This window comes from Aquimarina sp. Aq78 (genome assembly GCF_900299525.1).
In the GTDB taxonomy this organism is placed as follows: Bacteria; Bacteroidota; Bacteroidia; order Flavobacteriales; family Flavobacteriaceae; genus Aquimarina.
On sequence record NZ_OMKA01000004.1, the window covers coordinates 1 to 57671 of the forward strand.

The following is a 57671-nucleotide window of genomic DNA, read 5'->3' on the forward strand; positions in this document are numbered from 1 at the left end:
CCTTCGCCTTTGATTTCATCGTCTTTTTCTTGTCCCTGGAATCCATACCTATAGGATTTAGAGTCTTTATGACGATTAGGTTGTAGCATCCCAAACGGATAGTAATCAAAATCTTGTTTACATCAGTATTTAAAAGAACTTCGTCAATTTTTATGAGAACGAAAATAACCATTTGTTGTTAAAATCAACAATTATTTTATTGCTTTTATAACATCAGATATATATTCTTGAAGAGTAATAATTATTCATTTTTTAAATAAGAATTATCTGCCTTAAATGTATTATCAAAATAAATACAGATTTATGATGTGATACTGTTAAAGATCAAAAAAAAAATAAAAAAAAGTTCCCAGTCCCGAAAAATGAAACTCAGGGCTCGTATTCTTGTACTGTGAAAAATGATGTAGTGTTAGATTAAGCATGAGTTTTATGAAGTTTAGGTTAGTGTAAAAGCGTGATGTAGAGTGATTTGATGTGTTTAATTAATCGAATAAAGGGTGTGGAAAATGTATAGAGAGCTAGTTTTTTTAAAAAAAACAAACCTCTTAAAGTAAAGTTAAATCTTAACTTTTTAACAACTTAAAAATGAATATATTTGCGACTTCATTTTTTACAAGTATACAAGGTGTTGTATCTGTGTATGTTTTGTTGAGGTGAATTTAAAACACTGGTTATCAATATTTTGAGAAGAATTCGTGATATGAGTTTTTAGATTTTTTATAGTAGTCGTTGATGTAACCTACTAAGTCTGGGTGTAGTATAGAATAAATAACGTTTTAAGAACCACAATGGTTCGAAAGTATTGTAAAAGAATGCAAAAAATAATATATATAAGTATCGTATTCATCTGCCTGTTGAGTTGTAAAACTTCACAGGAACTGTTTAATAAGAAAAATATTAGTACTACCGAGTACAAAGAAAGCTTTCATATTACAGATGATGAACCAAAACCAAAAGCTGGAGTAAAGTACTATTGGTTTAAATCCAGGAAAATACAGGCTACACAAAGTGATTATGCAGGAGAGTTATTGGATGGGTTATATACCAAGTATTATTACTCTAATGAATTAGCTGAGAAAGGCAATTTTAATAAAGGAAAAAAGATTGGTATCTGGAAATCGTGGTATAAAAATGGCCAATTAGCAACGGCAGAAAATTGGAACAGCGGGATATTAAATGGAAAATGTGTGTTCTATGATAGTATTGGTAATGTTATATCAAAGGGGAAATATACTAGTGGTAAACGATCGGGGAAATGGATTTTCGTGCAAAAAGGAGATACTATAGATTATAGTAAAAAAGTACGTAAAGAAAAAGATACACTAAAGCCAGGGTTTTTTGGTAGACTATTTAAAAAGAAAGCCAAAGATTCTGTATCTACTAAGGAGAATAAACCAGGGTTCTTTAAAAGACTTTTTTCTAAAAAAGATAAAAATAAAGCAACTTCCAAAAAGGCAAAAAATAATAAAACAAAGGTAAAAGGGAATACTAAAAAGGGAGCTAAAAAAACAAAACAAAAAAAGACACCTAACGATAAACCAAATTTCTTTCAACGATTATTTGGTAAAAAAGAAAAGGATAATACGTGATAAAAGCTGGTTCTATAGCATATGCGATACTAATTTGTATTGTAGTAGGGATATTTTGTTATTCACTGTTACTAATGAGTGGGTATTCTAAAATACATCAGGGAATGCTTGATGCCCATGCCGAACTAGTATCTAATAATGAATCAGCACAAGAGTATTTTCTTGCAAAAATAGAGGATATCGAAGAGAAGGGAATTACCATAGATGTTTTTGATAATGGCATGATTTCATCGGGTAGTATAAAACCATGGGGGTTTTATAAAGTATTATTAACCACTTCTGTTTTTAAGAAAGATACTATAAAAAGAGCTGCTTTGATAGGGCAGTGGCAGAAGGAAGATGCGCTAGCACTATACCTTTCAGATGCTTCGAAACCTTTGTTTATGGTTGAGAAAGCTAAAATAACAGGTAATGTATTTTTGCCAAAATCAGGTATAAAAGCAGGGTATATAACTTCTAACGCATACCGAGACACAAAATTTTTGTTAGGAACAAAGCGTAACTCAAAAACAAGTTTGCCAAAAATCGATCATATAGATTTTGCTTACGATATTAATAATGTACGTCAGGTTAGGCTAAATGATATAAAAGATGATGTTCTCTTATATAATAGTTTTAGTAAGCAGACACTGGTTATAGAAAGCGATACTATAATCATAAATAATAAAAAGCTTTCGGGGAATATTGTTATAAAATCCAAAGACTCTGTCTATATCAAGAAGAATAATGTATTAGAAGATATTATTATAGATGCTCCAAAGGTAGCTTTTGAATCTGGTTTCATTGGTAATGTTCAGGTGTTAGCAGAAAAAGTGGTAGGGCTTGAAGAAAATGTAGTTTTAAAATACCCATCAGGTATTTTGATGAATACAGGTAATGTGGATAAAAGAGAAGTTACTATAGGAAAGAAAAGTAAGATTCTGGGAGGAGTTGTGATAAATGATATAAATAGAGGATTAGATAAGATCGTTACCGTAGAAGAGGATGCCGAAGTAATAGGTGATATCTACTGTAGTGGAAAGTTGCAGCTTAAAGGAAATGTAATAGGTACAGTATATACCAGTAACTTTTACCTTAGGACAGAGGCTTCTGCTTATGATAATTATATTTTGAACGGAACAATTGATAGGAAAAGCCTTCCTGATGAATTTGTAAGGATACCGCTCTTTAAAAATAAAAGTGAATACTTTAAACCCTATGCAATTATTAAACAAATATAAAGTAAAAGCAGGGTCTGTTATAGAATCGGTAATTGCCATGACCATCATTGCGATTTGTTTGTCTATGGCGCTTATAATTTATAGTAGAGTATTAGGTTCTGATCATAGTATTGCTCATTACCAGGCTCGACAAAAGGTAAAAGAATTGTTTTGGGAAACAAAAACCGAAAAACAATTTATAGATGAAGATTATGATTTTGAATCTTTTACAGTAGTAAAGAAAGTAGAGGAATTAGAAAAGAGTACAGGATATAAGGTTGTATTTACGATAAAAGTACAGTCAAAAAAAGAAACGTATCAATACATTGTTAAAGAGTAAAAAACATATACGATTACAAGCATTTACGATGCTGGAACTAGTCATTGGCATGGTGATATCGTCATTGGTAATTACAATGGTATATGTTATTTATGATAATTTATCAAGGCAAGTAGTGGTTTATGCAGATCAACAAGATGATTTGATGGCGTATAACCAGTTTCAAAACCTTTTTTCAAAAGATGTTCAACTTAGTAAATCTATAGATATAGATGATGATAAACATATTATACTAGAGGTATCAAATAAAGAGGTTCACTATTTTTTCAGAACAGAAAAAATAATCAGGAAAGCAGAAGCTGTAGATACTTTTAATATAAAAGTTCTGGAGGTTGAACTTAACCAAAATGAAAAAATTGAAGAAAAATACCAACTCATAAAACTTAAGATTGAGATACTAGGAAAAAGTTTTGATTTTTTTGAATCAAAAGAAATTTCTCTTGCATCGAGAATGAATAATTATTTGCTGGATGAGTATTAATATTTCAACATATAAAACAAAAAATGTCACTAAGACAAAGAAGAAAAGCAATAGCTTTTTCTCTAAGGAAGTGAGCTTTGGTAATCGTTTTTCTGATAAAGATAAAATGGATTTGTATAAAGAACTTTCTGTTTTATTAAACTCTGGTGTAGATTTTAGAAAGGCACTCGAAATATTAAAAGACCAGCAAAAGAAAGAGAAACATAAAGATCTGATACAAGCGATAACAAAAGAAGTAGTACAAGGTAAAGCCTTATTCGAGGCGTTACGAGATTCTGGAAAATTCTCTCCGTATGAATACTTCAGTGTTAAAATTGGAGAAGAAACCAGAAAATTGGACGAAGTATTATTAGAGTTATATCAATACTTTGATAGAAAAGTAAAAATGAGAAGGCAGTTGTTATCTGTTTTTACATATCCTTCGTTTGTATTGCTGTTAACTTTTGGAGTGCTTTATTTTATGATGAAGTATGTCGTGCCTATGTTCGCTACTGTATTTAAACAGTTTGGAAAAGATTTACCAGATTTAACTAAAAAGATTATTTACGTTTCAGAGCATTTTTCGACCATAAGTATAGTTTTTGGTATTGTATTAGTCTCGATAATTGCTTTTCATTTTTACTTTAAAGACCATACTTTTTACAGAAAAGCAATATCCAATGTAATTATACGCCTCCCGTTTTTTGGTAAACTGGTAAGAAAAATATATATCACTCGTTTTTGTCAATCACTAAGCTTATTATTATCTGCAAAAACTCCATTAGTTACTTCTTTGGATTTAGTGCAGCGTATGATATCTTTTTATCCATTAGAATCAAGTTTAGATATGATCAAAAAAGAGGTGACAAAAGGAACTCTTTTTTCAAAAGCATTAGCCAAACATTCTATATATGATTTTAAATTGGTTTCACTTGTTAGCGTAGCTGAGCAAGTAAATAAATTAGATGATATGTTTGAGCGATTGGCTAAGCAATACGATGAAGAAGTACAACATCAAACTAAGATGATTGGTGTTATTATGGAACCATTAATAATTGTAATTATAGGTTTGGTTGTGGGTACAGTATTAATTGCAATGTATTCACCTATGTTTGATTTAAGTAAAATTATTCAACCTTCTTAAAAAAGGAAAATGAAAATAAAAATGAACACCTGTAAAAAGGGGTATGTAAAGGCATATTCGATGTCAGAATTGGTAATTGTATTGTGTATTATTGGGATTTTGATACTATTGGTATTACCAAATCAAACTGCTGTAGTATCACAAGCAAAAGCTATTGAAGCTCAGAGCATGCTAAACCATTTGTATGGATTAGAGAAAAGCTATTTTTATAGAAATTCTAAATATACAACCGATTTTGAAGCCTTAGGTTTTGAGCCAGCACTATCTATTAGTGAAGGAGGACAGGCTGTGTATAGAATTGAAATAACAGAGGCATCTACTAATTCGTTTAGAGCCAGAGCAGTTTCTTTATCAGATTTTGATGGGGATGGTAGCTTTAATACCTGGGAGATTGATCATAATAAGCTATTAAAAGAAACGGTAAAGGACTAATGATATACATATTAGTATCTATTTTATTTATCTCTTTTGGGATGATGTTATATCAGGATGTCAAATATAGACATATACACATCGGGCTACCTATTTTGGTGTTTGCAGTGAGTATGTATATGAATAAAGATGTATTAATTCTTTTTGATAGTCTGAAATCATTACTATTTATTGGTATTAATTTTATTTCTATTGCGGCATATTTTTCCATTAAACAATCAAAAATTCAAAACCCATTTAAACAATATATTGGTATAGGAGATTTAGTGTTTTTAATTGCTGTAATCCCTCTCTTTTCATTTAGAAATTATATGCTGTTCTTTATTTCGGGGATGATATTGTCTTTAATATTGTATGCTATATTTCAGAATAAAAGTGAGCAAAACACAATACCACTAGCAGGATACTTGTCACTTTATATCATTATAGTAATGATTCCTAATCTATTTTTATCCACTAATATTTTTTACGACTTTATCATTTGAGCACTGATACCAACATACAAATATCTGTAGAACTAAAGCAGCTTATTAATGCTGATTTAGCACATCATTATAGTATTATTCCAAAGAACAATACCGAAGATGTGATGGAACTCTATATTGATGCAGAAAAAGTAAATTCTCAAATCAAGGAAGAACTAGAACTGTATTTGGGAAAACCATTGAAGTTTGATGAGATTTCATCAGAACGATTAAATAAGGCACTATTTGTTTATTACAGGAAGAATAACAGGGATCAGGAAGTAACACAAAGCATCTCTACTGTAGAAAGTAGTTTTTTGGATAATTTGATTTTTGAAGCCAAATCTATTGGTAGTAGTGATATTCATTTCGAGGTATATGAAGAAGAAGCAAGAGCAAGATTGCGTATTGATGGTGTTTTAGTTGAAAAGTATAAAATTCCTAAAGAGAGTTATTTAGAATTGGTGAATAAGATCAAAATAGAATCTAATCTTGATATCACAGAAAAAAGATTACCACAAGATGGAAGGATAGATTATAAAGATTTTGATATTAGAGTTTCTATATTACCCACATTACATGGTGAAAAAGTGGTGATGCGTTTGTTAGGAAAAGATGCTTCTAATATTAGATTAGAAGACTTAGGATTGGAGTCAGATGAAAAAGAAAAATACCTTGAAGCTGTAAAAAAGAATAACGGTATTGTATTGATTAGCGGACCCACTGGATCTGGTAAAACAACAACACTATATGCTACGCTAAAACTTCTTAATGATGTAAAAAGAAATATTGTAACCGTAGAAGATCCGATTGAATATACGTTAAAAGGAATTAACCAAGTACAACTTAAAGAAGACATAGGGCTTACTTTTTCTTCGGCATTACGATCATTTTTACGGCAAGATCCAGATATAATTATGCTTGGAGAAATCAGGGATGCCGAAACAGCTAAAATGGCCATTAGAGCATCGTTGACAGGGCATTTAGTGTTGTCTACAATACATACTAATTCTGCACTGGGAACGATATCCAGATTAGTCGATATGGGGGTTCCCGCATTTTATATTGCAGAAACCTTAAACCTGTCTGTTGCTCAGCGATTAGTTAGAAAACTCTGTTCACATTGTAAAAAAGAAACTCCTTTTAATGAAGAGGAACTACCTAGAAATTACAAACTTCCGAGAGCCATATCAACACATCATATGCCGGTAGGATGTACAGAATGTTATTATACAGGATATAAAGGCAGAAGAGCAATCTATGAAATTGTATCGATTACAGATGATGTAGTTAATGCCATTAAAAATAATAGTCATAATCTAGAACAAAATATAAGTTATAAATACCAAAGCCTCGCGGATAAAGCTTTTAATTTATTAGAAGAAGGGGAAACTTCTCTCGAAGAAATTTATTCGCTGCTAATCAAAGCTTAATTATGAAGAAACTTTTATATTATATAGTATTAATTTGTATAATTCCACTTTCGTATGGACAACAGGACATGCAAAAGATTGAGGAACAAATTAATGCATATGCAGAAGATACTCCCGAACTTAATGAAACAATACAGATTGATGTTTCGGGGCTTACACTATATGATTTTTTAACATCTGTTGCTATAGAACACAAATTAAATATAAGTGCAGATCCGGATCTTAATCAGATTGTATCCAGTAGTTTTTTTAATGTTCCTGTTAAGGATGTGTTTCTTTTTGTGATTAAAAAATACAACCTGAGTATAGAGTTTATAAACAAAATCATCGTTTTTAAGAAAACTATAAAACCAAAAGAACTTCCTAAACCAAAAGTGCTTAAAGAAATAGACGTCACTTACAATAGTCAAAATGATTTTTTAGCTATAAAACTTAAAAATGATTCTTTACCTCGCGTAGCTCAAAAGATTACTGATGTATCAGGTAAAAATGTAATCTTAGGCCCTAATGTGAAAAACGAAAAAATTTCTGCTTATATCTTAAATAGACCATTTGATCAGGTAATGGAGATGATGGCTAAATCTAATAGATTAATAATCACTAAAGATGATAATGGGTTTTACTATATAGAAAAAGATCAAGTACTACCAGCAGGTACCACTACTGGATCATCAAGAAAAGGTAAAAAGACCAGAACTCCAGAGTCATCTGCAGAAATAACGGTTTTACCAAGCGGATTTTTGAGTGTTCAGGCATTTGATGCCGATATTACTTCGCTAATATTGGAAGCAGCAGAAAAACTCAATGTAAACTATTTTATGTATGATAAACCTGCAGGAGCTACAACAACATTGGTGGTAAACGAAATTACTTTTGATGAGCTTTTGGATCATGTTTTTATGGGTAAAAACAGCACGTATAAAAAAGCAGATGATTTTTACCTTATTGGAGACCAAAATGGAGAAGGCCTCAGAAGTACTGAACTGATACAACTAGAGAATAGAACAATAGAAACTGTTTTAGAAACATTACCTAAGGACTTAATAGAAAATGTAGAACTTAAGGAGTTTATAGAACTTAATGGATTCGTAGTTTCTGGGTCAAGACCAAGAATACTGGAGTTAAAAGAGTATATAAAACAAATTGATAAAGTGGTACCTATGATCCTTATAGAGGTACTCATAGTACAATATCAAAAAGGGTATGATATTCAAACCGGGATTAAAGCGGGGATAGATAAAAAAGAAAGAGTTACTTCTGGAGTTTTATTTCCACAAGCTGAAGTTAATTTAAATTCATCTTCTGTAAATAAATTGATTGATGCCTTTAATGGGTTTGGTATTTTTAATCTTGGTAAAGTAGCAAAAGACTTTTATCTTAATTTAAGAGCGTTAGAAAATAATTCTATAATCAGATTACAATCGACTCCTAAGATTTCTACACTAAGCGGTCATGAAGCAAAAATTTCTATCGGAGAAACTAATTATTACTTCGAACAAAATAATAGGTTAATTAATAATGGCGTTGGTAGTGATATTTTGCAGTCAGGTCAATGGAAAGCTACAGATGCTAATTTAAGTGTTAATATAAAACCTTTTGTCTCTAAAGATGAACAAATAACACTAACTATTGTTGTAGAAAAAAGTGCCTTTTTAGGAAGAGCAGGAGAGAACGCTCCACCGGGAAAATCGACCCAACAATTTGAGTCTTTGGTTCGAGTACGAAATGGTGAAATGATACTCCTTGGAGGATTAGATGAATTAGAAAAAGAAAACTCAGGAACAGGAACACCATTATTATCTAGAATACCAATAATAAAATGGTTTTTTAGTAGTAAAACCAAGAAAAAGAAGAAGTCAAAATTACATGTATTTATAAAACCGACTGTTGTTTACTAATGTTAGAACAGATAAAAAATAGTATCCTTAAGCCTTTTCAGGAAAAACAATATGCTATTGTAGGTGTAGTATTGGGAGATATTCCTATGTACAATGTGCTTATTATAGATAAGAAATCTGATGCTTTGTCGATAGAAACTTCGTTTTCTACAGAAGATTTTGAGGTTGTTAAAGATAAAGTGAATACATCGGTTCCCTTACTTCTCAATTTTTATGGAAAAGGTATTATAAACAAACAAGTTTCTGCAAAAGGAAACTATTTAAAGGAGGTATTGTTTAATGCTTCTATTGATGATTTCTATATTTATGAACTACATCAAAGTCAACAAAATTTTATTTCAATTGTAAGAAAAGATGTCTTAGAAAAATTCTTTGCACTGTTTTTAGAAAATAAATATTTGGTTGTAGATTATAGTATTGGCCCTTTTGTTGGAGTACTATTTAAAGGGTTATCTAATGAGTCATCAATTATTTCTGCCGATTACGAATTGAGTTTTGATGAGAATTATTTGATAGAAACTCAGAAACTAGATACTATTACAAAGGAATATATCTTGGGAGAAGAGAGGATTAGCAATACTCAGGTTCCTTTGTTTTCTACACTACTTCATTATTTGTATCCTTCAGATGATTTTAGCTATGAAGCAGAGTTTTTAAAACAGAATAAAAAAGAAAATGTACTTAAAAAGACATTCAATACTGTAGCTACTGTACTGGGGATTTTTTTCCTATCAGCCTTATTGATTAGCTATTTGTTATTGAATTATTATAACGATAAGTATGTAAGTTACGAATCTCAGTTATACAACCTTAATGATACTTATAATCAGGTTAAAAAACTAGAAAACGAAAAGCAAAACAAAACAAAAATACTTCAGGAATCTGGAATCTTAAGTCAGAATTTTCTTTCTTTTTATATGTATCGTATTGTAAATTCTATTCCTAATAATGTGGGACTTAATAGTCTAAAGGTAAATCCTACACAGAAAAAGATTAAGAATTTTGAAAAAATAGTATTTGAAACAAATACCATTATTATTAATGGTAATTCTAGTTCGAGTATGCCAATTAATTCTTGGGTTAAAGAATTAAAGAAAGAAAAATGGATTTCCAAAATAGAGATTTTGGATTTTAGTAAGAGTAGAAATAAAAAAAGTGAGTTTACTTTAAAAATCGTTGTGAAATGAGTCATAATAACTTAGTTAATATTTACCTAAATGATTATTGGCGAATTCCATCTGACCTGTAAAAAACAATAAAACAAACAGATAAAATAGTGTTTGCAAATCTAACATATAAACAAAAATTAATTGGACTTATAGCAATAGGAATATTGCTATTCATGGCAGCGAATAAAAGATCTTTTAAAATCACTCGACAGGCTTATGATCAGGTTCAAGAATTAGAAGACAAATTAGAGTATGTAAATTCATCAACGACCGATGTTACTCAAACACAGGTAGAATTAAAATTTTATGATAAAATAATAGGTAAACAGGGCATAGAGCCCGAAGAAATACAACAACAAATACTTGATTTTACATCATCTTATGATAATGTATATGTTTTTAACTTAGATGAAATTCATATAGCAGAAAGTAATGGTTTTAATGTAATTAGTAACCAGTTAACGCTAGAAGGAGATTTTAATGCGCTGTTAGAAATTGTGTATGCATTTGAAAGAGAATTTAAGTTTTCAAATATTGTTAGCATTTCATTTACAAAAGAAAAAGAATTCCAAACACGGAAAAATAAATTAAGAGTAAAGATAATATTTCAGAATTATGAAAAAAATAGTTAGTATAGGTATAGTTTTTAGCAGTTTATTTCTGTTGATAGCATGCGATGATGTTCTCGAAGAAGATATTACAGATGATTTGGTAACAACCGTAGCACCAAAGGATAAAAGTAATCTGGATGGTAATTCGGTTCAATTTAGATGGGATGAATTAGGAGATGCAGATGATTATAGAATACAAGTAGTAGAAGAAGCCACACAAAGAAACGTGTTAGATTCATTAGTTAAGGGTAATAACTTTACATATGGGCTTAATCCCGGCGAATATAGCTGGAGGATACGAGGAGAAAATTTTGCATATACTACAGCCTATAGTTTCCCTATTTCTTTTACACTTTCTGTATCAGACGATTTAACAAACCAAACTGTATTTTTAACGTCACCATCAGAGAATTTTTATACGAATAAAGATGCTTTAATATTAACCTGGGATAGAATTCAGTCAGCGACTACATATACTGTAGTTGTTGATAAAACTATCCAAGGCAATACAGCTACAGAAATACAGACTCCTGATTTAACCAATAATAACTTTACACTTAACTCTACAGTTTTAAGTGAAGATGCAATTTATACCTGGAAAGTAAAAGCCATAAATGATAATAGTGAAACCGAATTTTCAACGAGAAAGATTTTTTTAGATACCCAGGCACCTAATCAACCTACATTGGCATCACCTAATAACGATGCAAAAGGGTCATCTCCTATTACTTTTACCTGGAATATACCTAGTGATACTGGAGAAATACAATCTACATTATCCAGCGTTATAGAAGTAGCAACAGATAGTGGTTTTGCAACCATAATTGAAACCGTGCCGACGAGTTCGAACTCTCAGGGAATAACATTTTCTAATTTAGGAGATTACTATTGGAGAGTGAGAATAGTGGATCAAGCAGGTAATAAAAGTACGTATAGTGAAGTTAGAAAAATAACGGTTGAGTAAATAGAATCTACTTATATCATTTTAACTTTGAAATCGTGTGTATAGAAATTGAATTTATTTTTTAACGAAGAATAAAAGAAAAAGAAACAATTTATTAGTGCTATTTCAAAGTTAAGATGGTATTAATTATAATTTTTAGGCTAGTGAATAAAAAGATTTTAAATAGCGTTTTGATTTTTTTCATGCTTATCATCTGGGCAATTGTTTTTAATAAAATTTTCAACTTTTTTGGAAACAATACAGAAGAAGATAGCATGTCGGTCAATCCAATTACTATTGTAGATCCTAGAATGAATTTTTCAAAAGATACTTTTAATCTTAGAAAAATTGAAAGAGATCCTTTCTTAGGAAAGTATACGACTTCTAGAGCAAAAAAACGTAAGACAAATACGAAATTAGTGCCTAGACCTAAGAAAACAAATAGTGCTCCTAAAAATAATATCAAAAAACCATGGCCTAAATTAAGCTATCATGGTTTTGTTAAAGGAGCCAAAAGTACTTCAGAATTAATCTTAATTAGAATGAATAATAAGTTTTATAAGATTAGAGAAGGGGAGATGCTAGAAGATATTTCGGTAAAAAAAATCTATAGAGATTCTATAATAATAAAAAGAAGTAAGGAAAATAAAACCGTATTAAAAAGTAAATAACAACTGGGTGTAATTTGGTATTATGCCTAGAATACGTTCTGCCATTAAGAAAATATTCCATACCATCCTTTACTCTCTATATTCTAAAAAGTATATTCTTAAGCTGAGTTCGGTGCAAGAAAACTGCGTCAGGTCGAGTGTTTTCTTGGCTTGCAAAGACAAGAAAATGTGTCGAGAATAAGCTGTTTTCCAACAAAAACCTAATCTCGATACAATTTTTCTTCATTATATTTCTAAAAATCACTCGATTTGACGATTTTTATTACCCTCTAAATTCAAAGTGTAAATGGTATTAGATCGAACTTACGTTCTTAAGCTCTTTAAGAAAAGCTTTTATTGATTTTGATAATTAATAAACTGTTAAGATGTTATTTTTCGATAAAAATTTCGACTTATAATACACCAATCAAACGATTATCGTGTTTATAGAATTTACACCAGAAATAAATAAAGTATACTTTATAAATCAATATACTTTTTTCCAGGTTTTATCTGGTAGTGGTGGTATTCAAGTTGATTTTAAGAATTACTTCGATTGGCAAAATAAAGCCATTTATCTTGAAAAAGGACAATACATAAAATTTCTCTCAGATGACTTCTTGATTCAAAAAATTGAATTTCCTGATAAAACGGTTTTTAGAAATAAAGAGTTTAGAGTGTTATTTAAACATCTTATTTCTTTGGGGTACATAAATTTTGATGAATCCAATGATTTCCAAAAAATAACAAATCAAATTGATTATGATATAGCAGTAGATCGCATCATAGATGTTTCTGCAGAACAATGGTATTACCAAAATCCATTTCAGGCAAATAAAGAGGAGTACCGAATTATTTTTGATACAAAGGATATTATTGATACACAATATTCTAGTAATATTAATAATAGAGAACTCACGGCTTTGATTGATGAAAACGGATATAATATTCAGTCTTTGATAAAAAATAAAATAGGAATTTCTTTAAAATCTCTCTTATCGGGTAAAAAACTATTAGAAAGCAAAAAAGAGATTGCTTTTACTGATAAAAGTATTAAAGAAATATCTTATGATTTAGGGTACAATGATCCGGCATATTTTACCAGAGTTTTTAAAAATAATGTTGGTAGGAACCCTCAAGAATTTAGAGAGAATTTTGATTATCAAAATAGAGATCTTTTCTCTCAGAGTATAATCGAACTTCTTCAGCAATATCATACTAAAGAGAGAACCCTCAACTTTTATGCTTCAAAAATGAATCTTTCTCCAAAAGTACTTTCCAGGAAAGTGAAAGATAAAATGCAAACTTCTCTGGGAAAACTTATTAGGTGTGAGATGATTAATACATCAAAATCTCTTTTGTCCAAAAGCCTTACTATTAAGGAAATTTCATTGGAGTTAGGTTTTGAAGAGCCTAATCATTTTTCTAACTTCTTTAAGCATTATACAGGAGAATCTCCATCACATTTCAAGAATAAAAAGTACAAGAACTAGTCCTTTTTTTGTAGTCCTCTTTCCTTGATATATCCAGAAATTTGTAGTGTAATTACAAAACAATATTTGTTTAATCATTTAAAAATAAAAACAATGGATATTAAAGCATTAGCTACAGAAATGGATAGTATTGTTACACAAGGAGCAATAGTAGATGCAGTAAAACAATTTTTTGCTGAGGATGCTACAACCTCTGATTACAATAATCTTACCACCAAAAACAAAGCACAAATGGTAGAAAAAATGGAAGGTTTTGCCAATTCTATTAAAAAAGTAAATGGTATCACTCATCACCATACGATAGTAGACGGTAATGTTTCAGCTTCAGAATTCACATTTGATTTCGAGATGACCGATAATAGTACAATTTATTGGCATGAAATCATTAGACGAATATGGAACAATGACGGACAGGTTGTACAAGAAGAATATTTTAATGCTTAAGATGGAAAATATGAAACTAAGAATTATTACACCTACGCTACATGGTGTAGCCGATTATTCGGCAGCAGTAGGTCTTATAATATTGCCAATGCTATTAAATCTAGGAAATTCTTCAGGAATAGCATTTTGGTTTTCGATTATAACTGGGCTTGCGGTAATTGTGGTTAGCGTACTTACAAATTACAGGTTAGGGATTGCAAGAACAATTCCATATCAAGGACATCTGGCAATAGATCTTTTGGTAGCGATCACATTTATGATACTTCCCTTTTTGTTTGATCTAAAAGGAATAGATGGGTATTACTATTGGGTAAATGCTGCAGTAATTTTTCTGGTAGTCTCTTTAAGTGAAATCGAATAACAATTTTAAAATTATACATATGAAAACTTTTAAAAATATAAGAATAGCAATAGTAGTAATGATAATAACGACCATGACTATTACTGCGCAGGATAAGAAAGGAAACAATATTGATAACAGTAATATAGCTTTGCAAGGGTATAGCCCTGTATCATATCTGGATCTCGGTATTGCACAACGAGGAAACAAAGAATATAAATCTGAACATGAGAAGGTTGTGTATTATTTTACATCTAAAGAACAAAAATCCAAATTTGATAAAAACCCTAAACACTACTTACCAGAGTATGGGGGATTCTGTGCATTTGGAATATATGCTGGTGCTAAGTTTAGACCAGACCCAAATAAGTTTGTGGTAAAAGATGGAAAATACTTTTTGTTTTTGTATAACATAGAGCTAGACGCACAACAATTATGGCTTGCAGAAAACAATCATAAAAAATTAGTTATAAAAGCTAATGGTAATTGGGAGAAGCTTCGTAATACATATAATTAGAGGTTTTGATACTTTTCTTTAGTCTAGTAGAAAAGTTCTAACCGGTGTGATTAGTTTTTCTTTTGGAGAACACCTTGGCTAATTCGTTAGGGTGTTCTTTTATACATGAGATAAAACATCAAACAAATCTTAAATAAGTTAAGTGAAACCATATTATTTTATAATTTAATAATCAATTTATAAAACGTAATATCAATTATGCAAAAATTATTGTCTTTAATTTCAAAATGTAATGAATGTGCAGCGCAATTAGAATTAGGGCCAAGACCAATAGTTTCAGCACATACCCATAGTAAAATAGTAATCATAGGTCAAGCTCCCGGGAGTATTGTTCATAAATCGGGAATTCCATGGGATGATAAAAGCGGGCAAAATTTAAGAGCCTGGATGGGAATTGATGATGAGACGTTCTATAATTCACAAAAAATAGCACTTGTACCTATGGGGTTTTGTTACCCGGGAAAAGGGAAATCTGGAGATCTCCCTCCTACAAAAAAATGTGCTCCCTTGTGGCATCAACAACTATTGACCAAAATAGAAAATGTAGAGCTTGTACTACTCATTGGCAAATATGCTCAAGAGTACTATCTGGGTGATCGATTAAAAAGAACACTAACAGATACGGTAAAGAATTACAAAGAATATTTGCCAGATTATTTTGTATTACCACATCCTTCGCCAAGAAACAATATTTGGCAGGCAAAAAATGAATGGTATAAAAAAGAGGTTATACCTCGGTTACAACTACAAGTTCAATCAGTCCTCAAGTAATTAAGAGTTCTGGTTTAATTTGATAATTATCAACTCATTTCATTAAGATTAAAAAGTGGTGTTAAAATGTAATTGCAATTTTTCCAATGGTTTTTCCTGATTCTAATTTTTGATGAGCTTCTTTGAGGTTTTCAGTTGTAAAACCAGTAAGGGTGCTATTGAGTGTTGATTTAATTTCATTGTTTTCAAGCATTGCAGCTATTTTGTTTAAGATATGATGTTGTTCAATCATATCTTTTGTTTGATACATGGATCGTGTATACATTAACTCATATGATAAGGTTATACTCTTAGATTTAAAAGATCCGATGTTGATATGATTATCTGGAGATTCTGCAATAGTACATATGTGTCCCTGTGGGTCAATTAATTCGATTATGTTTTTCCAGTGGTCAGAAGTTCCCGAAAAATTTAAGATATAATTTACGGTATTGATTCCTAATGCATGTACTTCTTTAATAAGGTTATGATGATTAACAACATGATCGGCTCCCATATTTTGACACCACAAACGACTCTCAGGGCGAGAGGCGGTAGCTATAACGGTTAAATTGGTTAATTTTTTGGCTAATTGAGTTGCAATAGAGCCAACACCACCTGCACCGCTAATAATTAGTATAGTTTTTCCTTCTCCTTCTCCTGGGGTTAATTTTAGTCTGTCGAACAATGTCTCCCAGGCAGTTAATGAAGTTAAAGGCATAACTGCGGCTTCAGCATCAGAAATAGTATTCGGTTTTTTGCCTACTATACGCTCGTCTACTAATTGATATTCGGCATTAGATCCTGGACGTGTAATATCTCCTGCATAAAACACTTCATCACCAGTTTTAAATAAGGTTACTTTGTCACCCACCGCTTCAACAATACCTACAGCATCCCAGCCTAATATTTTTGGAGAGTCTAATTCTTGATTTTGCACGCTGTTTTGGCGAACTTTATAGTCCACAGGATTCATTCCTATTACTTTAATTTTCACCAATAGATCTTGCCCTTTTGGTACAGGTCGTTCTGTTTCGAACTGAATTAGGCTATTTTCCTCGCTTATTGGTAATGATTTTTTGATTCCTATTGCATTCATGTTATATATGTTTTAATAATTTATAGCAAATTTATACCTTTGTGAAGATTGTTTAGTAGTATATTTTTTCGTTTTAAATGTAAAAATGCATAATTATGGATAAAAATAATTTATATGAACCTTTTTCGATAGCTTTTGAGACATTGGATCAATCTCCAGTGCATGAGCACAAAAACAGTTTTTTTGAATTGGTTTATATTTTATCTGGTACAGGAACTCAACGCGTAAATAAGAACGAATTTCTATATCATCCGGGGCATATGCTTTTATTAACTCCAACAGACATATCTTCTATAGAAATCAATACAACTACACAATTTTTCTTTTTGAGATTTAATGATATTTATATTAAATCAGGAAAGATAAGTGCGGATAATATTCAACGATTAGAGTTTATTTTAAAAAATGCAAATCATCAACCAGGTTGTATTTTAAGAAACCTTACAGACAAAACATTGGTTAAACCTATGGTAGAGGCTATGATACGCGAATATGTTAACAGGGACTTATATAACAAAGAAATTATACAGCAGTTAGTGAACACATTAATTGTCATTGTTGCGAGAAATATTGCAAAATACCTTCCTGATGTGATAGATGCAGGAACAGAAGAAAAAGCGATGAATATATTACAATATATACAAGAGAATATATATGATCCTACCAAATTGAGAACAGAAGAAATTTGTCATCAGTTTGGTATTTCTAAAACCTATCTTGGCCGTTATTTTAAAAAACATACCAAGGAAACGCTACAGCAATATATTACTAATTACCGGGTTCGATTAATAGAAAACAGGCTTCAGTATAGTGATATGCGCATAACTGAAATTACTGATGAACTAGGTTTTACAGATGTTAGCCATCTTAATAAATTTTTTAAAAAGAATAAAGGAATTAGTCCCACAAGGTATAGGAAGGAACTTGTGTAGGGTTGTAATTATTTTACCGTATAAAACCTATATACCATTTTTTCTGAAAGATATGCAGATCACAATTTCCTGTAAAAAATATGCGCATCTACATATCCTTTTTCAAAATGCCTAAACCCATCAGGGATTGTTCCTATAATCTCAAACCCATTGGCTAACCATACTTTTATTGCAGGTTTATTGGTGCTAACTACAAGATTAAACTGCATAGCATTATACCCTAGTTTTTTTGCTGAATCAATAGAGTGAGCACAAAGCTTATGGCCAAGGCCCATTCCTCTTTTTTGATTGTCAACCATATATGAAGCGTTTGCAATATGATCTCCATAGCCAGGTTGATTAGGTTTTAAAATATATGCACCTATAATTTCTTTTTCTACTTCTGCGACAAAACAATTATTATTTAGATTTATCCAACTGTTTTCAATGTGTTCTCGGGAAAAACTATTATCATAAGGGAAATAGATTTTTTGATCTACAACTACTTTCCACAGACTCCAAATTCTTTCGAGATCTTTTTTATTTGCAGGTCGAATATGTATTTCAGGTTTTTTCATTATAATTTTGGTTATAATTTATTTTTTTAGATCTGTTATTTTCACAATGTGCTAATTTAAATCTGTATTCTGTTCATAATGTTCCAAAATCATTTGGAAGAAAATTTTAGAAGCTTTTTTTTGATAGTTGCCCTTAAGATACCGTATTGCAGATCGTAATTTAAGTTTCTTTTTGTTTATAGGAATACTTTTGAGGGTAGGTAAATATTGTGTAGTCGATTTTGTAAGAACAGTTGCCCATTTTCCGGTTTCAATAAGTCGAATTAAAGTAGGGATATGGTTTAATTCTATTTGATAATGATACGGAAATTCGTTTGTTCTAAATGCCTTATCCAGAACTTTTCTGGTTGTAAACCCCTCTGCAGGCACAGCTAGTTCCATAGTGTTAAGCTCTTCGATACTAATTTGTTTCTTATTAGCTAACCGATGTGATTCGTGTACTACTAACATTAAATAGGATTGAAATAATGGAATAGTAGTAATCATCTGATCATCTGTTGCTTTATTAAAGGATAAAATAAAATCCAACATACCCGATTTGAGTTTTTCCATTAATTCATCTGATGTGCCAAAAAAAGCCTTAACCTGTATTGAAGGGAATTTTGTAGAAAAAGATATCAGTGTTTCTGTAAACAAATTAGTTAAACCATAGGTTACTCCGATATGTAAAGTTCCCGATTGCAGGTTTTGTAAATCTTCTATTAATTGTTTGGCATTTTCAGCGTTTTTAAGAGTATGCCGGGCACGGGTTAAAAATAATGAACCAGCTTCAGTAAGTTGTATTCTTTTTCCTATTCTATCAAAAAGAGGAACTCCTAATTCCTGTTCTAAAAGCTTTATTTGTTGAGAAAGTGCACTTTGTGTTATGAATACTTTATGAGCGGCTTCTGTAAAATTTAAACACTCTGCCGCCTTAACAAAATAGTTTAACTGGCGTAATTCCATTATTAATAAGTTTTACTAATGTATATGATAAGAAAATAACGTTTTACTAATGTAAAAATAATTTTGAACTTTGTACTTCAAATCTTTTATAACTTATAAGAAAGAGGAGACAAATAAAGAAATGAAAACAAAAGCAGAAAGAAATACAAGACGTTATAAAGAGATTCGAAAAGCGATCTTTATTCCTGGTTTGGCTGCTTTTTCACAGTTCTATATGTTTCAGCCATTATTACCATCATTAAGCGAAAGTTTTTTAGTTTCTCCGGCTATCAGTAGCTTGGTTGTCTCATCTTCTATGATTGGTATTGCTTTAGGGCTTTTTATGTTTGCTTTTTATGCAGATATCCTACATCGCAAAAAATTAATGCTGATTGCATTATTTCTATCTTCATTAATCACGATACTCTCGGCAATCTCATGGAATTTTAATGTGCTGGTCGTTTTTGGTTTCATAAAAGGGTTTTTATTGTCGGGAGTAATAGCGGTTGCTATTGTTTATATTTCTGAAGAAGTTGAGGTAAGAGATGTAGGGATTATCATTGGGATATATTTAGCCGGAAATGTATTAGGTGGTATGTGGGGGCGTGTAGTAGCAGGTTTAATTTCTAGTTGGTATGATTGGAGAATAGCGACATTGTTTATTGGAGGTATAGGAGTGATATTAAGTATCTTTTTTATGAGACTTTTGCCACAATCCCTAAACTTTAATCCACAAAAAGTTCAAACATTTCAGAAGATAATGTATATGAAGAGCTTTCTTAAAAATCCATTGTTTTTAGGAGTTTTTATTTTAATGATCCTAATGATGGGCACTTTTGTAAGTATCTATAATTATTTGAGTTTTAGACTAGAAATGCCTCCTTTTTCACTTCCTCATTATATTATTTCTTTATTATTTCTAATCTATATTACAGGAGTAGGAGGAACAATAACAATTGGAGCATTGACACATCGAATTCACTCTTTTCGTATGCTTAAAATCTTATTAGTATTATTTCTAATAGGAACATTAGGTTTACTAGTAGAAGAGTTGTGGTTATTAGTATTAGGTTTAAGTTTGCTTACTTTTAGTTTATTAGGGATCCAAACTGTGGTAAACAAGATAATATCTCAATATGCAGTTGAAGGAAAAAGCACTGCAAATTGCTTATACTTAATATGCCAGTACATGGGAGCAGGCGGTATAGGAAGTTTAACTGGGCATATAGTATCAAAATGGGGATGGTCTAATTTTATTTTTACTTTGATAGGACTCATTCTTTTTTCATTACTATTATTTATAATATGTGCAAGGCAGTATACTAATACGTTTAAATTAACAAAAGAAATTTCTTAGGAAAGATCATAAAAATAGTATAGTCTAGTTTTAAAGAATAAATTTATTTAATATGCTAAAATCTAATTACTTATTATTTATAATTCCGGCATTAATATGGGGATCTACTTGGTATATCATTAAATATCAATTAGGAACTGTAGATCCTATAGTTTCTGTTGCCTATCGATTTGGATTAGGAGGTATTATATTATTGGGGTATTCTAAGATTAGAAAACTTCCATTATCATTTACAAAGCAGCAACATTTTTTTATTGCTTTACAAGGGGTTTTATTATTTGGAACAAATTATTGGCTAGTATACTTATCAGAACAATATCTAAGTAGTGGGTTAGTGGCTGTAGCATTTTCTACATTAATTTTTATGAACATAGTTTTTGGCGCAATATTTTTAGGAGATAAAATAAAAAAACAAATCATAATAGGAGCTGTCTTCGGGCTTTTAGGGACAGTTCTGATATACCAGACCGAGTTTAGAAAGGTGGATTTAACTAATGATCAAATCAAGGGATTGATATTTTGTATTTGCTCAATCATTTTTGCTTCTTTAGGAAATATTACTTCTTCAAATAATCAACGCAAATTTAAACTCCCTGTTATTCAAACCAATGGTTTTGGGATGTTATATGGTGCAATAGCTATGTTATTAATAGCCTTGTTTAGTGGGAAATCGATAAGTTTTGACACTTCATTTTCTTATATTTCGTCACTAGCATATTTGACAATTTTTGGATCCATCATTGCGTTTACCTCTTATCTTACCTTAATAGGCAAAATTGGAGCAAGTAAAGCAGCCTACGTTATTGTAGTGATACCAGTAATTGCCTTAACTATTTCTACCATTTTTGAAGGATATAAACCGGATGTGTATGCTTTTATAGGGATTGTGCTTATCATTTTTGGAAATGTACTTGCATTGAGAAATAAAAAATAAGCTGACTAAATTCTTATCGAGTTAAAGAAACTACATAAACAGATATCAAAACATACTAATTTCCAGATTTGCTATATGAACCAGTCATCTGATAAATATTTTATTTGGTCTTTCTTTATCAAGAAAATTGTAAAGAAATTTAATAAACAGGATAAAGAAAAATTTCTGGAAGAAATTAAGAAAAGGAAAGATTATATGGACTAAAAAAACGCTTCATACCCTTTAAAAATATTACTTTTGATTAAAAAATATAGTTCGTAATGTCTCGACATTATATTTCCAAAATCATATATAAGCCTTATCCTTATCTATTTCATCTCAAAAGAAATTTGATAATTGCTTTTGTACTTGGGATGTTGATTTATATTGTTAATGTATTAGCAATAGACAAAAGTTATGTAGACATAAACTTTGTGCTCTCAAAACCTCTCCTTTGTACACTAGCAGGATTAGTGACCTTTTTTAGTATTCTCTTAGTACTCGAAATTATACCTCGGATATTTTTTAAGCCTGATTTAAAGGAAAACTGGACCGTAGGAAAAGAATGCCTTTTAATCGTTTCACTTCTTTTTGTAATTGCTATATTTAATAATATACTGTCTCTTATGATCAGTAAGGAGCCTTCTAACAGTATAATACTACATTTTTTAAACTCATCGCTATATGTTGTTCTACTTGGGATTGTTCCGGCTTTTCTTCTTGTATGGATCAACTATACCATTCTTTTAAAAGAAAACTTAAAAAAAGTCTCCTTATACAATGAACAACTCGAATCTAGAATTATATTTACAAAGAGTGAAGTATCCGATATTATAAGAATACAAACTAATAATAAAAACGAAGTTCTGGAGCTAGATATTAGTTCCTTCTTATTCGCTAAATCTGAAGGGAATTATACAGATGTTTTTACCAAAACGTCTGGTAAAGTACAATGTAAACCATATCGACTTACAATTCAAAAGCTTGAGGAAGAACTAGGTAGTTATGCATTTATTATTAGTACGCATCGATCGTATATCATTAATATAAAAAACATTAATACGACTTCTGGGAACGCCAGAAATTATCGCATTAGCTTTGAAGGAGTCCCTCATGAAGTTCCTGTGTCAAGAAATAAATTTCAAACTTTTAAAGATGCCTTTACTATTAAAAAAGTGTAACCTTATCAAAGATTACACTTTTAAAAATTGTGATTATTTAGGATGTTTTCTATAAGGTATACCCTATACCTAATCCTACGAAAAATCGAGAATCGAAATCTGCAGGTCTGTTTCTTCCTTTATCTAATATTCCTTTTAAAGAGACCCATGCAAATGCACTAACACTAAAATTATTAATGTTGTAACCTAGAGATTGAGAAAAACCGTAATTAAAATACACATATTCATTTTTGTATTTTTCATATACCGAATACTGTGGTATTTTTAAAGTTCCTTTAGACTTCAAATGCGTTGCTCCTATAAAAGGTTCTAGCGATAGGTAGAGTTTTTTCTTATTAAAAGGATAATAAGTAATATCAAAAATAGAATACAATCCTATATCTCTTGTATATCCATCTACATAATCAGTAAATGAATTATCTGTTTCGTTTGTGTAACTATTTTGATGAGCTACACCATACGATAACGTAAAATGTTTGCTATCTAAGCACATTAATTTTCCTTTAAATATATAACCATAGTTTTTCCCATAACTGGTATTCAGTATATCATAAGTATATAAAAATTCTAATTTCCAGCGTTTTTGATTTGATCCTTTGTTTTCCTTTTGCCCCTGAGCCAAAACAGGAAAGGCAAGAATAAACAAAAGGACTATTACATAGTTTTTCATGATGTCGTATTTATAAAATGATGGATAACCCTTTTTTGAAAGTGATCATTGGGCTGTTTCTGTGAGAGACGTTCTTTAATCTCTCGTGGTGTAGAATTAAACCAGTATAGGACCGTTCGTTTATTTTTTCCTTAAAAGCATTAAAAAAAAGATTGATCGAAGCTCCTTCTAAATCTCCAACAGTTATATAAAGATTTTTATTTAGTGAATCATGGGTGTCAAAGTAGTGCTGTTCTAAATGGAATAAATATGCATTATACCACATAAGATTTGAGCTTGCTGCTATAATATTATCAAAAGGGTTGGGTTGATTTTGCTGAAATAATATATATAAAGCAAGATATCCGCCTAGAGAATGACCAAATAATGTCCTGTCAACACTTTCAATCTCAAGCTCATTTTCAACATGAATAATAAGTTCATTATTCATAAAATTGATAAATTCTTTTGCACCTCCCGAAGCTCCCGAGAAATTGCTGTCTTCGGGATAAGAATAATCTGTTCCTCTTCGATTTTTATTAGCATATCCTACTCCGATAAGAATGATATCCTCTCTACTTGATTCTGTAATGATATCTGTAGCTTCTTTAAAATAATCATCTCCATCTAGCATATAGATTGTATGATAACTGTTTGAAGGATTATAAGTCTTAGGGTACAAAACATTTATACTGTATGTTGTATTCGTGTATTTTGATGTAATAGAAAAAGGGTGATTGTTTTTTATTGAAGAAAGGTTTTCTTTCTCGCAACTGTTTAGGCCTAATATGCCAATGATTAAACACAGAAAACCTATAGAGTTCTGAATGATTTTTTTCATAATGTTTTTTGTTTTTTAAATTTCTAATTCCAGCAAAAGTATTTTCGAAACCTTTATATGCCGCTTGTAAAAAGGGAATTGGTACGAAGTGTCATCTTTTTGTGATGTACTGGAGTCTTAGATAAAGGATAGATCTATTTAGAAAAAGGGGAAGGGGTATGATAGAAGTATACAGATACTCTTACTTCTTGTAAATTGAAGTAATTATAGATGGCATTTTACATCCGTTATTGCGTTTAGTACTTTTTTTATTCAATAAATGATCATCAACTAATGTATCTGGTATGTGCTATATCATTTATTATCTCTTTTATTTTCTTTTATATGTAAATGTGATGTTTTCGGTATTCTTAGGTTTCATCGCCATCATGTTGTCATGAAATGAAACTATAAATACCTGAACATCTATAGCGCGATTGTAGTCTATTAAGTGTAGCTCGGGTTTGTGTGCATTCATATACCAATATCCGTTTGATTTTGAAATATCTGGATGTGTTTTGCGGTAAGTTCCTGTCCAGCGAATAAAAATAGCTTCATTACCTTCTGGATCGTAAGATTTTGTAATGTCTTTATGATTCTTATATACAGAAACCAGTTGCCAGTTACCGACAGCATTATCCTTGGGAGACATAGGTAAATTGGAGATTTTGGATAAGGATACTATTACTTTCATTCCATCCTCTATCCGTTCCCATTTCATTTTGTTGTCAGAAAATTCGACTTTAAAGGCTCCGTACTCATCTTTGCCATTTCTGCTTTTAGGAAGAAATTCCTTTTCTTTTTTATCATATTTCCAGATACCTTCATCATTTTGCAACCATCCATTACCTGCCTGGTAAGAATTATCAGTATTGTATTTAAACCATTTAGCTATTGGAGTCATTTTTTTGTCACCTACGCTTACTTGATCTACGATCCATAACCCTGTTATAGATTGTGCATTTACGATGCCCGAAACAGACAAGATAATGCTTAGAAATATTAATCTAGTTTTCATTTTCTGTATTGTATAGTATTACTGCAATTTTTTTAGCAAGATCAAGTTCATTTGTCTGATCACCTGTATTGGCAAGAAAAGCGATGATATACTCACCATTTTCAATATTTATGAGCATGGATTTATATCCCTCAGTTGCACCCCCATGTATGATGTATTTTTTATTGACACCAATATCTCCTATACGATATTGCCTTTTTCCATCAAATACCACCCAACCATAACCATATGAGATTTCCTGATTAATCTCTGACAAATGATTAGTTTGCATAAGTTCTATCTGTTTATTATTAAAAAGAACAGGAGAACTCATCTCTTTTCCCCAATGATAGAGATCTTCAGCCGAAGAAAATATTCTTCTGCCAAGAGTCAGGTCAATAAATTGATTTCGCATCCAATTTTCAGATGTTTCATTATAATTATACCCTTCTACGACATTCTCAAAAACAATACGATTGTTAGAAGTACTGAACGTATGTTCTAGCTTAAGAGGTTTAGTAATTTTTTGTTCCAGAAGATCAGAAAAAGGAAGTTGATAAAGGTCTTCTAGAATGACAATAAGCAGGTGATAAGCAAAATTACTGTAATAAAATTGCTGGTTTGGATCACTTATCTTGGGAATTCTGCTAATGAAATCAATATATTCGTTATTATCAAAATGTTTACGCTTAAATTTTAGGTACCGATTTTTTGAAAGATTTGGATGTACCTGACCATAATCCGGTAAACCAGAAGTGTGATTCAGTAAGTTATGAATTGTAATATCTTGATTAAAATTCCCTTGGTACGAATATGTGTTAATATGATCCGTAAGATGATCATTAAGAGACAATTTACCTTCTTCTACAGCCATAAGAATTAGCGCAGCAATAAACGATTTATTAATAGAGCAGATATCAAAACGATGATCTATCTGCATTGGAATATTCCAAGCTCTATTAGATATACCTATTGCTTTTTTATAGACTATAGAATCCTTAGTACCTAATACAACAGTGCCATCAAACCGATTTTTATAATGTTCAATTTCAAATAAACTATCCAACCTACTTGTTAGAGAGCTAGTGTTAAAGCTCTTCTGTTTAGTGCAGGACGATGAAATAAGGGCAATACATAAGGCAATCAAAATATATTTTTGCATATTTCTATTTAGTTGTACTGTGCAAAAGAATGCATCTAGATAGGCTTTCTCAATTAATTCATGTGTTTTGGTATGAAATTTCTTAATATGTGGTGAACAATTGGGGAAACTTGTCTTCAAGTAATCCAGCATATTTTTTAGACACAGGAATAACCTCACCGACAATACAAACTTCTACCTTGTTGTTTCGTCTATTTACATGATCAATATTATCAGAATTGATTATATAACTCCGATGACACCTCATTAGAGGTTGGTGTGAACCAAACTCATCCTCAATATCTTTTAAATTTTTACGCATCAGGTGCATATTAACCTGTCGACTCGAAAGATAAAATATTTCAATGTAATTGTCTGCAGACTTGATGTAAAGTAAATTTTCAATATTAATTTGAAACCGTTGCTTTTGGTTATTAGATATAATCACGATTAATGAATTGGACGAATTATGAAAATGACTTAAAAAGTGATCAATTAAAATACTTAAAGTAACCGGAAATGCGATAATAAGAGGATACTCATAAAGAAAAGGCCAGTAACTGGTCCAGTATAACTCTGTCCATTGGTAAAAATAATTGAATGTAAGAAATGAAAAGTTAAGTCCAATAAGTGTAGCAATTAGTGCAGTTACAAAAGGCTTAATCTTTTTTTCAATAGCCAATCGTGGACTTAAATGAAACTCAACAAAATAAAATGAAAGAGAGGTTATGATCGCGTGTGATAACGACCTAAAAAATACACTATGCCCTGTTAAACTTGGTGTTTTATCAATATGATATGCTCTATAAACAAACAGTACTAGAAAAATAAAAAAACCTGACAAGATGGTGACTATCCATTTGTAGCTATTCTTTTTGATGTTTGATGGTAATTTTATTTGCATGAATTGCTGATAATAGCTTGCTAAATGTTGTTATGTGTTTTTTGAGTAAATATAAAGAATCTGTTAACCATTTTTTAGGTAGTTGACTTTGATTCAATAGATTCATTAAAAAGAATATAAACGATAAACATATCTAGAAGTTGTTAAAAACAAAAAAGCCATACTAATAAAAGTATGGCTTTTTGTGAGCCCGATAGGATTCGAACCTATGACCGCCTCCTTAGAAGGGAGGTGCTCTATCCAGCTGAGCTACGAGCCCGTAACTCTAAAAAGTCGGGGTGGCAGGATTCGAACCTGCGACCTCCGCGTCCCAAACGCGGCGCGATAACCGGGCTACGCTACACCCCGAATCATAAAAAAATAAAGCGGAGAGACTGGGATTCGAACCCAGGCAACACTTGCGCGTTGACAGATTAGCAATCTGCTCCATTACCACTCTGGCACCTCTCCTATAAATTTTTTGTTATGAACGTCGCATTTAATATTTCAAATGCGGATGCAAATGTAGGTTTTATGAGTCTATGATGCAACATTTTTTTGCCATTATTTTTTATTTAGCTCAACCTTCTTTTTAAAAACTTGAAAATCAGTTTTTTCTTCAAAAATAAATTGGCTTGAATTTTGAACAATAAGCAACAGAAACCTTAAATACTTCTTTTATATATTTGTATACTATTGACCTATATATTATGTTATGAAGAGTTATAAAAACAATATAAAAATGAATAGTAAATACTTTTTAATTTTTGCCTTACTTATCTCTAGCTATACATTTGCACAAAAACCTATTTTACTAGAAGATTTTTCTTTTAAAATAGGAGAGAAGTATAAACGAATACGAAGTATAAATACCTATCATGTAGCTTCAGGAAACAGACTGGTTTCTATTAAGAAAGGCCGTAATGCTATGACAATACAGCGATATTCTCTGGATAACCTTAAGGAAGATGTAAAGAAACGACAAGTTGTAGATGATAAAGGAAATTTTGAAACTGTCATGAAACTAGGAGGAAAAGCTGTAGTGTTTTATTCTATAAATGATAAAGCATATGCACAAAAAGTATCTCTTACAGGTATAGTGGTAGAGAAACCTATTCAATTGGTTAATGACAGAGAAAATGTCAATAGAGATTTTGGCTTTAAGAGTACCTATGGATTTGATGCTGGTGGAAGAATTAACAAATTTGTATTTAAAAAATCTGTAGATGAAAAAAAATTATTGATTTTATATCGTATAGAAACAAGTGCAGGAAAAGGTGACAAAATAGGACTAGCTGTTTACAAAGATGATCTAAGTCTCCTGTGGAAAAGAAAAGTAACATTACCATATTCTTCTGATAGAATTCAAAATGAGGATTTTGCCATTGGTAATGATGGGCATTTTTATATGACTGCCTCTATTTTTAATTCAGAATCAAAGGATAAAAATAAATTAGAAAATACATATCATACAGAAGTTTTTAAGATTACTGAAGAAAGCGGTAGTGAAATTATAAAGAGTAAGATTGATATTGCTGGCAGATCAATTACCGATGCTGTTATTGAAGTTGATGGAGCGGGAAAAGTAAAAGTATCTGGTTTTTATGCTAATTCAAATAATAAAGAAGAGGTTTCTGGAGTCTTTTCTGCTACCTTGTCTGATAGCGGTACAGTAGGTTCTGTAATAAAAAGTGATATTCCTTTGGAAACGTTAGAAGGATTTGCTTTAAAGAGAGAAGAGCGAGTTAATGAAGGAACACAAAAAGAAAATGATCTAAAAGATCTTGAAAAACTTAGAATAAATGATATCGTATTTAATAGTGATGGGAGTACAACCTTCCTGGGAGAACAACGTTTTGTAGAATCATTTACAACATCCAGTTCTTCGGGTTCCAGAACAACATATAGATATTATTACAGAGATATTTTTGTTCTAAAACTAGGATCGGACAATACGATGATATGGATGCATAAACTACCAAAGTATCAAATGGGAACAAATAGTAAACGTAGTATGTCTTTTCTGAATTTCAAAAATGATGGTAAACTATATTTGTTTTATGTTGATGACTTTACTAATCTTAAACGATCATTCGATGAAACGCCTACACGATATTTTGATGGTAAAAAAGAATTTATTTATCTTACATCTTATGTCATTGATGATGCTACAGGAGAAGTTACTAAAGAGGCAATTCTTACCGGAAGTGATATCAGAAATTCTCGATTAGATGTAATAGAACTTACTAAAGCTGCAATGCTACCCAATAAAAGTATGATTATGGAAGCTTATGATGGTAAAAAGAATAATCTATTGCTTAAAATATCACTGGCTAAATAATAAATCGGTCTTTTTTGCGATAAAAAAGTAATGAAGATTTTATTGATCATAGTAACTTTTTTCTTTTCCATAGGTGATACTGTTCGTATTGAAGATATACGAGATGCTTATAAGACGTGCAGTGAATCTAAAGAAAAGACTGAGCAATTCTATGAACTTACACAAAAAGGGTTGCAAAATGATGGAGCAATTTATCAGGGATATCATGGTGCAGCACTCGCATTAAAAGCTTCGTTTTCCTGGAATCTTTTTAGCAAAATATCGTATTTCAACAAGGCAAAGAAGATGATAGATACAGCTATATTGTCTGAACCAGATAATATAGAATTGAGAATGGTTAGACTAAGTATTCAAAACAATGCCCCTAAAATTGCTGGTTATTATAAAAATTTAGAAGAAGATAAAGATTATATATTTGATAATATAGATAAGGTTGATGATAAAGAGCTAAAGCTATATATAGAAAATTTTATAGCACAGTCTTCTGTCTTTTCTGAGTAGCTAATTAAACGAGGTCATTGTTTTAAGAAGTAATCTTTTTACAATGAATTACCTTCTTTTTGTTGTTGTAATCTGTTGTGAAAAAGAGATAATCATCACCTCCGTCCTTGATTTTAAACTTTTTTCGAAGGGTAGCAACAGATTCCGGAAAGTTACGTATTGTAATGTTTGCTTTGGTAATTCCTGTTTTAGACAATACCTTTTTTTGATATGGATACACTGCTATAATTTCAAATCTTCTCCCAGGGAAATCAGTTTTATGATCAGAAGTATATAAATGCGAATTAACATGAAGCTTTTTTAACTCAAAAGCAGTGGCAATACTTTGGAAACTTCCGCTTTTTAGAATGGCAGCATTAGGTTCATAAAGATAGGTCATAGGCAACCCCAAATTGGCAGATTGTCTAGCTTCATCTTTTAATAAAAAAGAAAATTCCTGAAGTGTTGTTTTTTGAATATTGGCAGTTATGATTTTAATATCTCCGGTATAGGTTTTATCAAGAATCCATATCAATTCTTTAACTTCATTTTCTACAGCAACGACATGAATTTCTTTTATGTTTTGTAATGCTTTACTTCCAATTTGAATATCCAGTAGAGGAGAAGTTTTGACCAGAATGTTTTTACTTTTGCTAAAGAGAATATCTAAATTTGAAGGTACATCGGGTAAACAGTCTTCTAGAAAGAATACTTTTCCTTTGCTATCATGTCTTCTGGATGGGTCGATGTAAATCCAATCCAGGGTATTGTAATCTTTTAAAATATCTAACCCATCTCCAATACTAGTTTGGATATTTTCCTGACCGAATATTTCAAAATTATGTGCAGCAATTTTGCTTAGTGATGCATTTAGTTCACAATGAATTACTGATGCGATCCGTTTGGCAAAAAAATAATCATCGATCCCAAAACCACCAGTTAAGTCGATTAAAGAAGCTCCCGAAACAAGCTTGCTTTTATACAAAGCAGTTATTTCAGAAGAAGTTTGCTCTAGGTTAAGTGTTGGTGGATAATAGATTCTATTTTTAGCATACCAGGAAGGTAGTTTTCTTTTTGCCTTACGTTTTCCCTGGATTTGTTGGGCTAGTTCTTTACCAGAGATTCCTTCAAAAGGGCTTCCGCTTAAAATCAGAGTACTTATATCGAGTGTACTATCAGATTTTTCAGTAATAAATTCCTGAACCTCTTTATGTAGCAGTAAAGGATTCAATTAGAGATCTTTGGTAAGTGTTTTTACAATTTTATATTCCGAAAGAAATTCTTTGGAAATTACTTTGATCGCAGTATAAAAAGGTACTGCAACAATAAGTCCACCGATACCGAAAAGCAATCCAAAAATAAGAATGGCCAAAAAGATTTCCAACGGATGGGATTTTACACTATTTCCAAAAATCAAGGGTTGGTTCAAGAAATTATCAATTAGTTGAATTGCCAGATAACCAATCAAAATGTAAGTTAGTTTAGGCAAAATCACAGTCTGAAAATCAAATCCTAAGTTACTGGTAATCGCCAGTATAATCATAAATACCCCACCAAATAATGGACCTACGTATGGGATTAGATTACAAATAGCAGCAATTAAAGCGACTGCAATTGCATTATGAACCCCAAATATCAATAAGAGGATAGTGTATAAAATAAAGAGAATGACTACCTGTAACAGCAGACCAACAAAGTAACGAGAGAGTAAATCTTTAATTTTGGTAAATGCTCTCATAAATCTGTTTTCATCTTCTTTCTTTGCAAGTACTAATAAGCTATTTTCAAGAAGAAGACTGTCTTTCAATAAAAAGAAAGAAATAAATAAGACCGAGAATAACCCAATTAGAACAGCTCCAAAACCGCTTAAAAACGAATTTATAGCATTAGGGATAACTTTTAAATCAAAAAATTGCATCAGATCAGTTTGTTTGATCAGTTCTACAAAATTTAGTTTTTCTATTTTGAAATAAGCACTAACCTCCTGATTAAGTCTATTTATATCATCACCCAATTTATTGATATCAATTTCGCCAATTAGTTGCCCTTGTTCACTAATGATAGGAATAAACAACATGAAAATACTCATAAATAACCCTATAACAATTAGTAGTGTGGTGATTACGGCCAATGAGTTTTTAAATTTTAGTTTCTTTTTAAGAAACAACACTAATGGTCTACCCATTAAAGAAATTACAGAAGCAAAGGCAATGTATATAAGGACAGATTGTATTTTATAGAGAAACCACAGTAATCCCAGAACACCAATAATAATAGCTACTGCTCTTAAGATTCCGTATGCAATTGTTTTTGAATTCATATTTTAAAATTTCAAGGCATCAAAGGTTCAAAGTTACAAAGTTTTGATTTGTGCTTTTTTATATAAACTCTAGAGTATTATTTCTTACTATTCATTACTTGTTTTGTAATTTCATATAGCGCAATTCCTGTTGCTGTTGCAACATTCATACTACTATTATTACCATACATATTAATGTGTATACTGTGTTTTACTAATGCCAAAACTTCATTAGATACTCCAAAATTTTCTTCACCGATCACGAGCACTATTTTTTCCTGCGATGATGGTTTATAATCAGAAACAGGAATACTGGTATCGGTAATTTCTAATGCCAGGATGGTATACCCATCGGATTTAAATTGCTGTATGGTAGGTACAATATCTTCTGTTTGATGATGAGGTATGATCTCGTGTGTAGCTCTTGCTGTACGTTGCATACGTTTACTAACCACGGTGATACCTTCTCCGCAAAAATAGATTTGTTCGATACCAAAACTATCTGCAATTCTAAATATACTTCCAATATTCGCGGGCGAATTCACCCGATCACATACAAGAGTTATCGGAAATTTATTTTTTATAAACTGATTATTATGATGATGTAATTGCTCTGACATTAATTCTCAAAAGCGTATTTAATAATATTAGCTCCCATCTTTAGTGCTTTGGATCTTACTTCTTCTGGATCGTTATGTACTTCTGGATTTTCCCAACCATCGCCTAGATCACTTTCGAAAGTAAAAAGTAGTACTAAGCGATTTTCATGTATAACCCCAAGCGCTTGCGGCTGTTTTCCATCATGCTCATGGATTTTGGGTAATCCTTCCGGAAAATTATATTTTGAAGAAAAGAGAGGGTGTGTTACAGGTAATTCTACCAGTTCCTTATCAGGAAAAACTTTAATGAGTTCTTTTCTAATATAGGGCTCCATACCATAATTATCATCAATATGTAAAAAACCACCACTTAATAGGTAATTTCTTAAGTTTTCGGCATCTACATCTGTAAAAAAGACATTACCATGTCCTGTCATATGAATATATGGATACTGAAATATATCAACACTCTCTGGCTTTACCGTTTTTGGTTTGGCAGATATTGCAGTATTAATATTTTGATTGCAAAATGTAATAAGATTAGGAAGAGCAGTAGGATTACTATACCAATCACCACCTCCTTTATATTGTAAAATGGCAATATCTTGCCCATAAATTGATATGGTAATCAAAAAAAAGAAGATATATCCAGTAAGTTTTATCATCATACTCGTCTAAAATAAAGCCTAAAAGTACTAAAATTATGCACATGTTACAGAAGCTTATGATGCTATTAACGCTTATTGTTCTGATACCTGTTAATGCTCAGGAAAGCGATAAATCAGCAATAGTATTAGAATTGTTCACCTCTCAAGGTTGTAGTAGCTGTCCTCCGGCAGATGAATTACTGGAGAATATTAAGGAAAAACATAAAGATCAAAATGTAGTTGTGCTATCATATCATGTAGATTATTGGAATAGATTAGGGTGGAAAGATCCATTTAGCTCATCAATGTTTAGTGATTATCAAAGAAATTATGCACAACAATTTAGAAGCAGATCAATATATACTCCACAATTGGTAGTGAATGGGAGTGAACATTTTACAGGGTCGGATCGTTATAAGGCAGATATAGCTTTAAAAAAATATTCAAAAGCTAGTATCAACTCTACTATTTTGATAAAAGATATACAACAAGAACCTTCTCATATAGTTTTTAGTTATAGAGTAAATGGGGAGTCATTCAATACGATTACATTAGCTTTGGTAGTTTCTGAGCGTATTACTAATATATCCAGAGGCGAAAACAGGGATAGAACATTAAAAAATACGAATATCGTAGCGAATCGTATAGTTAAAAAAGAAGAATCCGGTAGTGTATCGTTGACTATTCCTGATTGGGTTTCAGAAAATGATGAACTATCTATAATCGCATATACACAAGATAAAACTCTAAAAACCACAGGAGCTACAAAGTTGGCACTTCTTAAATAATTTCTAGAACATAGCTTGTTTAGAACTGTTTACAGTTTTGTACTATAGATCTTGCAGTATTCAAAATCATTATAGTAACTTTGGATTGAATAAACTTTAAATAATTGCTTATTAGGTAGTTATGGGTGGTTGTATGTTTATATCTAATATTCTTCAAATTTTATACAATGAAACAAACTAGAATAGTATTATTCGCTCCCGTTTTTTTTATATTAAGTTGTGTTTCTTCTTCAAATACAGAGAACATAGAAAAGTGGAAAGCAGAAGTTGTCGAAGCTGAGAAAAATTTTAATGATATGGCGGAACAAGAAGGAATCGCCAAAGCATTTGCAACATATGCTGCAAAAGACGGAGTGATCAAGAGGAATGGGAAATTGGTTTTAGGACAGGAAGCAATTGCTACATGGTATCAAAATGATAGTAAACCTAATGAAACACTTACCTGGAAACCTGATTATGTTGATGTTAGTAATTCTGGTGATCTGGCATATACCTATGGTAGTTATATTTTTACCACTATTGATTCGACTGGCGCTTCTAAAAAAAAGACCGGAAGTTTTCATACAGTTTGGAAACGACAAGATGATGGTAGCTGGAAATTTGTCTGGGATTAGTTTAGGTTTATATAAGATAGGAAGTTGTAAATTATTAAAAACATGGAAATAAAGGACATACATAGTTTTCTTACGTATTACACTAGGATAAAAGATCGTACCAGGAGGTTATTTGAATATATTCCAACAGAAAAAATAGAATGGACCACTAGCAAAGGAAAATTTACTATTGGTGATATTATACGACATCTGGCACTTACAGAAAGGTTTATGTATGTCGAAAATGTTCAACTAAGACCTAGTTTATATACTGGCTGCGGAGAAAACTATGCTAAAGGATACCAAAATACAATTAACCTGTATAATGAACTACATCTTGAATCAATAGAAATTCTTTCACGACTTAAACCAGAAGATTTGAATGAAAAATGTGAAACCCCAGGAGGCCATAAAATAACAATATGGAAATTGCTAAGAGCTATGGTAGAACATGAAATCCATCACAGGGGAGTGCTATACACGTATCTGGCATTATTGGATATAAAGACTCCTCCTATATTTGGGTTAACCTCAGAAGAAGTAATACAAAAAAGATAACCGTATGCAATTCGAGAGTATCTGGGAAGAATATAGAAAGCCGTTGTTAAATTTCATTAAGACAAAAATTGGTGATAAAGATATAGGCGAAGATATAGTACAAGATGTTGGTATAAAGCTATATATAGCATTACGCAAAAGCGAGAAAATCAATAATCATAAATCCTGGCTTTTTCAAGTAACAAGAAATACGATTGCAGATTATTATAGAAAAAATAAAATACCAACCACAATTATAAAAGATCAACCAGAGATTGCTGAAACATCAATACCTAATGTTTGTGTGTGTGATTTATCGGGTTTTGTTATTCAAAATTACCTTCCGCAACAATATGGAGAAGCACTCTATCTAAGTGATATAGAGCAAAAACCTCAAAAAGAGATTGCCAAAATTTTAGAACTTAGTTTAACTGCTACTAAGTCCAGAATACAAAGAGGACGAAAAAAATTAAAAGAATTAGTAACTGATTGTGTAGAGATATCATACAATAATAAAGGGCATATAACAGGGTTTCTACTCAAAAATGATTGTGAATTACCACCAGAGCTGATCATCGAGATAGAGAAAATAAATTTAATTGTATAAACTTGCGTCTTTTTGTTCTATTAGCACGACTACAGGTTAAAATAGAATAATGAAGCAAAATAAAATTTTACCCCTTTTAACCGTTCCCGTTTTACTAGTAATAACTGGTGTAATCGCATCCTTAACGATAAGTAAGAATTGGAGTTTTGAAATATCATCATATATTGTCTTTCTTTTTACAGCAATTTATATTTTGGTAGTAGAGCAAATAATCCCTTTAAAAACCAAATGGAAAACCAAAAAAAGTAACCTTTGGCCAGATGTAAAGCATTTTTTGTTTTCGGCTGCACTTTTCGATGCATTGGGAAAAACGATTTCATTAACATTTGTACTATACCTACAACAACTTTTCTTTAAACCGTTAGAGGTATGGGGCGGTTTCCCACTTATATTTACATTTGTGATTGCGAATATAATTGGTGAGTTTTTGCCTTATCTCTACCATAGGATTAGTCATGTTGGGAACCGTAATTCAATACTAAGTTTATTGCTGTGGAAAATACATTCTATTCATCATTTACCAACTTCACTAAACTGGTTTAAAACAAATTGGGTACATCCAATTAATATCTTCTTGAATACTGTATTTAAAATGGTACCTCTTTTGCTTTTGGGGTTTCATGAAGAAGTTATCTTTTTGGTAGGAGTAACACATGTGGTGATAGCATATATTTCTCATGCCAATATCAAGAGCAAAACAGGGTTTTTGGATTATTTGATCGTTACTCCGCAAATACATCATTTTCACCATAGTAAACTACTACACGAAGCTAAAAATTACGGAAATATTATACCGTTTTGGGATTTGGTTTTTGGAACGTATTATAATCGTAAAGGAGAAGTCGATGATGTAGGGGTCATAGAAAACCATATTTTATATCCAAAACAGAAAAACTACCTCCAACAGTTATTATTTCCATTTAAGCGAGTTTTTAAGGAATGTTGTCAAGTAAAGTGATTACTATTATTCAATTCAAAAATGATTGTACTTATATACATTTATAAATGTATATAAGTACAATTTCCTTTTGTAACTTTGATACAACAGTCTGATCATATACAATAGTCAAAAATGCAAATATCTGAAATAACACAGAAGCTTAGTCATCTATTAGAAATGGGAGCAAAGCTAATACATGATAGTAGTGAAAACGAACTTAAATCCAAACCTTCACCAAATAAATGGTCGAAAAAAGAAATTTTAGGCCACCTGATAGATTCTGGAATAAATAACTTGCAAAGGTTTACAGAAATCCAGTTTGAAAACAAACCCTATAAAATTCGAAAATATAACCAAAATGAACTCGTTAATGCCAATCATTATAACGAAGCTAATACAGATGAAATAGTAAGTTTTTGGTTAGCTATTAATGAACGAATTAAAAAAGTAATCAAATTACAAGATGAGTATACTTTAGCTTATCAAATTGAAATTAATGAAGGAGAAAAATCTGATTTTAAGTTTTTAATTGAAGACTATGTAGATCATATGGAACATCATTTAGATCAAATAGCAAAATCACACAATAAATAAAAGAAAATGGAATACTTTACATTGGCCAGGGTACTACACGTTCTAGCTGTGATTTTGTGGATAGGCGGAGTGGCTATGGTAACGACCGTAATTATTCCTGCTGTTAAAAAACTAAAATCAAAGGAAGACCAGATAAAAACCTTCGAACAGATAGAAGGTAAATTTGCCTTGCAAGCCAAAATTACAACATTAATAACAGGTATAACAGGGTTTTATATGTTGTATGTACTGGATGCGTGGGATAGATATTTTGATTATAGATTTTGGTGGATTCATGCAATGACCCTGGTTTGGATATTATTCTCACTAATTCTGTATGTTTTAGAACCACTCGTTTTGCATAAATTGTTTAAAAAATATGCAGAGGATAATCCCGCAAAAACGTTCAGATTTATGCATCGTATGCATTGGATTTTACTTTTGTTAAGCTTACTTACCACTGCAGGAGCAGTTGCAGGTAGTCATGGATGGTTTTTTCTGAAATAATCAAAACAAAATAATGAATACTAACGACCAATTTTATTTTGATAAGCATGAACCCAACAAAAGCTGTTTGTTGACCATGCGTAGTATTATTCTTAATCAAGATGAAGATATTACCGAAACGCGTAAATATGGGATGCCGTGTTTTTGTTATAAGGGAAAAATGTTCTGTTACTTATGGGTGGATAAAAAGACTCATGAACCTTATTTCCTTATGGTAGAAGGAAAACATCTTGATCACCCGCAATTAGAAACAGGTGATCGTGCAAGAATGAAAATTTTCAAAATAGATCCAAACAAAGATCTACCCATATCTACAATTGATTTGATTTTGAACCAGGCATTAGATTTATATAGAAACGGTATCATTCTAGTTACTAAGAAATAGTATCAAAAATCAACAAAAAGAATACAATCCAAAATTTGGATAACATACAATGTACCCAAACAAATTAAAAAAAGATGAAGCAATATCGAAATCAAGGTGCAGTAGGTGCACTGTTAGATGAATATGAAAAAGCATTAACAGAAGTTGTTATCGTTTTGTCAGGGGTTAGTCATCAGGAATTGATTGCTATTGTAGATGATAAAACCAAAGATCCGGATTGTAGGTCAATACAGACTATTTTAACCCATGTGATAAGAGCTGGATATTGGTATAGTATTGAAATAAGAAAATCATTAGGAGAACAAATCGATTTTGTAGAACGTAAAACATTGAATAGTGTAAAAGAATATCAAACTGGATTACAAGAAATGTTTATTTATAATGAACAATTGTTTGAAGATTACCCTGATTTACATCTAGAAGAAAAAGATCCCGATAAAAAAATAGTAGTAGCGTGGGGGCAACGGTATAATATTGAACAGTTATTAGAACATGCTATTGTACATGTTTTGAGACACAGAAGGCAAATCGAAAGGTTTTTAATAAAACTAAGTACTTAACATAGTAAAAACAGAACACTATTACGGCACTACTTTTAAAACAACGAATTGATTAAGTTGCGGAAAAAAAGAATTAAAATTATTATCAGAAATCACGACGATCGTTCGACTACCATCTTTTAATTTTGGTCCAAACGAAAAACCTTCAAGGTTGTCTACAGTGTTATTAGTGAGTTGACTTCGAATACTGTCAAAAGTAAAGAGCAAAGTTTTTGTTGCCGCAGTATAGGATGTAGAAACCAATGTTTCTATAGACAGCGTATTTGTAGCATTTGTAGCATCTACCTTATAAATCTTTACTGTATTTCCTCCATCTATATACCCAGAAGAGAAAGAACGTTCTAACGCCAGAAATTTATTGGTGTCATATTCTAGGATTTCTACCAAACCATTCACTTCAAAAGTGGTGCCTAGCGTAGCCTCACGTGCTACAGGGTCCAGCTCATAAGCAAATTGTCGTTCTGCAATACCTGATGTCTTGTTTATATAAGTGACTCTCACAGGAGATTGTGTATCTGTTGTGGTAGGTTCTGGACCGTCTTCGATAAGAGGTAACTCAAAAGAGATCCAATATCCTTTATTCTCAAAATCTAATGAAAGACCTTCTAAGACTCCGTTGTGCCTTGGTCCAGAAGAGTTATCTACCGTGTTGGCCTTAAAATTATCGGGTAGTGTAAAACGTTTAATTTGATTTCCTTCGGGAGCTATTTCGATCAAAGCCGGATCCACACCATTAGTAATAGAACCTTCACTGGTATATACAATGGTGCCTGTACCAGAATCAAAGCGTATAGCTTCTGGATCAACAACTCCTTGTGCTAAAGGAGCATCTGCCTCATCTTTAATTTCTACCATAGTGGTAATCCCAACAGAAGTAAATCCATCTTTGGTATATGTTATATCTGCTTCATAGTATCGTATAGGTGGTGTAGAAGTATCGCAAATGATATACCACTTACCATTTTGATAATCAATTCCCGAAAAGCCCCCTATAGGGACACCATCAATTTCTTGATCTGCAAGTACAGATTCATCAATATACTCAAGAGTACTAATTGTATTTTGCTCATTTACAGGGAGTATTGGTGTAGGTTCATCATCTGTCACTGTTTCTGTATCACTCGTATTTGAAGAACAACACCAACATACCAAAACGATCAAAAAAACTTTCTTCGCTGCCTGTATCATAATGAATTGCATTAAGGGATAAAGATATCAATTTGTAACGAAAGATACTCTCTATAAATTCACAAATACTGCCTTGTAATCTACTAGTAAATATTTAAAATAAAACAGGCTTTTACCCCTGTATTTATGGGGTGTAACCACTTGATAGTCATTGTGTTGTTTTGTAAATTAGTGCAAGAGAGTCTGAGTGGGAAAACGTTAGAACAGATCTTTGATTTCTCCTCATCAGGTACTCATAAAAATCAATAGATAAAGGAGGCTGATTGTTTGAACCTTTGCTATGCTGTTCATTATAGAGGAATATATTTTTAACCAATTTAAATATAAATCATCATGAAAACAATTTTATGTAGTGTAGCCCTTTGCTTTATTACAAGTATGGGCTTTTCACAATTTCAACGTTCTTATGGAACAGAAAAATCGGAGTTAGGTTGGGCCCTTGATCAACTTCAGAAAGTAGAAAAAGGGTATTTAATAGGTGGGTATACTTCAAAAAGCTTTATAGGTGATATAGAAGCTACTTTGATGAAAACCGATCTAGATGGAAACCAAATTTGGTCTCGTGTGTATGGCGGTACCAGACAAGAATATTTTAGTTCGGTACGACAATCAGAATATTTTAGTCCCAACAACAAGGTTGCATATATTGCTGCTGGGCATACCAAAAGCTTTGGTTTTGGATCAGGCGATGCATTTCTTATGGGCGTGGATAGTAATGGTTCTCCAGTTTTTTCAGCAGTTTATGGTGGTAAGGAGTTTGATACATTTCGATGTGCACAAACCATAAAAGATGAAAATGGTAAACCCGGATATATCATGGTAGGTAATACATTTAGTTATAGTAATGCTTTTCCTGGGTCTAATGTTTATGTAGTACGAACAGATCTTATGGGAAATATTACAAAGGCCACTGTGATTGGGGGCAAGGGAGATCAGATAGGTACCTGGATAGAACAAACCAGAGATGGGGGTTATATTATCTCGGGATATAGTACGAATTATAGATGCGGGAGTGCTACACTAACGAATCCACCCGAAGATATATTTGTCATCAAGTTAAAGCCTGATCTTACGATAGAATGGAATAGAATATTAGGCTATCCTAAAGAATTGGACGGAGCAATAAATTATACCAATCTGGCAACTTGTGTAAAACAAAATAGACAAGGAGATTATGTGCTTACCGGATACACCAATAGTTTTGGAATTAACAATTCTAATGATGCCTTTTTATTATACATGAGTAGCACCGGAAATTTTCAGGGAATGAAAACCTATGGGACCCGAAGAGATGAATATGGCTATGGTCTTGAAGAAACCTTTGATGCTGCTGGAAATCAGCAATATACAGTAGTAGGGAGTAATACTATATTTTCAACATATCAAGCAATGTTATTTCAAACAGATACTGGAGGTAACCTTCAGTGGGTACGTAATTACGGAAAAACAGGCAGAGAGAGCTCAGATGAACTTGTAATTGATGTTTTTAATAAAGGTTTTGCTTTTGTTGGATTTACCGACTCTATAGGAGTAACGGGTTCGAGAGATATCTATCTTGTAGAAACAACTGGAACAGGAAAAACGGGTACAGATTGCGAGAAAGAGATAGACTTGAAAGTAATAAAGCATGAACCATGCATTACCAGAAGTGCGCAACAGATTTTTGTAAAAGACTATGAAAGAATACAACCTAAAGTAATTAGAGTAGAGTATAAGGAAGGAAGGTGTGGAAATGTTGTTGGTTCTAAGACAGAAGAAGATAAAACATTAGAAAAAGATGGATTACTATATCCTAATCCGGTAAATAATCTACTTACTATAAATATCAAAAAAACATCTGCAATCACAAAGGTTGAGGTTTTTGATGTACATGGTAAGATGGTGATTAAAAATGCAGAGGTAGGTCAAAAAGAAAAAATAGTGCTATCTACAGAAAACTTACAGCCAGGAATGTACATAGTTAAACTAAGGACTCAAAATGGAGAAACTCGTATGATGAAATTCCTTAAGAAATAAAAGTATTTAGTATTGTAACTAGATAATTAAAATTGAGCTACTTCAGTTATTTTGAGGTAGCTCATTTTTATGTATTTATAAAAGCTACACTATGCGCAGCAACAATTGCTGCAGTCTCAGTTCGCAATCGGGTTTCTCCCAATGTAACAGGTGTATATCCCGAACGTAGTGCTATATCAATTTCTTTTGTCGAAAAATCTCCTTCGGGACCAATAAGAATAGTAGTGTTTGCTTCTTGCAGAAGAACATTTTTTAAAGATTGTTTCTTGGTTTCTTCACAATGAGCGATTAATAACTGGTCTTTATTTTCCTGTTTTATAAACTCTGAAAATGTAATAGCAGGGTTTAGTTTAGGTAAATAACATTGTAGCGATTGTTTCATTGCACTTTGCAGGATACGCTCGAATCGTTCTGCTTTAATGATTTTTCTCTCACTATGATCACAAATAACAGGAGTAATTTCATCGATACCAATTTCAGTAGCTTTTTCTAAGAACCATTCATATCGATCATTCATCTTGGTAGGAGCAACAGCCAGGTGAAGTCTATACTTTCTATGATATTGTTGCTCATGGTTTTCAATTTTTGCAATACATTGGGATGGGTTAGAAAACGTGATACGCGCAATAAATAAAACTCCATAACCATTGGTGATATGCAATTGATCACCCTCTTTTTTTCTTAATACTTTGGCAATGTGCTTACTTTCTTCTCTCGAAAATTTTATTTCGCTACTGGATGCTGTTAAGGTATGGTTATAGAATAATTGCATTTTACATTTTTATTGTCAAAAGTCAGGTTATACATTTATATAATTTCCCTGTATTAGAATTTTATTCGGGCTTTGGCTACAACACTCATATCAGTAAAATCTTTTTCCAGATATTTTAAATACCCTACAATCCCAATCATTGCAGCATTATCTGTGGTATATTCGAACTTGGGAATATAAGTTTTCCATCCATACTTTTGTTCTCCATCTTTTAATGCTTTTCTAATTCCCGAATTTGCAGAAACACCACCACCAATTGCAATACTTTTAATACCGGTTTGTTTAGAAGCTTTTTTTAATTTATCTATCAGAATATTAATAATTGTATACTGTAAAGAGGCACATATATCATTAAGATTTTCGGCTACAAAATCAGGATCTTCTTTTACCTTTTTCTGAACAAAATAGAGAACAGAAGTCTTAAGCCCACTAAAACTGAAATTGAGCTCACCAACTTTTGGCTTAGGAAAAGGAAATGCTTTTGGATTACCCATCTGCGCATATTTATCAATTAATGGTCCACCCGGATAAGGTAAACCAAATATCTTTGCACTTTTGTCAAAAGCTTCTCCAACAGCATCATCGATAGTTTCACCAATAATTTCCATATCAAAATGTGCATTAACCTTAACAATCTGTGTGTGTCCACCACTTATTGTCATTGCTAAAAAAGGAAATTCTGGAGTCTCAAACTCATCTTCTTCAATAAAATGAGCCAAAATATGCGCTTGCATGTGATTAACATCTATTAATGGAATATCCAAGGCCAAGGCTAATGACTTAGCAAAAGAAGTACCTACTAGTAGCGATCCCATTAATCCAGGACCTCTGGTAAAGGCGATAGCATGTAAATCTTCTTTCTTTATATTTGCTTGTTTAATTGCCTGATCGATTACAGGAACAATATTTTGCTGATGTGCTCTAGAAGCTAATTCGGGTACAACACCACCATATAACTCATGTATTTTTTGCGATGCAACAACATTGGATAAAACCTGTCCATTACATAATACAGCAGCAGAAGTATCATCGCATGAAGACTCAATACCGAGGATGTATATTTTTTGTGGATTCATTATGAGGAAAAGGGCATAGAAATTGTTAATATTGTCAACAAAGTTAAAACAATAAAACGTATCAGGAAATTTAGGAAAATATTGTTAAGGACATTTCTTGTCCTTTTATCGCTATTTGCATTTTTGGTAGTGCTGTTTTCTATTCCTGCGGTTCAAACATATTTTGGAGAAAAAGTAACCAATTACCTTAATGAAACCTATGGTGTTGATATTCATATTGACCGAATTGGATTGACCTATGCTGGTAATGTATATCTTGAAGAAATCTTAGTCAAAGATCATCATCAGGATACATTGATATATGCCAGTAGTATCAAAACTTCGATAGGAAGTATTACACAAGTTACCCAAGGCAGACCCGAATTAGGGCAAGTTTCTATAGAAGACCTGATCTTTGATATGAAAATATATAAAGATGAAAGTAGTGATAACCTGATGACGTTTGTTAGAAAATTTAATACAGGGAAAAAACCATCTTCTGAAGAAAAATTTATCCTTTCAACAAAAAACATCAATCTTCAACGAGGAAAATATAGTTTTACTAATGAGAATTTAAGAAACCCAAAAGCCGTAGAATATACCGATATTGTTCTTGATGCAGAGAGCCTGGTAGTAGATGGCGATGATGTGTATATTACTATAGATGCGTTATCATTTAAAGATTTTAGAGGATTAGATGTCTCCAAACTTCAAACTTGTTTTACGATAACTGCGACAGATATGAGGTTTCAGGAATTGATTATAGAAACCAAGGATTCTAAGATCAAGGGTGAAATTCTATTTTCTTATGATGTTGGAGGGTTAGATGATTTTGAAAACAAAGTAAATATTAGTGCAGATTTTGATAAAGCAACTATTTCTACCAATGATTTGATTCCTTTTTATAGAGAATTTGGAAAAAACCAAATGCTGAGAATGCAAAATACATCGGTTAGAGGAGTGCTTAATGATTTTAAAATAGTTAATGCGAATATTTCGGGATTAGATAGATCCACAATACAAGGAAATATAAGAATTAAAAATGCAGTAAGTGATGCCTCGAAATTTGAGCTCGAAGGAGATTTTACAAATTTAACCAGTAACTATTATGATCTGGTGAATTTGTTACCAAGAGTACTGGGAAACTCTTTACCAAGACAATTATATCAATTTGGTAGTGTACGTGCAGTAGGTAATGCTATTGTAACTACAAAAACTGTAGATATTGATATGGACTTGTTTTCGCAATTAGGAAAGATCAATGCCTTTGTTTTATTAGAGAATCTTAATGATATAGAACGCTCATCATATAACGGAAATATTATTTCTAATAATTTTAATGTAGGTCAGCTATTAGGTAGGAAATCAATAGGAAATTCTGTTTTTGATATTCATGTAGACGGAACAGGTTTTACGTTAAAAAGCTTAGATACCAAGATCGAAGGTGATATTAGTAAGCTTGATTTTAATGGATATACGTATACAGATTTAAAAGCACAAGGGAACCTTAAAGACCGTGTGTTTGATGGTAACCTTAATTCTAAAGATCCTAACGTGAGGTTTAGTTTTAATGGGGTAGCTGATTTATCACAAGAAATACATAACTATAATTTTAAGGCCTATGTAGATCATATGGATCTTAATAAACTAAACCTATTTACCAGAGATAGTATTTCTGTTTTTAATGGTGATGTATACATGAACATGAAAGGAACAGGTATCAATGATGCTTTCGGAACTATTGCTTTTGAAAAAACATTGTACACCAATCAGGATGCTGGATTTTATTTTGAAGATTTTGAGATCACATCAAGCTTTGATGATAAGAACATACGTACCATTACAATCAATAGTCCGGATATTGTAGAGGGTAATGTAAAAGGAGTGTTTAGGTTTGAAAATGTATACGACCTGTTTAGAAATTCTATAGGAAGCTTGTATACCAATTTTGAAGCTACCGAAATTACCGATGATGAGTTTATGGAGTTTAATTTCAATATTTATAATAAAATAGTTGATGTATTCTTTCCAGAAGTTCAATTTGCACCTAATACGAGTATTAAAGGAAAAGTAGAAAGTAATGAATCAGAATTTAAACTTACATTTAAATCACCTTCAATTCAAGCCTTTGATAATTTTATGGAGGATGTAGATATCCAGATTGATAATAAAAACCCATTATTTAATACCTATATCGCTATTGATAGTATAGACTCAAAATATTATGATGTTTCCGAGTTTAGTCTGATTAATGTTACGCTCAAGGATACCTTATTTATGCACTCAGAATTTAAGGGAGGAGAAAATAATAAAGACAACTTTAACCTGGAGTTCTATCATACCATAAACGAAGAAAATAATTCTGTAGTAGGGATAAAAAAATCTGATTTCACATACAAAGGCCATACCTGGTATGCCAATAGAGAAAAGAGTAGAACAAACAATAAAATCATTTTTGATAATGATTTTAAAAATATAGATATACGATCGGTAATCTTTAGTTACCTGGATGAAGAGATCAAACTTAATGGTATTACCCGGGGTAAAGATTATAAGGATCTAAAAGCAACCTTTGAAAATGTAGATCTTAATAAAATTACGCCCAGGATTGATAGTTTAAATTTTATGGGAAGAGTAGATGGAGAATTATCTGTTCTTCAGGAAAATGGAAACTACCTTCCGACCTCTACTGTAGTGATTCGGGATTTAGAGGTTAATAAGACACTGCTGGGGGAATTGAGGTTTAATGTTTCCGGAAACGAGGATCTTACCCAGTATAATGTGAATACACGGTTGATTAATAGCGAAAAGCAAAAAACATTATCAGCAATAGGAGGGATCAATGTTTCAAAACAGAATCCGGCAATAGATGTGGATCTGGAATTAGATGATTTCGATATTTCAGAATTTAGTGCACTTGGGGGAATAGTGATTACCAATATACGAGGATTCGTTTCGGGAGAAGCAAAAATATCTGGCAGCTATAAAAACCCTTCTATGGACGGGATATTGACATTAGATGGAGTTGGACTTACAGTACCCTATCTCAATATTGATCTTGATTTAGATGATAACTCAAAGGTGAGTTTAAAACAACAACGTTTTAACTTTGATGATGTTAATATTACAGATACAAAATATAAAACCAAAGGTATTCTTGGTGGATATATTGCACATCGTAGGTTTTCTAAATGGGAGCTTGGGTTAGAAATATTAGCTAATGAAAGACTCCTTGTTCTGGATACCGAAGAAGATGAAGAATCCCTGTACTATGGTACCGGCTTTATAAGTGGCGAAGCAACGATCAAAGGACCAACCGATGAACTGGTTATTGATGTTAATGCAACGACCGAAAGAGGAACTATTTTCAAAATCCCGTTAAACGAAACAGAATCTATAGGAGATAATTCATATATCCACTTTTTAAGCCCTGAAGAGAAACGAGCCCGGTTAGAAGGAAAAGAAATTATATTAGATGATATAAAAGGACTAGAACTTAATTTTGAACTTGATGTAAATGATAATGCCGAAGTAGAGGTGGTCGTGGATAAAAGTACAGGAAGTTCATTAAAAGGACGCGGAGCCGGAACATTACTTATTGAGATTAATACCAATGGTAAATTTAATATGTGGGGCGATTTTGTAGCTTATGAAGGAACATATAATTTTAGATATGGAGCCTTTGTAGAAAAGCTGTTTACCGTTAGAGAAGGAGGAACAATTAATTGGGATGGGAGTCCAACACGAGCGCTTTTGGATCTTAGCGCCGTATATAAAACAGAAGCAAATCCTGCAATATTGTTAGAGAACTCTTCTATAAATCGTAAAATCCCTGTAGAAGTGGTTATAGACCTTCAGGGAGAATTAATTCAACCTAATGTTAATTTTAATATAGAATTTCCAAACTTAAGTTCTGTGATAAAAAGTGAGTTGGATTATAAACTAAGCGATCAGTCTAATAAAGAATTACAAGCACTCTCTTTGGTGTCTTCTGGGCAGTTTTATAACGGTACCCTTGATGCTAATGCACTTACTGGTGGTTTGGTTGCAGAACGAGCATCTAGCCTTTTTAATGGAATATTTTCTGACGAAGATGATAAATTTCAGGTAGGATTAAATTATGTTCAAGGTGTTAAAAGTTTAGATCAGGAAGATGCAGATCAATTTGGGTTAACGCTTTCTACACAGATTAGTAACAGAATTCTGATTAACGGACGAGTAGGAGTCCCTATCGGGGGAGTTAACGAATCTAATGTAGTTGGAGATGTCGAAGTAGAATACCTTTTTAATGAAGAAGGATCATTGAGAGGGAAGATTTTTAATCGACAAAATACAATTCAATTTGTCGGTTCAGGAAATCAGGGGTATGAACAAGGGGTAGGACTTTCATATTCGGTCGATTTTGATAATTTTAATGAGTTATGGACTAAGATCTTTAAAAGTAAAAAAGTAAAAGATTCTATTGCAAAACCTAAGGATACTACCAAAATAGAATCTCCGAATTTTATTAACTTTACCGAGAAGAATAACTAATTCTGGTTATTTTTATCATCCTATTAAATATTTAATTATGGCAAAAGAGATAAGAACCATTGGTGTCATGACTTCGGGAGGAGATGCTCCGGGAATGAATGCTGCAATACGTGCTGTAGCAAGAGCATGCGCTTACTATAATGTGAAATGTATAGGGTTTTATCGAGGATATCAGGGAATGATAGAAGGAGATTATACGGTAATGAATGCCAGAAGTGTTCGTAATATTATTAGTAGAGGAGGAACGATACTTAAATCTGCCCGATCTGTGGATTTTAAAACTCCCGAGGGTAGAAAAAAAGCGGCAGATCACCTTAAAAAAATAGGAATAGATGCTATGGTTCTTATTGGTGGTGATGGAACGTTTAGAGGAGGACAGATTTTTAGTGAAGAATATGATATTCCTGTAATCGGTGTTCCTGGTACCATAGATAATGATATTGCAGGTACGAATTATACAATAGGCTATGATACTGCATTAAATACAGTGATCAATGCAATAGATAAAATACGAGATACGGCCAGTTCACATAACCGATTATTTTTTGTTGAGGTAATGGGGCGTGATGCAGGATTTATTGCTCTTAATAGTGGAGTAGGCGCAGGAGCAGAAGAAATTTTGATTCCCGAAGAAGATTTAGGACTTGACCGATTATTAGAATCACTAAAACGCAGTAAACGATCAGGTAAATCCTCGAGTATAGTTGTGGTAAGTGAAGGTGACAAAACAGGAAAAAATGTATATGAACTGGCAGACTATGTAACAGAAAATCTACCAGATTATGAGGTGAGAGTAACTGTTTTGGGGCATATGCAACGTGGTGGCTCCCCATCATGTTTTGATAGAACACTGGCTAGCCGATTATGTGTTAAAGCAGTAGAACTACTTCTTGATGGAAAGAAAAATGTAATGGTAGGCATTATTAATAATGAGATTACAGCAACAAGTTTTGATGTTGGCCTAAGAGAAGGTCACGAAATTAATAAAGAATTACTTCGTATTTCTGATATCCTTTCTACTTAACGTGAATTCGATGTAAGGATTTGGTTTAAAAAAGCCGTCAAATTGAATGATTTTTCATAGTGACCTCTCGACTGCGCTCAAGATGACGTGGAGAAAAATTGTATCGACCCTTCGACGAAGCTCAGGATGACAAGGCTTTTGTTTGAAAATTTACTTGTCTTCGATACAATTTTCTGTAGAAAATCACTCTGACTGACATAAATTTTCTTATTTCATCATAAAAACCTCTCGAACTTATACTTTTTTTTGAAATATCAGTTTATAAACGGGAGTTGTGTTTAAGTATTTTAAAACCAGTATTTTAAATATAATGAAGTAAGTCGTATTTGATAAATACCGACTTACTTTTCTTGTTTTTGACTACACTGCAACCTTACATTTGAGGAAACAAAAAAAAGTAAGATGAACTATCACAGGGATACCAGAAGAAACAAATTCATAGCAGATGTTATAAAACAAAAATACCTTTTTTTGCTCCATTAAATACCAGATGTAAACTACCCCATAATTGCATTAAACAATGACTAATATTCTCATTACTTTATCTTAGATAATGCTCTACTACATTATCTGGGTTTAATCTGCAACTCATTATGAATAGTATTATCAAACAGATCAAACTTATAGAGCGCATCGATCAACTTATTCGATTGCAAGCTACAGGATCACCAGAAGAACTGATCTCTAAATTAGGAATCTCAAAAACAAAACTATATCGCATTATTAATACAATGAAAAGTTTAAATGCTCCTGTTGAGTATGACATCACCGTACAAAGTTTTGTGTATGCCGAACCAGTAGATTTTACTTTTGGATTCTATACAAAAGATAGAAAAACGAATATTATTAATCCTTTTATAGGGTAGTTAGGAGAGCGGTTAACCCAAAACCTGAAACCCAAAACCTGTAACCTGATACCCCTTCAAACTTATTTCTAAAAAAAACTTTTATTTTTTTTTCTCAGTCCCGAAAAACGAAACTGAGATACCGTAATATTGCTACTGGAATACAATAAAAATATAAAAACAAGTTCATTTAGAGTGCTTTATCTATGTTAGATAATTCCTTAACAAAAAGATAACCAAAAAGAGCGAAATCCATTGTTTGGTTTATTGATTTGTTATGGCTTAAATGGTAGGTTTGCACCCGGAAAAACAAAATCAGTCACTCAATATTTATTTATCTTATGAAAAAAATAGTAATAGTATTTTTTCTATTCTGTTATGGTCTCCATGCTCAGGAAGAATTCACTCCGGATTATATTTCTTATTATTCAAAATATACTCCTGTTACTCCCAATGCGAGTAGTTTTTTACAATATGGCAACACACCTGTAAATCATGCTACAGGTATTCCACAAATTAATATCCCTTTATATACAATTCAAGAAGATGGCGTTTCGATTCCTATTTCTTTATCGTATCATGCTTCTGGGGTAAAAGTTGATGAACTGGCTAGTGTTGTCGGGCTTAAATGGACATTGAATGCTGGGGGAGGAATATTTAGACAAGTTAATGACAAGATCGATGAAGAAGGTTGGTTAGTTCCTTCTAAACGTGGGCGTGTAACTCCAGAATGGTTAACCCAATATCCTGTTCATCATTTTCAAACTCAAAATACCATTGCTACTTCTGATCTACACGATGATTATCATCCCGATGATTTCAGTTTTAATTTTACAGGTCATTCGGGAAACTTTATATTTGACAAGAATGGTGATGTAGCCGATGATTTTAAGGACGATTTATATATTGGAACACTTCCTTTAACGAATAACCATTTTAATTTCTTTTCAAAAGATAGCCAGGGTAATACTTTTTACTTTGATAATGCCAAGGAAACCAATATATCCCACGTGGCTAATGTTATGGGTACTTCTTTGAGTGATGTTACTCGTTCTAGTAACGTATCGGGTTGGATGTTAGATCGCATTATTACTAAAAATAGTAAAGAAGTAAATTTTACCTATTCCCCGTATACATTTCAGTACACGCTTACAGGGATATCCCAAAGCTTGATTAATGCTCCTGGTTGTGGAACCGAAGCACTCGAGACTTGTGGTTGTCTGGGATCCTCTTCTGGTCCCGTTGTGAATAAGACAACTTTATCTACAACCACAGCAACCTACACGCCAACAAACCAACTAGTTAGTGCAATAGAGACTTCAGGTGTAAAAGTAACCTTTAATTATATAGATGATACTACTCTGTCTACCTGGAAAAAGAAGCTAACATCTATAGATATTTTAGACAAGATCAAAAACAGAACCAGGTCATTTGTGTTTACCTATGGTAAATTTGGTGGTGATCCCAGGTTACGTTTAGAACAAGTACAGGAGATAGGTTTTAATGGAGTTTCTAAACCTCCTCATAAGTTTTATTATGCTTCTGGAGATCTTCCTCAGAAAGGAAATAAAGCAAAGGATTATGCCGGCTATTACAACGGTGAAACCAATAATCAAACCATAGTACCATTTTCAATACAAGCATTTAATATTTTGAATACTACTGATCGCCAGAAGCTTGCCGATCGAAGTGAATATATAAACTATCTAAAAATAGGAACTTTAAATAAGATTGAATATCCCACAGGAGGATCGACCACATTTACTTACGAACCTAATTCGGTTAGCGCACCAGAGAATAGTAACCCAAATTACGTTCCCAAAGATGTTCCAATATCACAAGCAGATGAATATTTTACATCAGGTGGATATAGAGTATTTAGAACTCCATTTACTATAGCAAAAGATTTAAGTCATTTGGGAACACCAGTCACATATAATGCAGCATCTACAATTTGTAATTTTGATCCTCAAAACCCTAGTATTGATTGTTCACGATTTAATATTTACCCAAAACAAAGTGATGGAAGTCTAGGTGCTCCTATTTTTTCTCCTTTTTTAGTGATTGGGGCCGAAGGAAGTATTAATCTTTTTAAAGGAGATTATGTTTTAGAACTTAAGATTGAAGAATCTAAACTTCTAGCGAATCCTTCTGCTCAGATTTCAGTAAATCTAGGTTGGTATGAGGATGAAGGCACACAAACTCATTATACAGGTGGGCTTCGTGTGAATACTATAACCGATAAGGATGCTAATGATCAATCAGCAAAAACGACCAAATATACTTATGAAAATCTTATTGGATACAATTTTGATGTTTCTACCTATCAGAAAAGTTATGGTCAACTTGGTGTACGTTCAGTTTTTTCTTCAGATAATATTTGGTTAAATCCCGAATTAACCAAGTCAGGGCATTTCTATGGAAAAGTAACAATAGAAAAACTAAGTGATCAAGGAAATATAAAAACCATAGAAGAGTACAAAGAGACTTTTAAGCAGAAAACCTATGCGCCTGTGATGGCCAAACAGGAACATTATGAGGGGGATAGCAAGGTAAAGGCTATCGTTTTTGATTATGAGAATACGATAGAATCTCATCTGCAATTCTATGTTCTTGCAGACAAAGATTTATGCTACAATTTTGCAAGTGCTAGTCCACAAATAATAGGTTATAGTGGAGTTAACGGTGCTAATTATTATCATCGTAGAAATGTATTGTCTAAGAAAACTGAAATTGATTACTACCATAAAATAGGAGAACCCTTTAAAGCATCAGTTGTTCAATATAAATATCAGTATAATAATGATCTTCAGGTTATAAAAGAAGAACTGGATGGTAGATTGTATGCAGATAATGAGCAGGCTATTGAGGCTAAAAACTATAGCATACGACCAAATGGTAAACATGTAGAAATACGGTATACCTATCCGGTAGATCACCAATCACAAAATACCACTTTGGCAACTTTACACAATAATAATCAGGTCGCTTTACCAATCAGTAAAAAGGTATATACTAATGGGACTCTTATTCAGGGGCAATATATGAATTATGATACCAGAGGTAATACCATTGCAACCTATAGACATAACAAAGGGAAAGCTACTCATCAATTTATAGCTGGACATATTCCTTCGGATTATGAGTTATATGAACAGTATACTATAGAGGCAGGAAAACCAGTAGAAGTGCAAAGAAAAAAAGGCCTCCCCACTGCTATTTTATGGGATGTAACCTATAATTATATGTTAGCCAAATTGGTAGGAGTAACCAAAATTGAATTAGATGAAATTACTGCGGCTATTGATTTAAAATCTATTACCGATAGCTCACTTAATACAATTTATAATAATTTACGAACAGCCTTGCCCAATGCGATGGTTTCTACATATACTTACGATCCGCTTGTTGGAGTAACTAGTATGACAGATCCGGAAGGGTATACTACTTATTACCAGTATGATGACATGAGTCGCTTACAATATACCCTGGATCATGAGCAATATGTAGCCCAGCAGCTACGCTATAATTACCAGGGACAACAATCTGATGTTTTAAGAGGGGTAAGGATCAGCTTTCCCTCTTTTGGATCTGTTCAGCCTAATCAAGCAGTAACCTTTACCGCCAATACCTCAGGAAGCGGGGGTGCAAACCTGTATACCTGGTCTGTAAATGGTACACAAGAACAATGTGATGGTACGACCAGTTTTACCAAAACCTTTGCTAGTGAAGGCACCTATACCATATCGGTACTGGCTTATAACACCCAGACCAAACACAGGGTGAGTACGACTATAAATGTAGTGGTAGCGTATCCTCCTATTACTATCCCAGTGTTAAGTGCAAATTATAGTAGTGTGATCACAGGTACCAATGTTAATTTTAGTGCCTCGGGTATCGGGGGAGGAACCGGTGACTTGCGTTATGAGTGGTACGTTAACAATATAAAACAAGCCAGTACCGCGACTACCTTTACCTATACCACCAACACAGCAGGAACATACAATGTATATTTTAAAGTGATCGATAACAGGAGTGGTAAATCTACCGATAGCGAAGTGCGATTATTGCATATGTATAATCCACTAATTGCTCCTGTAATAAGTGCATCAAAAGCACATATTGTACAAGGTACCACGACGACTTTTACCGCTTCGGGTATAGGAGGTGGTACAGGTCTTCGATTATACCAATGGTATGTAAATGATGTAAAACAAAGTGCTACAGGAACAACATACTCTTACAATTTTCCTAATTCAGGAACCTATACGATAAAATTCAGAGTAGTAGATCGAGGATTAGAAAACTCATACTACCAATGGGGTGGTAATGCTCCTGTTTTAAAATCATATCCGGGTATGGTAGCAAACAGCAGTCAATCTCACACTTCTATTTCTGGGACGAATCCAAGTGTGTCGTTTAGTATTACTAGCTTAACAGGGGGATCAGGTAATTCTCAGATCACCTGGAAAGCCTATAATAGTATTAACCTTTCCCAGGCCTTAGGATCAGGAAGTGGTACAAACTTTGGCTTTTCTAACTTTTCAAATGGCACTCATGAGTATACCATTCAGGCTAAAATTAAAGATAACCTTACCGGTCAGGAAATCACTAAGGTGATGATTGTTGTAGCCACGGTCTCTACAGACACTGGTGGCGGTGGCGGTAATACAGGAGAACAACACTAATCCCATAAATAATATAGTAAGATGAAAAAACAAATTATATATATACTATTACTACTAATGGGAGTAAATCTTCAGGCCCAGGTAGTATTATCTGATAAGAACTATGTACATACCACAGTCCCTCAAGTAGGAATGACTATTGCCCAGATGGAGGCTGTGAATTGTACTAATATCAATGATATTGATAAGACGATAGAGAGTGTTACCTATTTTGATGGACTGGGTAGACCGATACAACAACGAGCGATCAAAGCCTCTAAAGATGGTAAGGATATTGTGACCCATATGGGATATGATGATTATGGCAGACAAGACAAACAATACCTACCTTTTGAAGCGACCAATACCGTAGGGAGTTATAAGGCAGTAATCATTAATGACGATATTAACCAATACTACAAAGACACCTATGGCGATGATTTTATAGGGGTTGCACTTCCAGATATCAATGCTTATTCAGAAAGTGTGTTTGACAAGTCACCACTTAATCGTGTACTAGAACAGGGAGCCCCGGGTAAAGCCTGGAAAGCAGATCATGATAGTGATACAGATCATACGATCAAGTTTGATTGGGATACCAATGTAGCTAATGAAGTAGTCCATTTTAAAGTCAACTTTACAGGAGACGATACCGAAAAACCGACTTTGGTAAAAGATGGTCATTATGACCCTAATCAGTTATATGTAACGATCACCAAAGATGAAAACTGGACTCCGGTAGATGGAAACAATCATACTACCAAAGAGTACAAAGACAAACTAGGTAGAGTGGTCTTAAAAAGAACCTATGCTTCGACAAGCTCAGCAACCCCAGAGGCGCATGATACGCATTATGTATATGATAGATTTGGGAATTTAACGTATGTAATACCTCCCAAAGTAGATACAAGTACTACAAGTATCTCTGCTACCGAGCTTACCGAACTCTGCTACCAATATAAATATGATTATAGAAACCGATTGATCGAGAAGAAGATTCCTGGTAAAGACAAGGAGTATATTGTGTATAACAAACTCGATCAGCCGATTATGACCCAGGATGCGAATTTAAAAGCAAATAATGCATGGCTCTATACCAAATATGATGCCTTTGGTCGAGTTGCCTATACCGGTAAGATCACCGATCTCAGGGATCGTGCTGCCATACAAGCAGATGCTACCGGGTATAGTGATGCATTGTGGGTAGACCGTATTGCTCCTGTATTAGTCGATGGAGTACAACTCTACTATAATGATGGGGGGTATCCCAAAGTGACCAATGCTACACTACTCACTATCAATTATTATGGGGACTATACTGTTTTAGGTAGTGAAGATGTCTTTTTTAATGCACCAGCCACCATATATGGTGTAACCCCCAGAGCGCAAACCAAATCTTTACCAGTAGTTAGTAAAGTACGGGTATTAGAAACTCTGGATTGGATCACTACCGTTACTTATTATGATACCAAATCAAGACCGATCTATGTAGCCAGTAAGAATGAGTATCTAAACACTACAGATGTTATAGAAACCAAGTTGGATTTTGTAGGTAAGGTAGAAGAAACCACAACCACGCATATCAAAGATAGTCATGCAGCGATTGTAACGATAGATAGCTTTACCTATGACCATATGGGTAGAGCACTTGCCCAAACCCAAAAGATCAATACCCAGGATCCAGAAGTGATTGCAGCTAATACTTATGATGCTTTAGGGCAGTTAGTATCCAAGAAAGTAGGCAATGCATTACAGGATATACACTACAAATACAATGTTAGAGGGTGGTTAAAAGGAATCAATGATGTAAATAACCTGGGGAATGACCTGTTTGCTTTTGGGATCAATTACAATACCACTACAGAAAACCTGGGAGCAGTGGCTTTGTATAATGGTAATATTAGTGAGACGACATGGAAAACGGTTAGCGACAATACCAAAAGAGGGTATGGATACCAGTATGATGCATTAAATCGAATCACCAAAGGACGTAGTAGTGATGGTCACTATGATCTGGCATCGGTATCGTATGATAAGGTAGGTAATATCACAAACCTTACCCGAGATGGGTGGCAGAACAGTACTGTGTTTGCCGATATGGATATATTATCCTATACCTATGATGCGGGGAATAAACTCTTAAGTGTAGCCGATACGGGAAACAAAGCCTATGGATTTAAGGATGGTACCAATACCAATGATGACTTTGTTTATGACATTAATGGTAATATGATCCAGGATCAAAACAAAGGGATTACCGGGATTAGTTATAATCATTTAAACCTACCTCAAACAGTTACTGTAAATAATACAGATCATAATGGAAATATTAATTATATTTACGACGCCACTGGAGCAAAATTAAAAAAGATTGCAACAGAGGGAA

54 protein-coding genes and 3 tRNA genes (1 of these 57 running past the window's edge) are annotated in these 57671 nt (G+C 32.5%); 39 read left to right on the top strand and 18 right to left on the bottom strand.

The features are described from left to right. Nucleotides 1–812 precede the first annotated feature (812 nt). The 18 genes from DG435_RS07870 (at nucleotide 813) to DG435_RS07955 (ending at nucleotide 15897) form a co-directional block, all read left to right on the top strand. A complete protein-coding gene (locus DG435_RS07870; RefSeq protein ID WP_106795052.1) occupies nucleotides 813–1589 on the top strand; it encodes a toxin-antitoxin system YwqK family antitoxin in 777 nt (258 codons plus the stop codon). After that, nucleotides 1586–2809, top strand: coding sequence for a hypothetical protein (locus DG435_RS07875; RefSeq protein WP_159025803.1), 1224 nt, complete (start codon nucleotides 1586–1588; stop codon nucleotides 2807–2809). The genes DG435_RS07870 and DG435_RS07875 overlap by 4 nt, the downstream gene beginning before the upstream one ends. Next, nucleotides 2787–3128 (top strand): hypothetical protein, encoded by a 342-nt coding sequence (locus DG435_RS07880; RefSeq protein WP_106795050.1) that lies wholly within the window; start codon nucleotides 2787–2789, stop codon nucleotides 3126–3128. Before DG435_RS07875 ends, DG435_RS07880 begins: the two co-directional genes overlap by 23 nt. Then, the gene (locus tag DG435_RS07885) at nucleotides 3115–3609 is read left to right on the top strand and encodes a type II secretion system protein J (RefSeq protein WP_254519197.1); all 495 of its coding nucleotides are present in this window, start codon (nucleotides 3115–3117) and stop codon (nucleotides 3607–3609) included. Before DG435_RS07880 ends, DG435_RS07885 begins: the two co-directional genes overlap by 14 nt. Then, nucleotides 3599–4732 (top strand): type II secretion system F family protein, encoded by a 1134-nt coding sequence (locus DG435_RS07890; RefSeq protein WP_106795048.1) that lies wholly within the window; start codon nucleotides 3599–3601, stop codon nucleotides 4730–4732. Before DG435_RS07885 ends, DG435_RS07890 begins: the two co-directional genes overlap by 11 nt. A 9-nt stretch (nucleotides 4733–4741) precedes the next feature. After that, entirely contained in the window at nucleotides 4742–5164 is a 423-nt protein-coding gene (locus DG435_RS07895; protein ID WP_199852736.1) for a type II secretion system protein, read from the top strand. Next, nucleotides 5164–5649, top strand: a complete 486-nt coding sequence (locus DG435_RS07900; RefSeq protein WP_159025801.1) for a hypothetical protein — start codon at nucleotides 5164–5166, stop codon at nucleotides 5647–5649. Before DG435_RS07895 ends, DG435_RS07900 begins: the two co-directional genes overlap by 1 nt. Then, a complete protein-coding gene (locus DG435_RS07905) occupies nucleotides 5646–7061 on the top strand; it encodes a GspE/PulE family protein (protein WP_106795046.1) in 1416 nt (471 codons plus the stop codon). The genes DG435_RS07900 and DG435_RS07905 overlap by 4 nt, the downstream gene beginning before the upstream one ends. A gap of 2 nt (nucleotides 7062–7063) precedes the next feature. After that, entirely contained in the window at nucleotides 7064–8959 is a 1896-nt protein-coding gene (locus tag DG435_RS07910) for a type II secretion system protein GspD (RefSeq protein ID WP_106795045.1), read from the top strand. Continuing rightward, entirely contained in the window at nucleotides 8959–10146 is a 1188-nt protein-coding gene (locus tag DG435_RS07915; RefSeq protein WP_108840581.1) for a PilN domain-containing protein, read from the top strand. The genes DG435_RS07910 and DG435_RS07915 overlap by 1 nt, the downstream gene beginning before the upstream one ends. A gap of 89 nt (nucleotides 10147–10235) precedes the next feature. Next, the gene (locus tag DG435_RS07920; RefSeq protein WP_159025829.1) at nucleotides 10236–10760 is read left to right on the top strand and encodes a hypothetical protein; all 525 of its coding nucleotides are present in this window, start codon (nucleotides 10236–10238) and stop codon (nucleotides 10758–10760) included. Then, complete coding sequence (locus tag DG435_RS07925) at nucleotides 10744–11703, top strand: hypothetical protein (protein ID WP_106795179.1); 960 nt, start codon at nucleotides 10744–10746, stop codon at nucleotides 11701–11703. The genes DG435_RS07920 and DG435_RS07925 overlap by 17 nt, the downstream gene beginning before the upstream one ends. Nucleotides 11704–11885: 182 nt before the next feature. Further along, the gene (locus tag DG435_RS07930) at nucleotides 11886–12353 is read left to right on the top strand and encodes a hypothetical protein (RefSeq protein ID WP_106795178.1); all 468 of its coding nucleotides are present in this window, start codon (nucleotides 11886–11888) and stop codon (nucleotides 12351–12353) included. A 419-nt stretch (nucleotides 12354–12772) separates the two neighbouring features. Then, nucleotides 12773–13825: an AraC family transcriptional regulator gene (locus tag DG435_RS07935; RefSeq protein WP_108840582.1), complete on the top strand. Its 1053-nt coding sequence runs from the start codon at nucleotides 12773–12775 to the stop codon at nucleotides 13823–13825. Nucleotides 13826–13918: 93 nt separating this feature from the next. Continuing rightward, the gene (locus DG435_RS07940; protein WP_106794453.1) at nucleotides 13919–14269 is read left to right on the top strand and encodes a hypothetical protein; all 351 of its coding nucleotides are present in this window, start codon (nucleotides 13919–13921) and stop codon (nucleotides 14267–14269) included. After that, nucleotides 14202–14630 (top strand): hypothetical protein, encoded by a 429-nt coding sequence (locus DG435_RS07945; protein ID WP_234387163.1) that lies wholly within the window; start codon nucleotides 14202–14204, stop codon nucleotides 14628–14630. Before DG435_RS07940 ends, DG435_RS07945 begins: the two co-directional genes overlap by 68 nt. A gap of 19 nt (nucleotides 14631–14649) precedes the next feature. Further along, nucleotides 14650–15126, top strand: a complete 477-nt coding sequence (locus tag DG435_RS07950; protein ID WP_106794418.1) for a YHS domain-containing (seleno)protein — start codon at nucleotides 14650–14652, stop codon at nucleotides 15124–15126. A gap of 198 nt (nucleotides 15127–15324) precedes the next feature. Next, complete coding sequence (locus DG435_RS07955; protein ID WP_106794419.1) at nucleotides 15325–15897, top strand: uracil-DNA glycosylase family protein; 573 nt, start codon at nucleotides 15325–15327, stop codon at nucleotides 15895–15897. Nucleotides 15898–15958: 61 nt separating this feature from the next. On the opposite strand, the gene DG435_RS07960 is transcribed toward DG435_RS07955, so the two are convergent. Further along, complete coding sequence (locus DG435_RS07960) at nucleotides 15959–16975, bottom strand: zinc-binding alcohol dehydrogenase family protein (protein ID WP_106794420.1); 1017 nt, start codon at nucleotides 16973–16975, stop codon at nucleotides 15959–15961. Nucleotides 16976–17070: 95 nt separating this feature from the next. Between DG435_RS07960 and DG435_RS07965 the strand changes: the two genes are divergently transcribed. After that, nucleotides 17071–17907, top strand: coding sequence for an AraC family transcriptional regulator (locus tag DG435_RS07965; RefSeq protein WP_024771084.1), 837 nt, complete (start codon nucleotides 17071–17073; stop codon nucleotides 17905–17907). 59 nt (nucleotides 17908–17966) lie between these two features. Here DG435_RS07965 and DG435_RS07970 read toward each other — a convergent pair whose 3' ends face one another. Together DG435_RS07970 and DG435_RS07975 are read right to left on the bottom strand one after the other, a co-directional pair. Further along, a complete protein-coding gene (locus DG435_RS07970) occupies nucleotides 17967–18464 on the bottom strand; it encodes a GNAT family N-acetyltransferase (protein ID WP_106794421.1) in 498 nt (165 codons plus the stop codon). A 51-nt stretch (nucleotides 18465–18515) separates the two neighbouring features. Beyond that, nucleotides 18516–19409, bottom strand: coding sequence for a LysR family transcriptional regulator (locus DG435_RS07975; protein WP_106794422.1), 894 nt, complete (start codon nucleotides 19407–19409; stop codon nucleotides 18516–18518). A gap of 121 nt (nucleotides 19410–19530) precedes the next feature. Between DG435_RS07975 and DG435_RS07980 the strand changes: the two genes are divergently transcribed. From DG435_RS07980 to DG435_RS07990, 3 genes are all read left to right on the top strand, one after another. Continuing rightward, entirely contained in the window at nucleotides 19531–20745 is a 1215-nt protein-coding gene (locus tag DG435_RS07980) for an MFS transporter (protein ID WP_106794423.1), read from the top strand. Nucleotides 20746–20797: 52 nt separating this feature from the next. Then, on the top strand, nucleotides 20798–21679 hold the full coding sequence (locus DG435_RS07985) for a DMT family transporter (protein WP_106794424.1): 882 nt from the start codon (nucleotides 20798–20800) through the stop codon (nucleotides 21677–21679). Nucleotides 21680–21939: 260 nt separating this feature from the next. Continuing rightward, nucleotides 21940–22839: a LytTR family DNA-binding domain-containing protein gene (locus DG435_RS07990; RefSeq protein WP_106794425.1), complete on the top strand. Its 900-nt coding sequence runs from the start codon at nucleotides 21940–21942 to the stop codon at nucleotides 22837–22839. A 49-nt stretch (nucleotides 22840–22888) separates the two neighbouring features. On the opposite strand, the gene DG435_RS07995 is transcribed toward DG435_RS07990, so the two are convergent. The 8 genes from DG435_RS07995 to DG435_RS08030 all read right to left on the bottom strand — a co-directional run bounded on the left by DG435_RS07995 (nucleotide 22889) and on the right by DG435_RS08030 (nucleotide 27800). Beyond that, nucleotides 22889–23509 (bottom strand): hypothetical protein, encoded by a 621-nt coding sequence (locus DG435_RS07995; protein WP_106794426.1) that lies wholly within the window; start codon nucleotides 23507–23509, stop codon nucleotides 22889–22891. A 10-nt stretch (nucleotides 23510–23519) separates the two neighbouring features. Continuing rightward, complete coding sequence (locus DG435_RS08000) at nucleotides 23520–24329, bottom strand: alpha/beta hydrolase (protein ID WP_106794427.1); 810 nt, start codon at nucleotides 24327–24329, stop codon at nucleotides 23520–23522. A gap of 310 nt (nucleotides 24330–24639) precedes the next feature. Beyond that, entirely contained in the window at nucleotides 24640–25326 is a 687-nt protein-coding gene (locus DG435_RS08005) for a hypothetical protein (protein WP_106794428.1), read from the bottom strand. Beyond that, a complete protein-coding gene (locus DG435_RS08010) occupies nucleotides 25316–26467 on the bottom strand; it encodes a serine hydrolase (RefSeq protein WP_159025735.1) in 1152 nt (383 codons plus the stop codon). Before DG435_RS08010 ends, DG435_RS08005 begins: the two co-directional genes overlap by 11 nt. An 82-nt stretch (nucleotides 26468–26549) precedes the next feature. Beyond that, nucleotides 26550–27350, bottom strand: a complete 801-nt coding sequence (locus tag DG435_RS08015) for a LytTR family DNA-binding domain-containing protein (RefSeq protein ID WP_106794430.1) — start codon at nucleotides 27348–27350, stop codon at nucleotides 26550–26552. Nucleotides 27351–27535: 185 nt separating this feature from the next. Next, a tRNA-Arg gene (locus DG435_RS08020) sits at nucleotides 27536–27609 on the bottom strand. A gap of 14 nt (nucleotides 27610–27623) precedes the next feature. Continuing rightward, a tRNA-Pro gene (locus DG435_RS08025) sits at nucleotides 27624–27698 on the bottom strand. 18 nt (nucleotides 27699–27716) lie between these two features. After that, nucleotides 27717–27800, bottom strand: a tRNA-Ser gene (locus DG435_RS08030). A 271-nt stretch (nucleotides 27801–28071) separates the two neighbouring features. Between DG435_RS08030 and DG435_RS08035 the strand changes: the two genes are divergently transcribed. Continuing rightward, on the top strand, nucleotides 28072–29670 hold the full coding sequence (locus DG435_RS08035) for a hypothetical protein (RefSeq protein ID WP_159025736.1): 1599 nt from the start codon (nucleotides 28072–28074) through the stop codon (nucleotides 29668–29670). A 30-nt stretch (nucleotides 29671–29700) separates the two neighbouring features. Further along, the gene (locus DG435_RS08040; protein WP_106794432.1) at nucleotides 29701–30171 is read left to right on the top strand and encodes a hypothetical protein; all 471 of its coding nucleotides are present in this window, start codon (nucleotides 29701–29703) and stop codon (nucleotides 30169–30171) included. A gap of 22 nt (nucleotides 30172–30193) precedes the next feature. Here DG435_RS08040 and DG435_RS08045 read toward each other — a convergent pair whose 3' ends face one another. The 4 genes from DG435_RS08045 to DG435_RS08060 all read right to left on the bottom strand — a co-directional run bounded on the left by DG435_RS08045 (nucleotide 30194) and on the right by DG435_RS08060 (nucleotide 33713). Then, a complete protein-coding gene (locus tag DG435_RS08045) occupies nucleotides 30194–31381 on the bottom strand; it encodes an SAM-dependent methyltransferase (protein WP_106794433.1) in 1188 nt (395 codons plus the stop codon). Then, on the bottom strand, nucleotides 31382–32470 hold the full coding sequence (locus DG435_RS08050; RefSeq protein WP_106794434.1) for an AI-2E family transporter: 1089 nt from the start codon (nucleotides 32468–32470) through the stop codon (nucleotides 31382–31384). 77 nt (nucleotides 32471–32547) lie between these two features. Continuing rightward, nucleotides 32548–33069 carry a TrmH family RNA methyltransferase gene (locus tag DG435_RS08055; protein ID WP_106794435.1) on the bottom strand — a complete coding sequence of 174 codons (522 nt, stop codon included), beginning with the start codon at nucleotides 33067–33069 and terminating at the stop codon, nucleotides 32548–32550. Further along, nucleotides 33069–33713, bottom strand: a complete 645-nt coding sequence (locus DG435_RS08060) for a DUF4159 domain-containing protein (RefSeq protein ID WP_106794455.1) — start codon at nucleotides 33711–33713, stop codon at nucleotides 33069–33071. Before DG435_RS08060 ends, DG435_RS08055 begins: the two co-directional genes overlap by 1 nt. A gap of 44 nt (nucleotides 33714–33757) precedes the next feature. On the opposite strand from DG435_RS08060, the gene DG435_RS08065 reads away from it, so the two are divergent. The 9 genes from DG435_RS08065 to DG435_RS08105 all read left to right on the top strand — a co-directional run bounded on the left by DG435_RS08065 (nucleotide 33758) and on the right by DG435_RS08105 (nucleotide 39185). Then, complete coding sequence (locus DG435_RS08065) at nucleotides 33758–34483, top strand: thioredoxin family protein (RefSeq protein WP_159025737.1); 726 nt, start codon at nucleotides 33758–33760, stop codon at nucleotides 34481–34483. A gap of 167 nt (nucleotides 34484–34650) precedes the next feature. Continuing rightward, nucleotides 34651–35097 carry a DUF4440 domain-containing protein gene (locus DG435_RS08070; protein ID WP_106794437.1) on the top strand — a complete coding sequence of 149 codons (447 nt, stop codon included), beginning with the start codon at nucleotides 34651–34653 and terminating at the stop codon, nucleotides 35095–35097. 42 nt (nucleotides 35098–35139) lie between these two features. Next, nucleotides 35140–35634, top strand: a complete 495-nt coding sequence (locus DG435_RS08075; RefSeq protein WP_106794438.1) for a DinB family protein — start codon at nucleotides 35140–35142, stop codon at nucleotides 35632–35634. 4 nt (nucleotides 35635–35638) lie between these two features. Beyond that, on the top strand, nucleotides 35639–36220 hold the full coding sequence (locus tag DG435_RS08080; protein WP_106794439.1) for a sigma-70 family RNA polymerase sigma factor: 582 nt from the start codon (nucleotides 35639–35641) through the stop codon (nucleotides 36218–36220). 49 nt (nucleotides 36221–36269) lie between these two features. Then, on the top strand, nucleotides 36270–37178 hold the full coding sequence (locus DG435_RS08085) for a sterol desaturase family protein (RefSeq protein ID WP_106794440.1): 909 nt from the start codon (nucleotides 36270–36272) through the stop codon (nucleotides 37176–37178). Nucleotides 37179–37292: 114 nt separating this feature from the next. Next, nucleotides 37293–37754 (top strand): DinB family protein, encoded by a 462-nt coding sequence (locus tag DG435_RS08090; protein ID WP_106794441.1) that lies wholly within the window; start codon nucleotides 37293–37295, stop codon nucleotides 37752–37754. Nucleotides 37755–37760: 6 nt separating this feature from the next. Next, nucleotides 37761–38240 (top strand): hypothetical protein, encoded by a 480-nt coding sequence (locus DG435_RS08095; RefSeq protein ID WP_106794442.1) that lies wholly within the window; start codon nucleotides 37761–37763, stop codon nucleotides 38238–38240. 13 nt (nucleotides 38241–38253) lie between these two features. Beyond that, complete coding sequence (locus DG435_RS08100) at nucleotides 38254–38625, top strand: DUF1801 domain-containing protein (RefSeq protein WP_106794443.1); 372 nt, start codon at nucleotides 38254–38256, stop codon at nucleotides 38623–38625. A 74-nt stretch (nucleotides 38626–38699) separates the two neighbouring features. Continuing rightward, nucleotides 38700–39185: a hypothetical protein gene (locus DG435_RS08105; RefSeq protein ID WP_106794444.1), complete on the top strand. Its 486-nt coding sequence runs from the start codon at nucleotides 38700–38702 to the stop codon at nucleotides 39183–39185. Between the two features lie 21 nt (nucleotides 39186–39206). On the opposite strand, the gene DG435_RS08110 is transcribed toward DG435_RS08105, so the two are convergent. Beyond that, the gene (locus DG435_RS08110) at nucleotides 39207–40373 is read right to left on the bottom strand and encodes an esterase-like activity of phytase family protein (protein ID WP_159025738.1); all 1167 of its coding nucleotides are present in this window, start codon (nucleotides 40371–40373) and stop codon (nucleotides 39207–39209) included. 333 nt (nucleotides 40374–40706) lie between these two features. On the opposite strand from DG435_RS08110, the gene DG435_RS08115 reads away from it, so the two are divergent. Continuing rightward, on the top strand, nucleotides 40707–42389 hold the full coding sequence (locus DG435_RS08115) for a T9SS type A sorting domain-containing protein (protein ID WP_106794446.1): 1683 nt from the start codon (nucleotides 40707–40709) through the stop codon (nucleotides 42387–42389). Between the two features lie 67 nt (nucleotides 42390–42456). Here the strand turns inward: DG435_RS08115 and DG435_RS08120 are convergent, their stop codons facing one another. Then, nucleotides 42457–43161 (bottom strand): 16S rRNA (uracil(1498)-N(3))-methyltransferase, encoded by a 705-nt coding sequence (locus tag DG435_RS08120; protein WP_106794447.1) that lies wholly within the window; start codon nucleotides 43159–43161, stop codon nucleotides 42457–42459. 53 nt (nucleotides 43162–43214) lie between these two features. Beyond that, nucleotides 43215–44237 (bottom strand): tRNA (adenosine(37)-N6)-threonylcarbamoyltransferase complex transferase subunit TsaD, encoded by a 1023-nt coding sequence (gene tsaD, locus DG435_RS08125; RefSeq protein ID WP_106794448.1) that lies wholly within the window; start codon nucleotides 44235–44237, stop codon nucleotides 43215–43217. An 81-nt stretch (nucleotides 44238–44318) separates the two neighbouring features. On the opposite strand from tsaD, the gene DG435_RS08130 reads away from it, so the two are divergent. The 5 genes from DG435_RS08130 to DG435_RS08150 form a co-directional block, all read left to right on the top strand. After that, on the top strand, nucleotides 44319–48749 hold the full coding sequence (locus DG435_RS08130; protein ID WP_106794449.1) for a translocation/assembly module TamB domain-containing protein: 4431 nt from the start codon (nucleotides 44319–44321) through the stop codon (nucleotides 48747–48749). 37 nt (nucleotides 48750–48786) lie between these two features. Next, the gene (pfkA, locus tag DG435_RS08135) at nucleotides 48787–49773 is read left to right on the top strand and encodes a 6-phosphofructokinase (RefSeq protein WP_106794450.1); all 987 of its coding nucleotides are present in this window, start codon (nucleotides 48787–48789) and stop codon (nucleotides 49771–49773) included. Nucleotides 49774–50366: 593 nt separating this feature from the next. Next, entirely contained in the window at nucleotides 50367–50639 is a 273-nt protein-coding gene (locus DG435_RS08140) for a hypothetical protein (RefSeq protein ID WP_106794451.1), read from the top strand. Between the two features lie 320 nt (nucleotides 50640–50959). Beyond that, nucleotides 50960–55306 (top strand): PKD domain-containing protein, encoded by a 4347-nt coding sequence (locus tag DG435_RS08145; protein ID WP_108840583.1) that lies wholly within the window; start codon nucleotides 50960–50962, stop codon nucleotides 55304–55306. Between the two features lie 21 nt (nucleotides 55307–55327). Then, nucleotides 55328–57671: the 5' portion of a DUF6443 domain-containing protein gene (locus tag DG435_RS08150; RefSeq protein WP_108840584.1), read on the top strand. Its footprint extends 1613 nt past the window's final position; the window shows 2344 of its 3957 coding nt (coding positions 1–2344); the start codon lies at nucleotides 55328–55330; the stop codon falls past the right edge of the window.

What these genes read in the sequence shown, in the direction of transcription:
- DG435_RS07870 (WP_106795052.1), top strand. Translation starts at nt 813, where the DNA reads ATGCAAAAAATAATATATATAAGTATCGTATTCATCTGCCTGTTGAGT.
- DG435_RS07880 (WP_106795050.1), top strand. Translation starts at nt 2,787, where the DNA reads ATGCAATTATTAAACAAATATAAAGTAAAAGCAGGGTCTGTTATAGAA.
- DG435_RS07890 (WP_106795048.1), top strand. Translation starts at nt 3,599, where the DNA reads ATGAGTATTAATATTTCAACATATAAAACAAAAAATGTCACTAAGACA.
- DG435_RS07895 (WP_199852736.1), top strand. Translation starts at nt 4,742, where the DNA reads ATGAAAATAAAAATGAACACCTGTAAAAAGGGGTATGTAAAGGCATAT.
- DG435_RS07900 (WP_159025801.1), top strand. Translation starts at nt 5,164, where the DNA reads ATGATATACATATTAGTATCTATTTTATTTATCTCTTTTGGGATGATG.
- DG435_RS07910 (WP_106795045.1), top strand. Translation starts at nt 7,064, where the DNA reads ATGAAGAAACTTTTATATTATATAGTATTAATTTGTATAATTCCACTT.
- DG435_RS07915 (WP_108840581.1), top strand. Translation starts at nt 8,959, where the DNA reads ATGTTAGAACAGATAAAAAATAGTATCCTTAAGCCTTTTCAGGAAAAA.
- DG435_RS07925 (WP_106795179.1), top strand. Translation starts at nt 10,744, where the DNA reads ATGAAAAAAATAGTTAGTATAGGTATAGTTTTTAGCAGTTTATTTCTG.
- DG435_RS07930 (WP_106795178.1), top strand. Translation starts at nt 11,886, where the DNA reads ATGCTTATCATCTGGGCAATTGTTTTTAATAAAATTTTCAACTTTTTT.
- DG435_RS07940 (WP_106794453.1), top strand. Translation starts at nt 13,919, where the DNA reads ATGGATATTAAAGCATTAGCTACAGAAATGGATAGTATTGTTACACAA.
- DG435_RS07945 (WP_234387163.1), top strand. Translation starts at nt 14,202, where the DNA reads ATGAAATCATTAGACGAATATGGAACAATGACGGACAGGTTGTACAAG.
- DG435_RS07950 (WP_106794418.1), top strand. Translation starts at nt 14,650, where the DNA reads ATGAAAACTTTTAAAAATATAAGAATAGCAATAGTAGTAATGATAATA.
- DG435_RS07955 (WP_106794419.1), top strand. Translation starts at nt 15,325, where the DNA reads ATGCAAAAATTATTGTCTTTAATTTCAAAATGTAATGAATGTGCAGCG.
- DG435_RS07960 (WP_106794420.1), bottom strand. Translation starts at nt 16,975, where the DNA reads ATGAATGCAATAGGAATCAAAAAATCATTACCAATAAGCGAGGAAAAT.
- DG435_RS07965 (WP_024771084.1), top strand. Translation starts at nt 17,071, where the DNA reads ATGGATAAAAATAATTTATATGAACCTTTTTCGATAGCTTTTGAGACA.
- DG435_RS07970 (WP_106794421.1), bottom strand. Translation starts at nt 18,464, where the DNA reads ATGAAAAAACCTGAAATACATATTCGACCTGCAAATAAAAAAGATCTC.
- DG435_RS07975 (WP_106794422.1), bottom strand. Translation starts at nt 19,409, where the DNA reads ATGGAATTACGCCAGTTAAACTATTTTGTTAAGGCGGCAGAGTGTTTA.
- DG435_RS07980 (WP_106794423.1), top strand. Translation starts at nt 19,531, where the DNA reads ATGAAAACAAAAGCAGAAAGAAATACAAGACGTTATAAAGAGATTCGA.
- DG435_RS07985 (WP_106794424.1), top strand. Translation starts at nt 20,798, where the DNA reads ATGCTAAAATCTAATTACTTATTATTTATAATTCCGGCATTAATATGG.
- DG435_RS07990 (WP_106794425.1), top strand. Translation starts at nt 21,940, where the DNA reads ATGTCTCGACATTATATTTCCAAAATCATATATAAGCCTTATCCTTAT.
- DG435_RS07995 (WP_106794426.1), bottom strand. Translation starts at nt 23,509, where the DNA reads ATGAAAAACTATGTAATAGTCCTTTTGTTTATTCTTGCCTTTCCTGTT.
- DG435_RS08000 (WP_106794427.1), bottom strand. Translation starts at nt 24,329, where the DNA reads ATGAAAAAAATCATTCAGAACTCTATAGGTTTTCTGTGTTTAATCATT.
- DG435_RS08005 (WP_106794428.1), bottom strand. Translation starts at nt 25,326, where the DNA reads ATGAAAACTAGATTAATATTTCTAAGCATTATCTTGTCTGTTTCGGGC.
- DG435_RS08010 (WP_159025735.1), bottom strand. Translation starts at nt 26,467, where the DNA reads ATGCAAAAATATATTTTGATTGCCTTATGTATTGCCCTTATTTCATCG.
- DG435_RS08015 (WP_106794430.1), bottom strand. Translation starts at nt 27,350, where the DNA reads ATGCAAATAAAATTACCATCAAACATCAAAAAGAATAGCTACAAATGG.
- DG435_RS08035 (WP_159025736.1), top strand. Translation starts at nt 28,072, where the DNA reads ATGAATAGTAAATACTTTTTAATTTTTGCCTTACTTATCTCTAGCTAT.
- DG435_RS08040 (WP_106794432.1), top strand. Translation starts at nt 29,701, where the DNA reads ATGAAGATTTTATTGATCATAGTAACTTTTTTCTTTTCCATAGGTGAT.
- DG435_RS08050 (WP_106794434.1), bottom strand. Translation starts at nt 32,470, where the DNA reads ATGAATTCAAAAACAATTGCATACGGAATCTTAAGAGCAGTAGCTATT.
- DG435_RS08055 (WP_106794435.1), bottom strand. Translation starts at nt 33,069, where the DNA reads ATGTCAGAGCAATTACATCATCATAATAATCAGTTTATAAAAAATAAA.
- DG435_RS08060 (WP_106794455.1), bottom strand. Translation starts at nt 33,713, where the DNA reads ATGATAAAACTTACTGGATATATCTTCTTTTTTTTGATTACCATATCA.
- DG435_RS08065 (WP_159025737.1), top strand. Translation starts at nt 33,758, where the DNA reads ATGTTACAGAAGCTTATGATGCTATTAACGCTTATTGTTCTGATACCT.
- DG435_RS08070 (WP_106794437.1), top strand. Translation starts at nt 34,651, where the DNA reads ATGAAACAAACTAGAATAGTATTATTCGCTCCCGTTTTTTTTATATTA.
- DG435_RS08075 (WP_106794438.1), top strand. Translation starts at nt 35,140, where the DNA reads ATGGAAATAAAGGACATACATAGTTTTCTTACGTATTACACTAGGATA.
- DG435_RS08080 (WP_106794439.1), top strand. Translation starts at nt 35,639, where the DNA reads ATGCAATTCGAGAGTATCTGGGAAGAATATAGAAAGCCGTTGTTAAAT.
- DG435_RS08085 (WP_106794440.1), top strand. Translation starts at nt 36,270, where the DNA reads ATGAAGCAAAATAAAATTTTACCCCTTTTAACCGTTCCCGTTTTACTA.
- DG435_RS08090 (WP_106794441.1), top strand. Translation starts at nt 37,293, where the DNA reads ATGCAAATATCTGAAATAACACAGAAGCTTAGTCATCTATTAGAAATG.
- DG435_RS08095 (WP_106794442.1), top strand. Translation starts at nt 37,761, where the DNA reads ATGGAATACTTTACATTGGCCAGGGTACTACACGTTCTAGCTGTGATT.
- DG435_RS08100 (WP_106794443.1), top strand. Translation starts at nt 38,254, where the DNA reads ATGAATACTAACGACCAATTTTATTTTGATAAGCATGAACCCAACAAA.
- DG435_RS08105 (WP_106794444.1), top strand. Translation starts at nt 38,700, where the DNA reads ATGAAGCAATATCGAAATCAAGGTGCAGTAGGTGCACTGTTAGATGAA.
- DG435_RS08110 (WP_159025738.1), bottom strand. Translation starts at nt 40,373, where the DNA reads ATGATACAGGCAGCGAAGAAAGTTTTTTTGATCGTTTTGGTATGTTGG.
- DG435_RS08115 (WP_106794446.1), top strand. Translation starts at nt 40,707, where the DNA reads ATGAAAACAATTTTATGTAGTGTAGCCCTTTGCTTTATTACAAGTATG.
- DG435_RS08120 (WP_106794447.1), bottom strand. Translation starts at nt 43,161, where the DNA reads ATGCAATTATTCTATAACCATACCTTAACAGCATCCAGTAGCGAAATA.
- tsaD (WP_106794448.1), bottom strand. Translation starts at nt 44,237, where the DNA reads ATGAATCCACAAAAAATATACATCCTCGGTATTGAGTCTTCATGCGAT.
- pfkA (WP_106794450.1), top strand. Translation starts at nt 48,787, where the DNA reads ATGGCAAAAGAGATAAGAACCATTGGTGTCATGACTTCGGGAGGAGAT.
- DG435_RS08140 (WP_106794451.1), top strand. Translation starts at nt 50,367, where the DNA reads ATGAATAGTATTATCAAACAGATCAAACTTATAGAGCGCATCGATCAA.
- DG435_RS08145 (WP_108840583.1), top strand. Translation starts at nt 50,960, where the DNA reads ATGAAAAAAATAGTAATAGTATTTTTTCTATTCTGTTATGGTCTCCAT.